This is a genomic window from uncultured Algibacter sp. (assembly GCF_905480415.1).
GTDB lineage: Bacteria > Bacteroidota > Bacteroidia > Flavobacteriales > Flavobacteriaceae > Algibacter_B.
The window spans coordinates 1-46345 of record NZ_CAJQQI010000060.1; the positions used below are offsets into that span (position 1 = coordinate 1).

The 46345-nt window shown below is 33.3% G+C and carries 27 protein-coding genes; 25 read left to right on the forward strand and 2 right to left on the reverse strand.

Going from position 1 to position 46345, the window contains the following annotated elements:
• On the forward strand, positions 1–2448 hold a 2448-nt coding region (infB, locus tag QZ260_RS04920), incomplete at its 5' end, for a translation initiation factor IF-2 (RefSeq protein WP_295983439.1).
• A 42-nt stretch (positions 2449–2490) separates the two neighbouring features.
• Here the strand turns inward: infB and QZ260_RS04925 are convergent.
• Positions 2491–2892: an SPOR domain-containing protein gene (locus tag QZ260_RS04925; RefSeq protein ID WP_295983442.1), complete on the reverse strand. Its 402-nt coding sequence runs from the start codon at positions 2890–2892 to the stop codon at positions 2491–2493.
• Positions 2893–3102: 210 nt separating this feature from the next.
• Between QZ260_RS04925 and QZ260_RS04930 the strand changes: the two genes are divergently transcribed.
• The 14 genes from QZ260_RS04930 (at position 3103) to QZ260_RS04995 (ending at position 23128) form a co-directional block, all read left to right on the forward strand.
• Positions 3103–4398, forward strand: coding sequence for a c-type cytochrome (locus QZ260_RS04930; RefSeq protein WP_295983496.1), 1296 nt, complete (start codon positions 3103–3105; stop codon positions 4396–4398).
• Positions 4399–4427: 29 nt separating this feature from the next.
• A complete protein-coding gene (locus QZ260_RS04935; protein ID WP_295983444.1) occupies positions 4428–7520 on the forward strand; it encodes a TAT-variant-translocated molybdopterin oxidoreductase in 3093 nt (1030 codons plus the stop codon).
• A 28-nt stretch (positions 7521–7548) separates the two neighbouring features.
• A complete protein-coding gene (gene nrfD, locus QZ260_RS04940) occupies positions 7549–9285 on the forward strand; it encodes an NrfD/PsrC family molybdoenzyme membrane anchor subunit (RefSeq protein ID WP_295983446.1) in 1737 nt (578 codons plus the stop codon).
• A 9-nt stretch (positions 9286–9294) separates the two neighbouring features.
• Positions 9295–9825 carry a DUF3341 domain-containing protein gene (locus QZ260_RS04945; protein ID WP_295983449.1) on the forward strand — a complete coding sequence of 177 codons (531 nt, stop codon included), beginning with the start codon at positions 9295–9297 and terminating at the stop codon, positions 9823–9825.
• Between the two features lie 8 nt (positions 9826–9833).
• A complete protein-coding gene (locus QZ260_RS04950; RefSeq protein ID WP_295983452.1) occupies positions 9834–10385 on the forward strand; it encodes a cytochrome c in 552 nt (183 codons plus the stop codon).
• Positions 10386–10407: 22 nt separating this feature from the next.
• Positions 10408–11799: a quinol:cytochrome C oxidoreductase gene (locus QZ260_RS04955; protein WP_295983455.1), complete on the forward strand. Its 1392-nt coding sequence runs from the start codon at positions 10408–10410 to the stop codon at positions 11797–11799.
• A 29-nt stretch (positions 11800–11828) separates the two neighbouring features.
• The gene (locus tag QZ260_RS04960; RefSeq protein WP_295983458.1) at positions 11829–12902 is read left to right on the forward strand and encodes a cytochrome c oxidase subunit II; all 1074 of its coding nucleotides are present in this window, start codon (positions 11829–11831) and stop codon (positions 12900–12902) included.
• A gap of 26 nt (positions 12903–12928) precedes the next feature.
• Positions 12929–14722: a cbb3-type cytochrome c oxidase subunit I gene (locus QZ260_RS04965; protein ID WP_295983460.1), complete on the forward strand. Its 1794-nt coding sequence runs from the start codon at positions 12929–12931 to the stop codon at positions 14720–14722.
• Positions 14723–15487: 765 nt separating this feature from the next.
• A complete protein-coding gene (ruvB, locus tag QZ260_RS04970) occupies positions 15488–16510 on the forward strand; it encodes a Holliday junction branch migration DNA helicase RuvB (protein WP_295983462.1) in 1023 nt (340 codons plus the stop codon).
• A gap of 173 nt (positions 16511–16683) precedes the next feature.
• A complete protein-coding gene (locus QZ260_RS04975) occupies positions 16684–18024 on the forward strand; it encodes a cytochrome c peroxidase (RefSeq protein WP_295983464.1) in 1341 nt (446 codons plus the stop codon).
• A gap of 83 nt (positions 18025–18107) precedes the next feature.
• Complete coding sequence (queG, locus tag QZ260_RS04980; RefSeq protein WP_295983466.1) at positions 18108–19004, forward strand: tRNA epoxyqueuosine(34) reductase QueG; 897 nt, start codon at positions 18108–18110, stop codon at positions 19002–19004.
• Positions 19005–19293: 289 nt separating this feature from the next.
• A complete protein-coding gene (locus QZ260_RS04985; RefSeq protein WP_295983470.1) occupies positions 19294–20619 on the forward strand; it encodes a sugar porter family MFS transporter in 1326 nt (441 codons plus the stop codon).
• Positions 20609–22228 carry a glycoside hydrolase family 32 protein gene (locus QZ260_RS04990; RefSeq protein ID WP_295983473.1) on the forward strand — a complete coding sequence of 540 codons (1620 nt, stop codon included), beginning with the start codon at positions 20609–20611 and terminating at the stop codon, positions 22226–22228. The genes QZ260_RS04985 and QZ260_RS04990 overlap by 11 nt, the downstream gene beginning before the upstream one ends.
• A 12-nt stretch (positions 22229–22240) precedes the next feature.
• A complete protein-coding gene (locus QZ260_RS04995; protein WP_295983476.1) occupies positions 22241–23128 on the forward strand; it encodes a carbohydrate kinase in 888 nt (295 codons plus the stop codon).
• Positions 23129–23146: 18 nt separating this feature from the next.
• On the opposite strand, the gene QZ260_RS05000 is transcribed toward QZ260_RS04995, so the two are convergent.
• Positions 23147–24169 carry a LacI family DNA-binding transcriptional regulator gene (locus QZ260_RS05000; protein ID WP_295983479.1) on the reverse strand — a complete coding sequence of 341 codons (1023 nt, stop codon included), beginning with the start codon at positions 24167–24169 and terminating at the stop codon, positions 23147–23149.
• 728 nt (positions 24170–24897) lie between these two features.
• On the opposite strand from QZ260_RS05000, the gene QZ260_RS05005 reads away from it, so the two are divergent.
• The 10 genes from QZ260_RS05005 to QZ260_RS05050 all read left to right on the forward strand — a co-directional run bounded on the left by QZ260_RS05005 (position 24898) and on the right by QZ260_RS05050 (position 46162).
• Positions 24898–27879, forward strand: coding sequence for a SusC/RagA family TonB-linked outer membrane protein (locus tag QZ260_RS05005; protein WP_295983482.1), 2982 nt, complete (start codon positions 24898–24900; stop codon positions 27877–27879).
• Positions 27880–27897: 18 nt separating this feature from the next.
• The gene (locus tag QZ260_RS05010; protein WP_295983483.1) at positions 27898–29508 is read left to right on the forward strand and encodes a RagB/SusD family nutrient uptake outer membrane protein; all 1611 of its coding nucleotides are present in this window, start codon (positions 27898–27900) and stop codon (positions 29506–29508) included.
• Positions 29509–29575: 67 nt separating this feature from the next.
• A complete protein-coding gene (locus QZ260_RS05015) occupies positions 29576–32842 on the forward strand; it encodes a VCBS repeat-containing protein (RefSeq protein WP_295983484.1) in 3267 nt (1088 codons plus the stop codon).
• Positions 32843–32924: 82 nt separating this feature from the next.
• On the forward strand, positions 32925–33419 hold the full coding sequence (locus QZ260_RS05020) for a hypothetical protein (RefSeq protein ID WP_295983485.1): 495 nt from the start codon (positions 32925–32927) through the stop codon (positions 33417–33419).
• Positions 33419–36706 carry a VCBS repeat-containing protein gene (locus QZ260_RS05025; protein ID WP_295983486.1) on the forward strand — a complete coding sequence of 1096 codons (3288 nt, stop codon included), beginning with the start codon at positions 33419–33421 and terminating at the stop codon, positions 36704–36706. The genes QZ260_RS05020 and QZ260_RS05025 overlap by 1 nt, the downstream gene beginning before the upstream one ends.
• Positions 36707–36709: 3 nt before the next feature.
• Positions 36710–39976: a VCBS repeat-containing protein gene (locus QZ260_RS05030; RefSeq protein ID WP_295983487.1), complete on the forward strand. Its 3267-nt coding sequence runs from the start codon at positions 36710–36712 to the stop codon at positions 39974–39976.
• A 24-nt stretch (positions 39977–40000) separates the two neighbouring features.
• Positions 40001–41326, forward strand: coding sequence for a vanadium-dependent haloperoxidase (locus tag QZ260_RS05035; RefSeq protein WP_295983488.1), 1326 nt, complete (start codon positions 40001–40003; stop codon positions 41324–41326).
• Between the two features lie 373 nt (positions 41327–41699).
• Complete coding sequence (locus QZ260_RS05040) at positions 41700–43016, forward strand: MFS transporter (RefSeq protein ID WP_295983490.1); 1317 nt, start codon at positions 41700–41702, stop codon at positions 43014–43016.
• A gap of 48 nt (positions 43017–43064) precedes the next feature.
• Complete coding sequence (locus tag QZ260_RS05045) at positions 43065–44294, forward strand: MFS transporter (protein ID WP_295983491.1); 1230 nt, start codon at positions 43065–43067, stop codon at positions 44292–44294.
• Positions 44291–46162, forward strand: a complete 1872-nt coding sequence (locus tag QZ260_RS05050; protein WP_295983493.1) for an alpha,alpha-trehalase — start codon at positions 44291–44293, stop codon at positions 46160–46162. Before QZ260_RS05045 ends, QZ260_RS05050 begins: the two co-directional genes overlap by 4 nt.
• The last annotated feature ends 183 nt before the right edge of the window (positions 46163–46345 follow it).

Here is a 46345-nt window from a genome sequence, read left to right on the forward strand (position 1 = left end):
GCTGCAAAAGTTGAGGTAGTCAAAGCAAAGTCAACACTTGAAGGTCCAAAACAGGTCGGAAAAATTGATTTAGACACCAAAAAGCAAAAAGTAGAACCTTCCCCCGATGCCACTCCACCACAAGAGAAAGAAAATACAGAAGAAGTCAAAAAGCCAACTGAAAAAGAGATATCCGTTACTGACTCAAATTCTGATGAATCTAAAGTGGTCGAAGAAGTTAATGCTTCTAAAGGTGAAAAATTAACAGATACTGAAGAGCCAAAAGAGGAAAAAGTTGCTACGAAATATCAAAAGTTAACTGGTCCAAAAATCTCAGGTAACAAAATTGATTTATCGCAATTTAATAAGCCTAAAAAGAAAAAAGAAGAAAACAAATCTTCGGATAAAGCCGCTGATGCCAAGAAAAAACGAAGAAGAATTAGCAAAGCCAGCCCATCAACTGGGGGTGGTTCTGGTAGAGCATCAGGAAATAATAGAGCTTCTGGTAATAGAGGGAAAGCAAGAGGAGGTCAAAGGAGACCTCAGGCAATAAAGGCTGAGCCAAGTGCTGAGGAAGTTCAAAAACAAGTTCGTGAAACGTTAGAAAAACTTCAAGGCAAAACTAACAAAGGTAAAGGAGCAAAATATAGAAGAGAAAAAAGAGATCAGCATAGAGAGCAAACAGAAATAGATCAACAAATTGAAGCAGCAGAAAGTAAAATTTTAAAAGTCACAGAATTTGTCACTGCTAATGAAGTTGCTACGATGATGGATGTTGGAGTTACTCAAATTATATCTGCCTGCATGTCCCTGGGGATGATGGTAACCATGAATCAACGATTGGACGCTGAAACATTATCGATTGTTGCTGAAGAATTTGGTTATAAAGTTGAATTTATTACTGCAGATATTGAAGAGTCTTTTGAAGAAATTGAAGATAAAGAGGAGGATTTATTACCAAGAGCACCGATAGTTACTGTCATGGGACACGTAGACCATGGTAAAACATCCTTGCTTGATTACATAAGAAAAGAAAATGTTATTGCAGGAGAATCTGGTGGAATAACTCAGCATATTGGTGCTTATGGAGTAGAGCTAGAAAATGGTGAAAAAATAGCCTTTTTGGATACGCCAGGGCATGAGGCTTTTACGGCAATGCGTGCCCGTGGAGCACAAGTGACTGATATTGCTATCATTGTCGCAGCAGCAGATGATGATATTATGCCTCAAACTAAAGAAGCAATTTCTCATGCCCAAGCGGCAGGAGTACCAATAGTTTTTGCAATCAACAAGATAGATTTGCCAGATTCAAATCCAGAAAAAATAAAGGAAGGATTGGCTCAAATGAATCTATTGGTTGAAGATTGGGGTGGTAAAATTCAATCTCATGATATTTCTGCAAAAGTAGGAACTGGAGTCAATGAATTATTAGAAAAAGTATTACTTGAAGCAGAATTATTGGAATTGAAAGCTAATCCAAATAAAGTAGCTCAAGGGACAGTCGTTGAAGCGTTTTTAGATAAAGGACGAGGTTATGTTTCGACCATTCTTGTTCAGGCAGGAACTCTCAGAATCGGAGACTATGTGTTAGCTGGAAAGAATAGCGGAAAGGTGAAAGCCATGCATGATGAGAGAGGTCATGATATCTTAGAGGCTGGTCCCTCAACACCAGTATCTATCTTAGGACTAGATGGTGCCCCACAGGCAGGGGATAAATTCAATGTTTTTGAAGATGAGCGTGAAGCCAAGCAAATTGCGGTCAAAAGAACACAGCTGCAAAGAGAACAATCTGTAAGAACACAGCGCCACATAACATTAGATGAAATTGGCCGACGAATAGCTCTTGGGGATTTCCAAGAACTGAATATTATTTTGAAAGGGGATGTTGATGGCTCTGTAGAAGCCCTCACGGATTCTTTCCAGAAACTATCCACGGAAGAAATTCAAGTCAATATTATTCACAAAGGTGTTGGAGCAATTACTGAAAGCGATGTATTATTAGCGACAGCTTCTGATGCTATCATCATTGGATTTAACGTCAGGCCAATGGGTAATGCTAGGCAAATTGCAGATAAAGAAGAAATTGATATCAGGACTTACTCTATTATTTATGATGCGATTAATGATTTGAAGGATGCCATGGAAGGAATGTTATCACCTGAACTTAAAGAAGAGATAACAGGGACAGCTGAAATTAGAGAAATATTTAAAGTTTCTAAAATTGGAAGCATAGCCGGTTGCATGGTGACTAATGGTAAGATTATTAGGAATTCTGGCATCCGATTAATTAGAGACGGTGTCGTAATCTACACAGGTGAACTAGCTTCGCTTAAACGTTTTAAGGACGATGTTAAGGAGGTTTCAAAAGGATACGACTGTGGAATGCAAGTCAAGAATTACAATGACATTCATGAAGGTGATATCATAGAATCTTTCCATGAAGTAGCAGTTAAGAAGAAATTGAAATAATTTAGTAAAACAATAAAAAAAGGGGCTTATAGGCCCCTTTTTTTATTGTTTTGGATTGGTGCTATCAGTTTTTGGTTTGAAGTAGAAGGCATTTGAGAATTTACGCTTGATTTTTACCAATGCTCGGTCAGCTTCAAGGCGTGTTTTAAAATTTCCAACCCATATTTTATAATTAGGTGTTTCAAATTGTTTCTCAGAATGCCATTCAGAAAAAGATTGATTAAACTCTTTTTGAGCTTTTTCTGCACCAGATCTCACGCCACTGAAAATTTGAATTTTATAATTTAATTCCGAAAGGTTGACTTCTTTTTTTAGTTTAATTAAGGTGTCAATTTGACTATTTTTATGGATTCGAACAGTTCCTTTTTGACCATGCATTTCATGACTTAAAAACAAAGATAATGAGCTAAGTAACACGATGAAATTTAAAGAAATAGGTTTCATTTTTTTTTCATTTTTGACAAATGTAAAGTATATCGATCGAATCTTATCTAAATTTATTATTTAGAATGTCTATAAATTATGAATTAACGCTTCTGTAACATTTCTAAAATCGACTTTATACCTTACTTTTGTGCGAGATTTTTATAACCGAACTTAAATTCTTTTATGAAAAAATCGTACCAAAGATTAGAAGACAATTCTACTAACAATATGAAACAGGTAAAATACCGCAACTCAGTCTCAAAATTACGTCTTTTTGGTTCCGTCTTTTTACTCGCCTTTTCCTTGTCTTTATTTGCACAGGATGGAGATCCTACCAAAGGAAAGTCCTTATTCAATACGAATTGTGCTGCTTGTCATAATCTAGATAAAAAGATGACAGGACCAGCCTTAAGGGGTGTTGAGGCAAGGCTTGCGAATGATGAAGGACTTGACAGAAATTGGCTAAACTCATGGATTCGCAACAGTTCTGCTCTTATCAAGTCGGGAGATGCGTATGCGAACAAAATCTATGCTGAATATAACGGGGCTGCTATGACCGCATTTCCACAATTTTCAGATCAAGACCTTTCAGACATATTAGCATATACAGCTCAAGAAAAAGCACAGCCAGCTGCAGTAGCCGCGGCTTCAGGAATTCCTTCTGCTCAAAACGGCTCTGATTCAGGATTGACAAATAATATTATCCTAGGTGCTTTGGCAGTAATGTTTATGTTGTTAGCGATCGGTTTAATCCTTGTAAAACAAACATTACGTCGATTTGCAGTAGCCAATAATGTTGAAATAGCAGAAGCTACAAAGGGTAAATCTCTTTGGAAAGCTTTTATTCAAAATCAATTTTTGATGTTGATTGTGGCTATTTTCTTTTTACTATCAAGTGCGTACTTTGTTTATGGCTATTTGATGCAAGTAGGAGTAGATCAAGGATATCAGCCAGTGCAACCAATACATTTCTCACACAAAATTCACTCGGGAGATAATAAAATTGACTGTAAATACTGTCACTCATCCGCTAGGGTAAGTAAACATTCGGGAATACCATCTGTAAATATTTGTATGAATTGTCACAAATCGATTTACGAATACAATGGAGAGGTAACAGATGAATATAGTAAAGAATTTTATGATGCTGAGATTCAAAAAATATATGCTGCTGCTGGATGGGATGATGTTGATCAACAGTACACAGGAGAGACTCAACCAATAAAATGGGTGAGAATTCATAATCTCCCTGATTTTGCTTATTTCAATCACTCACAACACGTCTCAGTGGCTGGTATTGAATGTCAGACATGTCATGGTCCTGTAGAAGAAATGGAAATCATGTATCAGTATTCTTCATTAACTATGGGTTGGTGTATAAATTGTCACAGAGAAACAAACGTCAAGGTTAAGGACAACGAATATTACACAAAAATACACGATCAATTATCCAAAAAATATGGTGTTGATCAGTTAACGGCAGCCCAAATGGGAGGTCTGGAATGTGGTAAATGTCATTATTAAAATATTTAAGAAGTTAACAAAGTTAGATTATGTCATCAAACAAGAAATACTGGAAAAGTGTTGAAGAGCTAAATGAAAATAGCTCTATTGTTGAGGCTCTAGAACAAAACGAGTTTGTAGCAGAGATTCCTACTGATGAATTTTTAGGTGATAAAGAGACATTAGAAGAAACATCTACAACGCGACGCGATTTCTTAAAGTATGTAGGATTTAGTACTGCGGCTGCTTCATTAGCTGCTTGCGAAGGTCCTGTGAAAAAGTCCATTCCTTACATAGTACAGCCAACAGAAATTATTCCTGGTGTCGCTAATTACTATGCGACAACAATTGCTAATGGTTTTGATTTTGCAAGTGTTTTAGTAAAAACGCGCGAGGGTCGTCCAATAAAAATTGAAAACAATACGATGGCGGCTACAAATGGTAGCGCAAATGCTAGAGTAAATGCTTCAGTTTTAGGTTTATATGACAGTTTAAGAATCCAGAGTCCAAAAAAAGGAGATGCAACCATTTCTTGGACGGATTTTGATGTTGATACTACAAAAAAATTAGTTGATATTGCTGCTACGAATAAAGATATTGTGTTACTTACACAAACTTTTGCTAGTCCTTCAACGAGTAAGTTAATTTCTGAGTTTAAAGAAAAATATGGTAATGTTCGTCATGTAGTATATGATTCTGTTTCAGAATCTGCTGCGTTGGATGCGTACCAGGCTAAATATGGAGAACGCGGATTAGCGAATTACAATTTTGAAAAAGCCATGACCATTGTTTCTGTTGGTGCAGATTTCTTAGGAGATTGGCAAGGTGGCGGATTTGATTCTGGATATTCTAAAAATAGAGTGCCAGATCATGGTAAAATGTCAAAACATGTGCAGTTTGAGTCTAATATGTCTTTAACTGGTGCTAATGCAGATAAGCGTGTGCCTTTAACGCCCTCTCAACAAAAAATAGTTTTATCTAAATTACATAGCCAAATTGTTGGAGGTTCAGTTTCTGGAGACTTACCTGAACATATTGAAGAGGCTGTTAAAAAGGCAGCGTCTCAATTGAAGAAAGCAGGACGTAATGGCGTTGTAGTTACCGGTATTAATGATATAAATGCACAATCGGTTGTTATAGAAATTAATGAATCTCTTGGTAGTAAGGCTTTTGATTCTAAAACACCAATTAAAACAAGACAGGGTAATGATAAGGCCGTAGAACAATTAGTAGCTGATATGAAAGCTGGTAAAGTTGGAGCTATAATCATGAGTGGTGTAAACCCAATGTACACCTTGGCAAATGCTTCAGATTTTGCTGAAGGGTTGAAAAAAACAGAATTATCTGTGGCGTTCTCAATGAAATCTGATGAAACGTCTTCAGAAACACAATATATTGCAGCAGCACCTCATTATTTAGAATCTTGGGGGGATGTTGAACTTAAAAAAGGACACTATGCTTTAACACAGCCAACAATTCGTCCTTTATTTGATACGAGACAATTTCAAGACGCTTTATTAAAGTGGACTGGGAACGATGTATCGTATCATGATTATATAAAAGACGCTTGGGGTACTACTATTTTAGGCGAAAGTTCTTTCAATGAAGCTTTGCATGATGGTGTGTTCGTTGGAGCTATTGCTACTAAGGTTGAAGATACGACAGAAGTAGTTGAAGAAGGAAATACAACACTTTTTGGAAATGCAGCACGTTCTTTAGCAGCTTCTGCACAATCAGAAGGTTTAGAATTAACTTTATATACGAAAGTTGGTATGGGTGACGGTCAACAAGCCAATAACCCATGGTTACAAGAGTTTCCAGATCCAATTACAAGAGCATCTTGGGATAACTATTTAACTATTTCTAAGTCAGATGCAGACCGTATTGGTTTAACGAATACGCATGTAGCTAACGGTGCCTTAAATGGGAGTTATGCAAATGTTACTGTAAATGGTGTAACCGTTACTGCTCCAGTAATGATTCAACCAGGACAAGCGAAAGGTTCTGTTGGATTAGCTTTAGGATATGGTAGAACATCTGGTTTAAAAGAAGAAATGCAAACTGGTGTCAATGGGTATTCATTATACCAAAATTCTAATAACGTTCAAAATGTAATCATTGAGCCTGCAACTGGAGAGCATGAATTTGCCTCAGTTCAGCTTCAAAATACATTAATGGGACGTGGAGATATCATTAAAGAAACTACTTTAGAGGTATTCAATACTAAAGATAGGGATGTATGGAATAAAGTGCCTACAGTATCTTTAAATCATGTAGAGACTCCAGTAACATCTCCAGAAGTAGATTTATGGGAGGAATTTGATCGTTCGATTGGGCATCATTTTAACTTATCAATCGATTTAAATGCTTGTACAGGATGTGGGGCTTGTGTTATTGCATGTCACGCTGAGAATAATGTACCTGTAGTAGGTAAAACGGAAATTAGACGAAGTAGAGATATGCACTGGTTGCGTATCGATAGATATTATTCATCTGAAGAAACATTTGCAGGTGATAATGATAAAAAGGAAGAAACAAAAGGATTAGGGATAATAGGTGCTTTAGAAGAAATGGAATCACCTTCTTATAATCCACAAGTGGCATTCCAACCAGTAATGTGTCAACATTGTAATCATGCACCTTGTGAAACGGTTTGTCCGGTGGCAGCAACATCACATGGTCGTCAAGGTCAAAATCACATGGCCTATAACCGTTGTGTAGGTACTAGATATTGCGCGAACAACTGTCCTTATAAAGTGCGTCGTTTCAATTGGTTCTTATACAATGGTAATGATGAGTTCGATTATCATATGAATGATGATTTAGGACGTATGGTACTAAATCCAGATGTTGTAGTGCGTTCTCGTGGTGTGATGGAAAAATGTTCTATGTGTATTCAAAAAACACAAAAAACAATTCTTGATGCAAAACGTGACGGACGTGAAATTAAAGATGGAGAATTCCAAACAGCATGTTCTGCAGCTTGTAGTAATGGAGCAATGACTTTTGGAGATATTAATGATAAAGACAGTAAAGTTGCAAAACTTTTAAAAGATGATCGTATGTATCACTTATTAGAAAGTGTTGGTACAAAGCCTAATGTGCAGTATCATACAAAAGTGAGAAATACAACAGAAGCATAAATTTAATTAAAGAATCAATTATATAATTATGGCGTCTCATTACGAAGCACCTATTAGAAGACCTTTAGTTACAGGCGAAAAATCATACCACGATGTTACTGTGGATGTGGCAGCGCCTGTTGAAGGAAAAGCGAATAAACAATGGTGGATAGTTTTTTCTATAGCACTTGCCGCTTTTCTGTGGGGAATTGGATGTATCATTTATACAATATCGACAGGTATTGGAACTTGGGGTTTAAATAAAACCGTAGGTTGGGCTTGGGATATTACTAACTTCGTTTGGTGGGTAGGTATTGGTCATGCAGGAACACTTATATCTGCTGTACTTTTATTGTTTCGTCAGAAATGGAGAATGGCAATTAACCGTTCTGCTGAAGCAATGACCATTTTCTCTGTAGTTCAAGCTGGTTTATTTCCAATTATTCACATGGGTCGACCGTGGTTAGGGTATTGGGTGTTACCAATTCCAAATCAATTTGGATCACTATGGGTTAACTTTAACTCGCCTTTACTTTGGGATGTATTTGCAATTTCTACGTATTTATCGGTTTCAATGGTATTCTGGTGGACAGGTTTACTTCCTGATTTTGCAATGCTTAGAGATAGAGCTATTAAGCCTTTCCAAAAGAAAATATATTCTTTATTAAGTTTCGGTTGGTCTGGTAGAGCAAAAGATTGGCAACGTTTTGAAGAAGTATCTTTGGTTCTTGCCGGTTTAGCAACACCTTTAGTACTATCTGTTCATACGATTGTATCATTTGACTTCGCAACATCAGTTATTCCGGGATGGCATACTACGATATTTCCACCATACTTTGTTGCCGGAGCTGTGTTTTCTGGGTTTGCTATGGTAAACACACTTCTTATAATTATGAGAAAAGTGTGTAATCTTGAAGATTATATTACTGTACAGCATATTGAATTAATGAATATTGTAATCATGATTACAGGTTCTATAGTTGGTGTAGCTTATATTACAGAGTTATTTATAGCTTGGTATTCTGGAGTAGAATATGAACAATATGCATTCCTAAACAGAGCAACTGGACCTTACTGGTGGGCTTATTTATTAATGATGAGTTGTAATGTATTCTCCCCACAATTTATGTGGTTCAAGAAATTAAGAACAAGTATAATGTTCTCTTTCTTTATCTCAATTGTGGTAAATGTTGGTATGTGGTTTGAGCGTTTTGTAATCATTGTAACCTCGTTACATAGAGATTACTTGCCATCATCATGGACGATGTTCTCTCCAACATTTGTAGATATTGGAATTTTCATTGGAACTATAGGATTCTTTTTTGTGTTATTCTTATTGTATTCAAGAACATTCCCAGTAATTGCACAAGCAGAGGTTAAAACGATTTTGAAATCTTCAGGAGAGCGTTATAAAAATATAAGAGAAAGAGGAGATAGTTTAGCAGGAACAGGTTCTGATGCAAGAACATCCGGTATTGCATTGTCTAAACCTTCACTTAAATCTAAAGAGTCTTCTAAAGGAGATAATTCAGATAAGGTAAGTAGTTTACTAGGGAGTATTGGTGCTTTTGATGCTGCGACCCAAACAGCTGACGATTTGAAAAAAGTAAGTGGTATCGGACCAAAAATGGAACAAGTACTTAATAGTATTGGTATTTATACCTTCCTTCAAGTAAGTAAGATGACCAAAAAAGAATACGATTTGTTAGACAGTATTACAGGTTCTTTCCCAGGAAGAGCAGAACGTGATGATTGGTCTGGACAAGCTAAAAAATTAATAAACTAAATATAGTCAATGGAAGCTTCAAAAGTTATTCACGCTATTTATACTGATGATGATGTATTAATGTCGGCTGTTAAAAAGGTTAAGGCAGAAAGACATCATATTGAGGAAATATATACACCTTTTCCAGTTCACGGACTAGACAAAGCTATGGGGTTAGAACCAACACGTATTGCTATTACAGCTTTTATATACGGTTTGATTGGTTTAACTGTATCCGTATTAATGATGAATTTCATCATGATAGAAGACTGGCCTCAAAACATTGGTGGAAAGCCGAGTTTTAGTTATATAGAAAACATGCCGGCTTTTGTGCCAATTATGTTTGAGCTTACCGTGTTTTTTGCAGCGCATTTAATGGTAATTACTTTTTACTTACGTAGTAGAATGTGGCCTTTTAAAAATGCTGAAAACCCTGACCCAAGAACGACTGATGATCACTTTTTAATGGAAATAGCAATTCATGGAAACGAAAAAGAGCTAGAAAGTTTACTCGCAGAAACTGGAGCAGTAGAAATTAATTTAGTTGATAAAGCCCATTAATAATACATATGAAAAGCTTAATTAAAATATTAGTAATAGCAGTTGTTTTAGTTGCTGTATCATGTAAAAAAGATACGGCACCAAATTATCAGTTCATGCCAAACATGTATGAATCGGTAGGATATAAAACGTATGGTGAAGCTGCATTTCAAAATGGGATTGAAGCACAAATACCTGCTCAAGGTTCTATACCTCGAGGTTACGTGCCTTTCGATATTGAAAATTCTACTGCAGGATACGAGTTAGCAAAAGCGACTTTATTAAGTCCTTTAGATTCAACTAAAGTAGAATTAAATAGAGGAAAAGAGTTGTATGATATTTACTGTGGAATTTGTCACGGTAATAAGGGTAAAGGACAAGGTAAGTTAGTGCAGCGCGAAAAAATACTTGGTATTCCAAGTTATGATGATGTTGGTAGAGCTATAAACGAAGGGAGTATTTATCATACTATTTACTACGGAAAAAATGCTATGGGTTCTTATGCTAACCAATTGAATGAAGAAGAACGTTGGCAAGTAGTATCGTATGTATTAAAATTGAAAGTAGATTTAGAAAAGTAAGATTGATAAGATTATTATAGATATGTATACATTTTCAAATAAATTAAAGACATTTTCTTTTATTCTAATGATTTTAGGAGCATTAGGTGTGGGATATGGTTTTATGACATCTCATAAATCTTTAGATGAAGTAAAAACAATGCTTGCTGAAGAGGCAACTGGTCATGGTGGTGGACACGGAGAAGATGCTTCACACGCTGTTTCAGATTCGGATCATGCTCAGGCTGAAGAAGCTCATGAAGAAACGTCGCATGGTGAAGAAACTCATGCAGAAAATGCGCATCATGGTGATGCTCACGCAGAACACGTGCAACATCAATTAGCAAACAGACCTTGGTCTGCACTTTACGTAGCAGCATTTTTCTTTATGATGATTGCTTTAGGCGTTTTAGCTTTTTATGCGATTCAAATTGCATCACAAGCAGGATGGTCGCCAGTTCTATTTAGAGTTATGGAAGGTATTACAGCATATTTACTTCCGGGTGCTTTAATTGTAATGGCCATCGCTGTAGGTTCTCATTATTTAGGTCATGATAGTATCTTCATGTGGATGAACCCGGATGTTATAAATCCAGAAAGCGAACATTACGATAAACTAATTGATGGAAAATCTTCATTTTTAAATTTACCTTGGTTTATTATAAGAGGATTAATTTTTATTGCCGGTTGGAGCGCATATCGTCACTTCTCGCGTAAATTCTCTATCGCTCAAGATACAGCAGAAGATCAAAGTAATTTCAAAAAATCATTTCGTATTTCGGCAGGATTCTTAGTATTCTTTATTTATACAGAATCTATGATGTCTTGGGATTGGATTATGAGTGTAGATCCACACTGGTTTTCTACATTATTTGGTTGGTATGTGTTTGCTAGTATGTTTGTAAGTGGTATTACTGTTATAGCTTTAATTACTATTTATCTAAAATCTAGAAATTTCCTTGAATTTGTAAACGAAAATCATTTACATGATGTGGCTAAATTTATGTTCGCTTTTAGTATTTTTTGGACATATTTATGGTTCTCACAATTTATGTTAATCTGGTATTCTAATATTCCTGAAGAGGTAACCTATTTTGTAACACGTTTCCAAGATTATAAATTACCATTCTTAGGTATGGTGGTTATGAATTTTGTATTCCCAATACTGATGTTAATGAATGCTGATTACAAACGAATTCCTTGGTTTGTAGTTATGTCAGGTTTAGTCATCTTATTTGGACACTATATTGATATATTTAATATGATTATGCCTGCTACTGTTGGAGACAGATGGTTTATCGGCATACCAGAAATAAGTTCAGTTCTACTGTTCGCCGGGTTATTTATATTTGTTGTGTTTACGGCTTTAACAAAAGCACCATTACTTGTAAAAGGATATCCTTTTAGAAAAGAGAGTGAAGAATTTCATTATTAATAAGTTATAAATAAAGACGAACGACACCAATGACTGCGTTATTAACAATTATAGTTTTAGTATTTATTTTAATTGCCATTTGGCAAATGGTTAAGATTTTCGATTTAGCTCAAGCTAAAAACGAAAACACTACCGCTGGGGTTGCTACCGATAAGGATAATACAATGAATGGTTATTTAATGATGGGCTTTTTAGCATTCATCTACATTATAACTATTGTATGTTTTGTTAAATATGGTGATTTACCGTTAATGTCCAATTCAGCTTCAGAGCATGGTCAAACTATTGATAGTTTAATGGTAATTACCATGATAGTTATCTTTTTTGTTCAGACTGTAACTCAATTTTTATTGCACTATTTCGCTTTTAAGTATAAAGGTGAAAAAGGTAAAAAAGCTTTATTTTTTGCAGATAATAATAAGCTAGAAGCCATTTGGACTATAATACCAGTTATTGTTTTGGCTGGTTTAATTATTTATGGCTTAAACGCGTGGATTACCATTATGGGTGTTGACGAAAGTGAGGATCCGTTAATAGTGGAATTGTATGCACAGCAGTTTAACTGGAAAGCGAGATATGGTGGTGCAGATAATACTTTGGGTAAAGCTAACGTGCGTTTAATTGATATTGACCGTGCTAATATTTTAGGTTTAGATGAATCTGATCTTAGCGCGCAAGATGATGTCATTACTACAGAATTACATTTACCGGTTGGAAGACCAGTATTATTCAAAATGCGTTCTCAAGATGTTTTACATTCCGCATACATGCCTCATTTTAGAGCTCAAATGAATTGTGTGCCAGGAATGATTACACAATTTGGTTTTACACCAACAGTTACTACGGCTGACATGCGTGAAACACCTCAAATGCAAGAAAAGATTACAAGAATTAATAAAATTAGAGTTGAAAAAAGCGAAAAGCTCTTGGCTAAAGGTGAAGAGGCTTTAGAACGTTATGAATTTGACTATTTGTTATTGTGTAACAAGATTTGTGGAAAATCGCACTACAATATGCAAATGAAAATTGTTGTAGAAACTCAAGAAGAATATGATGCTTGGGTAAAAGAGCAAAAGGAATTTAAAAATTCGCTAATTAATTAATAAAAAAGAAAAAACGATATAAGATTATGTCAGCACACGCAGATACTCACGCTACCGACGACGACCACGGACATCATCATAAAGAAACGTTTGTAACTAAATATATATTTAGTCAAGACCATAAAATGATTGCTAAGCAGTATCTGGTTACAGGTACTATTATGGGGGTTATAGGTGTTTTAATGTCTATGATGATGCGTATGCAAATAGCATGGCCAGAAGAACCTAATGTGCTTTTTGAGGCATTATTAGGCAAATGGGCACCAGATGGTGTTATGGATGCGGATATTTATTTGGCATTGGTTACTATTCATGGAACTATAATGGTATTCTTTGTATTAACAGCTGGATTGAGTGGTACTTTTAGTAACCTATTGATTCCGTTGCAAATTGGTGCACGAGATATGGCGTCAGGTTTCTTAAATATGGTTTCTTATTGGTTATTCTTTTTGTCAAGTGTAATCATGGTTATTTCCTTATTTGTTGAGGCAGGTCCTGCGGCAGCTGGATGGACAATCTATCCACCATTAAGTGCTCTTCCAATGGCACAAGGTGGTTCTGGTATGGGTATGACCCTATGGTTAGTATCTATGGCTATATTTATCGCTTCTTCTTTATTAGGATCTCTTAATTATATTGTTACCGTAATTAACTTACGTACAAAAGGGATGTCTATGACAAGATTACCTTTAACAATATGGGCGTTTTTTGTAACGGCCATCATAGGTGTTATTTCATTCCCAGTATTATTGTCTGCAGCGTTATTGCTAATCATGGATAGAAGTTTTGGAACATCATTCTTTTTATCTGACATATTTATTCAAGGAGAAGTGCTACATTATCAAGGAGGTTCACCAGTATTATTTGAACATTTATTTTGGTTTTTGGGACACCCAGAGGTCTATATCGTAATATTACCAGCGATGGGGTTAGTGTCTGAGATTTTAGCGTCTAATTCTCGTAAGCCCGTATTCGGCTATCGAGCTATGATCGCATCTATTTTAGCTATTGCATTCCTTTCAACAATTGTTTGGGGTCATCATATGTTTATTTCAGGAATGAATCCGTTCTTAGGCTCTGTGTTTACTTTTACAACTTTATTGATTGCTATTCCATCAGCAGTGAAAGCATTCAACTGGATAACTACACTTTGGAAGGGTAATTTACAGATGAATCCTGCCATGTTGTTCTCAATTGGTTTTGTGTCAACATTTATTACAGGTGGTTTAACAGGGATTATTTTAGGTGATAGTGCATTAGATATTAATGTACATGACACCTATTTTGTAGTGGCTCATTTTCACTTGGTTATGGGTATTTCTGCATTGTACGGTATGTTTGCTGGTATTTATCACTGGTATCCTAAAATGTTTGGACGCATGTTAAACAAAAACTTAGGTTATATACATTTTTGGGTAACAGCTGTCTGTGCTTACGGGGTATTCTTTCCAATGCACTTTATAGGTATGGCAGGCTTGCCACGTCGTTATTATACAAATAGTAATTTCCCATTATTTGATGATTTAGCAAATGTAAATGTCATTATTACTATGTTCGCTTTAATTGGTGGAGTAGTTCAAATAGTATATTTATATAACTTTTTTATTAGTATCTTTTATGGAAAGAAAGCAGTTCAAAACCCATGGAAATCTACTACTCTAGAATGGACAGCACCTGTTGAACACATGCATGGTAACTGGCCTGGCGCTATTCCTCATGTATATCGTTGGCCTTACGATTATAGTAAGCCAGGTTACGATGTAGATTTTGTTCCTCAAAATATTCCGTTAAAAGACGGTGAAGAAGAGTTACAGCACTAAATAGTCAATACATATTTTATAAATAAAGCTCATATATTAAAGATGGGCTTTATCTGTTTATATACGCTCATACAAATACCCGAGGCCCAGATGAGTACAGCTTAAACGTATGGAAAAAACGTGTCGCTTCAATACATGAATATTAAGTGAATCAAGGCATTGAAAGGAATCGATTAAAAAGTATTGGCTATGGCGAAATGCAATCACTCGATGAGTGTGTTAAAGAAGGCATTTGCGATGATAGCGAATATGATATTAACCGTCGCTGCGAGTTTACAATTTTGAATTAATCAACCAATTTATAATCAATTAGATTTTTGAAACGCCTTTCCAATTCGGAAAGGCTTTTTGTTTATATTTGGCATACGTAAAGAAGTTTATGTATTTTTAATATAATATAGAAACCCTTGATAATATGATTAAGTTTTGGATTATAACAATATGTATATTTTTAATTATAACTTACTTTCTTAACAAAGTAATTAATAAATATTTTAAAGGTGATAAAAAAAAGTATGACGGACGATGGAATATATATTATTGGGAAGGTTTAGTTGCCTTAAGTTCTGGATTAACATTTGTGATATTGTTTATTTTGAATTCAACTCATCTTTTATCCATATAAACCTTTAATGAGTTGTCATTCCTGCGAAGGAAGAAATCCATTTTTTTAATTCGAAACGAAATGTCACCTTGAGCATTACTGAAATGAAAAGATATTTTCATTGAAAGTACAAAGCAAAGCTTTAAAATAAGGTATTAAATATGAATGAAAACCTAGATCCGACTGACGAAAATTTTTCACCCGAAGAATTAGATATAGAAAGAAAGTTAAGACCCTTGTCATTTGATGATTTTACGGGTCAGGATCAAGTACTTGAAAACCTTAAAATCTTTGTTCAAGCGGCTAACTTAAGAACAGAAGCTTTAGATCACACGTTGTTTCATGGGCCTCCTGGCTTAGGAAAAACCACCTTAGCTTATATTTTAGCTAACGAATTAACTGTGGGTATCAAAGTAACATCTGGTCCTGTTTTAGACAAACCAGGTGATTTAGCAGGGTTGCTTACAAATTTAGAAGAACGTGATGTTCTGTTTATTGATGAAATTCATCGATTAAGTCCAATAGTTGAGGAGTATTTATACTCAGCAATGGAAGATTATAAAATCGATATCATGATTGAATCTGGGCCAAATGCTCGTTCAGTACAAATCAATTTGAATCCGTTTACTTTAGTTGGCGCAACAACGCGTTCTGGTTTGTTAACGGCACCAATGCGTGCACGTTTTGGTATTCAAAGCAGATTGCAATATTACAAAACCGATTTACTTACAACTATTGTACAACGAAGTGCCGAAATATTAGATGTACCCATTTCAATGGAAGCAGCTATTGAAATTGCAGGCAGAAGTAGAGGCACACCAAGAATAGCGAATGCTTTATTGCGCCGTGTACGCGATTTTGCGCAAATAAAAGGTAATGGAAGTATTGATATTAAAATTGCAAAATATGCTCTAGAAGCCTTAAATGTTGATGCACACGGATTAGATGAAATGGATAATAAAATTTTAACCACGATCATTGAAAAGTTCAAAGGTGGTCCCGTTGGCATTTCTACTATTGCAACAGCGGTAAGTGAAAGTCCTGAAACTATAGAAGAAGTTTACGAGCCCTTTTTAATACAACAAGGTTTTATTATGCGAACTCCACGCGGACGAGAAGTTACAGAACAAGCTTATAAACACTTAGGAAAAGTTAAAGGGCCAACACAAGGTGGACTATTTTAATTATAAAATTTTAGAGTATTAATTTTCAGTTAATTATAACTTGTATTTCATCGGGTTTTATGCAGAACAGCTAAGAATATTGTTTTTCATCAAAATTTTTCTATGGTTTTAAGATTATCGTTTATGTTTGGCTCCATAACATTCAGATTCCCCAATCTATAATCTATCAAAATATGAAAAACCTAAAAAGTTTTACCCTATTAATGGTGTTCGCTTATCTCTCAAGTTCTTGCGCAACTGATCAGGACGACTATGTTCAAACGCCATTGCAGTCTAGTTTAGAAAAGCAAATCATAGAGCTATTTGGTTCTAAAGAATCACTTATACTTCCAGCCTCAAATGATTATAATATTATTCCTAACGATGCAAAAAACAGTATTACTAAAGCAAAAGTTGAATTAGGAAAATTATTATTTCACGAAACGTTTCTTGGTAAAAACCCAAAAATGGATGAAAGTATGAATTCCTATTCATGTGCTAGTTGTCATCATGCTGCAGCTGGTTTTCAAAGCGGCTTATTACAAGGAATTGGTGAAGGCGGTATAGGTTTTGGATTACGCGGTGAAGGTAGACTTAAATCTTCAAGCTATCTAGAAAGAGATTTAGATGTACAACCCATTAAAAGCCCAAGTATATTGAATGTGGCTTATCAAGATGTTATGCTCTGGAATGGTCAATTTGGAGCTGTAGGCTCTAACGCAGGAACAGAAGCAAATTGGACAGTTGGAACACCAAAAGAGAATAATAGTTTAGGTTTTGAGGGTGTTGAAACTCAAGCTATAGCTGGTATAGGTGTACACCGTCAGCTTATAGATGAAGATTTTATTAAAAGTTCATCTTACAAAGCACTATTTGACGTGGCTTTTCCAAATGATACCGAAGATAATTGTTATACAAAGTTAAATGCGGCACTTGCAATAGCTGCTTATGAAAGAACAGTTTTGTCAAATGAAGCACCTTTTCAGTTGTGGTTAAATGGAGATGATTTTGCTATGAGTGATGATGAATTACAAGGGGCTAGATTGTTTTTTGATAAAGGACAATGTTATACTTGTCATTCAGGTCCTGGTTTAAATGGTATGGAGTTTCATGCCTTAGGAATGAATGATTTAGCTGGAGAAAACGTATTAACCGTTATCGATGAAGCGACTAAAAAAGGACGTGGCGGATTTACGGGAAATAGTGAGGATGATTACAAGTTTAAAACACCGCAACTCTATAACTTAAAAGATGTTGATTTTTATGGGCACGGAGGAAGTTTTACATCCGTACGAGACATTATTAGTTATAAAAATGAAGCTGCGCATGAGAATAGTGATGTATCTTCAAATAAATTATCTTCTTTATTTCATCCATTAAATTTAACTGATGAGGAAGTTGATTTAATCGCGTTATTTGTAGAAAACTCACTTTACGATCCAAATTTAAAGCGTTATCAGCCAGTTAGTTTGCCTAGTGGCAATTGTTTTCCTAATGCAGACTCTCAATCATCTATAGATATGGGGTGTAATTAAATGGTGTTAAAAATCATAAAATAAAAACTAAATCGTAGTTTAGGACTTTAAAATTAAGAGTGAAAAATCTAAACTATTCTAATATGATAAAAACCGAAGCCAAACGCCTCGGTTTTTTATCTTGTGGTATAAGTAAAGCTGAGTTTTTAGAAGAAGAAGCCCCTCGTTTAGAGAATTGGTTAAAGAACAATATGCATGGGAAAATGCAATATATGGAGAACCATTTTGACAAGCGTTTAGATCCAACACTTTTAGTTGAGGGCTCTAAAAGTGTCATTTCTTTATTACTTAATTATTTTCCTTCAGAAGAGCAAACCGATAAAACAGCTCCAAAGATTAGTAAGTATGCTTATGGAACCGATTATCATTTTGTTATTAAAGACAAACTGAAACAATTGCTTCATTTTATACAAGATGAAATAGGAGATGTTCATGGTCGTGCTTTTGTAGACTCAGCACCCGTGCTCGATAAAGCGTGGGCCGCCAAATCTGGATTGGGCTGGATTGGGAAGCATAGTAACCTACTAACACAACAAGTAGGCTCTTTCTATTTTATTGCTGAACTCATTGTTGATTTAGACTTAGAATACGATTCCGCAACTACTGATCACTGTGGTTCATGCACAGCTTGTATTGACGCGTGTCCTACCGAAGCGATAACAGAACCTTATGTGGTAGATGGCAGCAAATGCATTTCATACTTTACTATAGAATTAAAAGAAAATATTCCTACTGAGTTTAAAGGTAAAATGGACGATTGGATGTTCGGTTGTGATGTTTGTCAAGATGTTTGTCCTTGGAATCGATTTTCAAAACCGCATAGCCAACCTTTGTTCAATCCACATCCTGAATTATTATCATTGACAAAGAAGGACTGGGAGGAAATTACGGAAGATACTTTCAAAAAAGTATTTAAAAATTCAGCAGTAAAACGCACTAAATTTTCAGGATTAAAAAGAAACATAGATTTTCTAAAATAATCAGCAAGATTCTCTAATTATTAACCCTATTGGAAGTTCTGTAGTTCGAGGTTCAATTAGGATATTATTATTACTTAGAATTAATTTCACTCTTCAAGAATTTTAATAGTTGATTACTCCAATAGTACTTTTTTTAGATCACGTTTATAATTTTTACAATCAAAAAGTGAGCTTTATATAATCGAAAACGTTTTCGATTATATAGTTAGTGATTTGTATAGTATTAATCAGGATTACAATAAAGTTTAATTAATTTAACTCATTAATATATAACCAATTAAGCTAAGTTATGAATAATAAAATTTTAATATGGTCAATAACTGCTGCTTTAGCTGGATTTCTTTTTGGGTTTGATACTGTTGTTATTTCTGGAGCAGATAAAAAATTACAGGCACTTTGGGGTTCTTCTGACGCTTTTCATGGATCTGTTGTTATGGCAATGGCGCTGTGGGGTACCGTTATTGGAGCGTTGTTTGGTGGGATTCCTACCAATAGATTAGGAAGAAAGAAAACGTTAATTTGGATTGGAATCTTTTATTTTATTTCCGCAGTAGGGTCCTCTTTGGTTAATGATCCCTATACTTTTGCTTTTTTTAGATTTCTAGGAGGTGTTGGTGTTGGTGCTTCAACCATAGCTGCACCAGCTTATGTTTCTGAAATTTCTCCCGCTAAAGATAGAGGTAGGTTGGTAGCCTTATACCAGTTTAATATTGTATTAGGGATATTAATAGCCTTTTTATCTAATTATTTACTAAGGAATGTAGGCGAAAATGCATGGCGTTGGATGATAGGCGTTGAAGCATTTCCTGCCCTTATTTACACACTACTCATTTTTACCGTTCCAAAAAGTCCAAGATGGTTAATTTCAAAAAATAGAAATGAGGAAGCTAAAAAAGTTTTAGACCTTATTAATCCAGATGGAGATGCAGAAAAATTAATGCTAGAAATAAAAAAAGAAAGTGAGAGTCATGCCTCTGGCGAAAATATATTCATGAAAAAATACCGTTTTCCCTTGATACTAGCTTTTTTAATAGCCATGTTCAATCAATTCTCAGGTATAAACGCCTTTCTGTATTACGCTCCAAGAATTTTTGAAGAAGCTGGTTTGGGTGAAAGTACGGCTTTATTAAGTAGTATAGGTATTGGTGTAACTAATTTGATGTTCACATTATTAGGTGTTTTCTTAATTGATAGATTAGGCAGAAAAGTATTAATGTACATAGGTTCCATTGGCTATATAATTTCATTAAGCTTGGTTTCAATGGCGTTCTTTTTAGATTGGGGAGGCTTAGCTGTTCCCATATTCTTATTTATGTTTATAGCATCGCATGCCATTGGTCAAGGTGCTATAATTTGGGTGTTTATTTCCGAAATTTTCCCAAACCATTTAAGGGCAAGTGGTCAATCCTTCGGGACATCTACACATTGGGTTTTGGCCGCCATTATACCTTCTTTAGTACCGTTGCTTTTTTCAACTATTGGTGCAGGAGTGGTTTTTATGATATTCGCTATTATGATGGTTTTCCAACTGTTATTTGTAATTTTTATGATGCCAGAAACAAAAGGAATTTCACTTGAAGAATTAAGTAAAAAATTAACACGAGATGAAAAATAAAAAACCATACTATATATTATTTGTTTTTTTGGTAGCCTTCTTTTTTGTGACTTCAATAAGTTGTAAAAAAAACATAAAAAAAAATGATACCGAATCAATAGCTTCATTTGAAGAGAATAGGGAAGAAGTTTTATACAGACCTAATTTTCATTTTACGCCAAAAGCTAATTGGATGAATGACCCCAATGGGATGTTTTATTTAAATGGCAAATATCATTTGTATTTTCAATATTTTCCTGATGGTAATGTTTGGGGACCAATGCATTGGGGGCATGCCATTAGTGAAAATATGATTACTTGGGAAGAACAGCCTATTGCACTTTATCCAGATGATTTAGGTCTTATTTTTTCGGGAAGTGCTGTAGTGGATAAAAATAACACCTCCGGATTTGGAAAAGATGGTATTTCTCCAATAGTTGCTATTTATACGTATCATAATATGAAGGGGGAAAAAGATGGTGATATAGACTTTCAAACTCAAGCCATTGCGTATTCATTGGATGAAGGGATGACGTGGACTAAACACGATAAAAACCCAGTAATCTCTAACCCAGGAATTAAAGATTTTAGAGATCCAAAGGTGACCTGGGATGATAAAACTAACAAATGGATTATGGCTTTGGCAGCCGGTGATAGGGTTATGTTTTACAGTTCAACCAATTTAAAAGGTTGGAATTTAGAATCTGAGTTTGGAAAAGCTATTGGGCAACATGGTGGTTTATGGGAATGCCCAGATTTATTTCCTATAAAAATTAACGGAACTGATAAAACAAAATGGGTGTTAATTGTAAGTATAAACCCAGCTGCGCCAAATGGAGGTAGTGGTACACAATATTTTATCGGAGATTTTGATGGTAACAAATTCACACTTGATGTTGATTTTAATACACAATTACAGACACAAAAAGCTGCATGGTTAGATTTTGGTAGAGACAATTATGCTGGTGTAACGTGGTCCAATATTCCGAAAGAAGATGGGCGAAAATTATTTATTGGTTGGATGTCTAATTGGGAATATGCTAGAGATGTGCCAACAGAAACTTGGCGCAGTGCAATGACCGTTTCTAGAGAGCTCAAACTTAAAAAAATGGGAGACAAATATGTATTGGTTTCTAATCCTATTACAGAGCTTTATAAATTTGTTTCTAAAACCATTATTAAGGATACCTTGGTTGTAGACAAACAGAAAACAATTATTTCTAGAAACGAAGTAGATTTATCTCGTTTAAGTGTGGAACTTGAAATTAATAATTTAACAGAAAATAAATATACATTTCTATTTCATAATAAATTTGGAGACAGTCTTTCATTTGGTTTAGATAATATTGAAAAGAACTACTTTGTGAATAGGCAAAAATCAGGAAAGGTTGATTTTTCAGATAAATTTGCGAATATTATATCAGAAGCAAAGAAAATAAGCCCATCTAATACTTTAAGAGTACGTGCCCTTATAGATAAAACCTCAATAGAGGTTTTTTATAATGAAGGAGAAACTATAATGACTGAGATTTTTTTTCCTAACGAGCCGTTTGAGACTTTATCGATGGAGACTTCAGATGAACAGTTTGTAATGGAAAATATAAAAATTGAAGAATTTAAGTTTGAATAACCCGATTTAAAGATGTCAAATATTGTTTGTTTTGGTGAAGTTTTGTGGGATGTTTTTTCAACGTATAAAAAAATTGGAGGGGCCCCACTTAATGTGGCTTTAAGGCTTAATTCTTTTAATGATAATGTAACCATGATAAGTTGTGTTGGTGATGATGCAAATGGTAAAGCGTTATTAGTGTATGCAGAAAAAGAAGGGTTGGATAATTCACATATTCAAATTAATAAAGAATTTAAGACGAGTGAAGTTATAGTAAGTTTGGACAATACAGGCTCTGCTAGTTATAAAATAGAATTTCCTTGTGCATGGGATTACATAGTTATTAATGATCCGATTTTGGATTCTGTCAAAAGCGCTGATGCTTTTATATTTGGCAGTTTGATTGCAAGAAATAATATCTCGTATAACACCTTATTAGAACTTTTGGATGGTGCTTTATTTAAAGTGTTTGATGTGAATTTAAGATCACCACATTATACAATAGGCATTTTGAAAGAGCTAATGGAGAGGGCTGATTTTATTAAGTTTAATGATGATGAACTATTTGAAATTTCTAGAAACCTAGGTTTTAACTCGGATGATTTGCAAAAGAACATTGAGTTTATTTCCAAAAAAACAAAAACAGATACCATTTGCGTAACCAGAGGAGGAAATGGAGCGATATTATATATAGATGAAACTTTTTATAATAACACAGGTTACAAGGTTCTTGTTGCAGATACAGTTGGTGCTGGCGATTCTTTTTTAGCATCATTAATACATAAATTACTTAAAAGAGAAACACCCCAAAACGCTATTGATTTTGCTTGTGCTGCAGGTGCTTTAGTAGCGTCAAATTTTGGAGCCTATCCTAAAATATCCAATAAAGCAATATTTGAATTAATTAAAGGCTCAGGTTAAAATTTAAATTTTAAAAGATTAGGTAGATTTTCTAATCACTAGCGCAGTATCAATAACAACTTTTTGATATTCAACATTAATGTTTTTGTGTTTGTATTCGATTTCTTGAAATAGAATTTCAGTTGATTTCTCACCCATCTTGTATGCGTTTTGTTCAATTGTAGAGAGTGAAGGTGAAATTACAGATGACATAAACCAATTACTAAAACCACACAGTGCTATCTTTTCTGGGATAGCGATCTTTTTTTGATTAAAATAATTTATAGCTCCAATAGCAATAAGGTCATTAACTGCAAATATGGCATCAACATGGTCTCCATGATCTTCAATTAGTTTTTTAGCACTATTGTAACCATCTTCAAAATCTAAGTTGGTATTGCATATATAAACTAATGATGGGTCGTAGGGAATATCATTATCTATTAAAGCCTTTTTATAACCTAAGAACCGATCAATTGAATTTTGAGGGTTGAGATCTCCTCTAAAATGAGAAATACGCTTGTAGCCCTTTTTTATAAGATATGTAACAGCATCGTAAGCAGCTTTTCTATCATCAATGATAACTTTAGAGCAGTTAATGGTTTTTGCGATTTTATCAAAAAGCACTAAAGGCACCTTATAATCTAAAATCTTTTGTAAATGTTTAAAGTCTCTCGTCCTATTTGATAATGAAATTAAAATTCCATCAACACCTTTATTTAAAAGTAAATCTACTTGCTTTTTTTCGAGTTCGTAATTTTCATTAGATTGCATTATAATAACCATATAATCTCTGTTCTCGGCTTCTTTTAAAACGGCATCAATAACGGTTGAAAAAAAATAGTGAACCATGGTGGGTATTATAACACCTATAGTTTTAGATGTTTGTGAGCGTAAACCAACAGCAAAAGAATTTGGTACATAATTTAATTCATACGCTAGTTTTTTTACTAAAGCTTTAGTTTTTTTACTTACATCAGGATAATCTTTAAGAGCCTTGGAAACTGTTGTGATTGATAACCCTAACTGATCTGCTATATCTTTTAATATTACGGGCTTCATTATTGTTTAGTTGAAAAGTAAAGAAACTAATTATATCAAGAAATTTACGATATTTATTACTCTATATTTAATTTATACTAAAATATTTTTTCTTTTTTTATCTACACCTTTAATTTTTAGATATTTTATTAGTGTAATAAATACTCAAGGATTTATTTTAGTACCAATAGTTTAAATTTATTCATTTTAGCTTAGAACATTATATTACTTTTTATATTACTAATATAAATGAGTTTTAAGCTGATTAGATTTTTGATTATTTTTTTTGCAGCAATTTATTTTTACAAAAAACGGAATTATCATCTTTAAAGAAATGACTTAAAAATACTGATTTAGTAAAAGATTATGATTTAGTAAATTTAACATATCTATATTGTATAAGTGCCAATTTCACTAGCGTTTAATTGGTGTATTGTTAAAATCGAAAACGTTTTCGTGATTTTTTTGAGTGTTTAACCATTGTTTTTTTTTGATTGTTTGTTAAATAAATGTAAACTTACCCTTATGTTTTTCGCCAAGGAATCTGATTGACTTAAATTATTTAGTGCATTTTTTTTTAATTTTAACAAAATGTTTGAATTCTTTCACTGAATAAATATAGACATTAATCAATTATGAATTTTTTATTTTGGCATATCATAATAATTAAACAATTAATTTTAACCAGTAATTAAAACTACTTTTCTGAAAAAAAGTAACTAAACTAAATTTTAATTAAACTCAAACAAATGAAAAACAAATTACTCAAAAAGCTATTGCTTCCTTTTGCTTTATTGCTAGGAAGCTTTATTTATGCTCAAACCGTAACGGGGACTGTAAGTGACGCTTCAGGGCCACTGCCCGGTGTTAATGTATTAGTAAAAGGTACTGCAGTAGGGTCGGTTACAGATTTCGATGGGAATTTTCAAGTTAGTGCCAATAATGGAGACACTTTAGTGTTCTCATACATAGGTTACTTGACTCAGGAAGTTCTAGTAAGTGAATCAACAATGAACATTACTCTTGAAGACGATGCTGCTCAACTTAATGAAGTAGTGATAGTTGGTTATGGTAGTACAACTAGGAAAGAGGTTACAACTGCTGTTACTAGCGTTGGAGCAGAAGATTTTAATAAAGGTGTTATTAGTGATGCCACACAGCTATTACAAGGTAAGGTTGCTGGTCTTACGGTTTACAATAAAGGGGGTAACCCAAACTCAAGCGCAACAATTCGTTTGAGAGGTATTTCTACTGTAGGTGGTAATACAGAGCCACTAGTAGTAATTGACGGTGTTTTAGGACAGTCGCTGAGCAATGTTGATCCAGCAGATATTGAAAATATCACAGTTTTAAAAGATGGTTCAGCAGCAGCTATATATGGTACTCGTGGATCGAGTGGTGTAATTTTAGTAACAACGAAGTCAGGTAAAAATGGTCAGCCATTTAGTGTTTCTTACAATGGGCAATTTTCTACTGCATCTATATCAAATCAAATTGATCTTATGGGTAGACAAGAGTTTTTAGCAACAGGAGGTACTGATCTTGGAGCTGATACGGATTGGAGAGATGAAGTTACTCGTACAGCTGTATCTAAAATACATAATATTTCAGCAGTCGGGGGAACAGATAAAGCAAATTACCGTGTATCTGTTAATTTAAGAGATGCTGAAGGGATTTTAATTAATTCAGGTTTTAATCAAGTAAATGCTAGAGCTAAACTATCAGGTAAAATGTTAAATGATAAATTGAAGATTAGTTTCAATACCTCATTAACTCAACGCGATAGTGATTTCGGGTTTAACGAAGCCTTGCGTTATGCATCAGTATATAATCCAACTGCTCCTGTATTAGGTTCAGATGCGCCTTTTGCATTTAATGGTGATCAGTTTGGTGGCTATTTTGAAACCTTAGGTTTATTTGATAGTTTTAATCCTGTATCAATTGCTGAACAAAACAAAAATTATGGTTCTAGAACTATAATCAACTATAGTTTAGATTTTAGATACTCTTTTACAGATGATTTATCGGCTAATTTAATGGTTGGTGAGCAAATAGAAAAGAATACAAATAGACAATATTATCCTGTAACTTCTTTTTTCAGAGGAAATGCTGTAAGTCCTTTTAGAAAAGGTAGAGCAGATTTCTATAACAACGAAATTAGAAACAAAACGTTTGAGTTATTTGGTACATATAATAAATCAGTGAATGATTCATTTAGTTTCAAATTTACAGGAGGATATTCTTGGCAAGAAACTGACTTTAACGAATACTATTTGCAAATTGGAGATTTTCCTCCTGGTGTAAATTTTGATTTTAGTGATAATATCGAGATTTCTCAAGATTTATTGGAATCAGGTCGTATTATAGCTAATAGTGGTCGTAATGATGATGATAGAATTATTGCCTTTTTTGCTAGAGCAAATGCTACAATAAGCGATGCTATTTATGTGAATGCTTCAATTAGAAGAGAAGGATCAAGTAGATTCGGTGATGACGAACAATGGGGTATTTTTCCTTCAGCTGCGATAGGAGCCGATTTGAATAAGTTTTTAGAATTAGATAATGTAAACTTATTGAAAGCAAGATTAGGTTATGGTGTTACAGGTGCAATCCCTCCTGGTGTTGGTTTGTCTCAAACAACTTTCGGAGTTAGTAATGGTGGAAGCGGTTTCGGTTCTTCAAGTACTGGTTTAGGTAGTAGAGCTCCAAACCCTGGATTAAAATGGGAGGAAAAAAGAGAATTAAATTTAGGTTTTGAATATGAAACAGACCGTCTGTCTGCTACATTAGACTTATATAATAGAGATATTGTAGATTTTATTACAAATCAAAATATCGATGCAGCTGCTAATGATGGGTTTACTAGCCAATTCCAAAACGGAGGTGAATTAAATACCAAAGGTATAGAGTTGAGTTTAAATTATGATTTTGTTAATAATGATAAGCTTACTTATAATTCTGGAATCATATTTTCATCTTACAAAACGATTCTTGAAAAGAATACAGGTGGAGATAGAACTACAGCAAATTTAGGAGCGCCAGGTCAAAACAGTACCAATGTTATTTTGGTGAAAGAAGGTCAAGAAGTTGGTCAAATATGGGGTCCTGTATTTTCTGGAGAAGTTGATGCTAATGGAACGCCAATATTGGTTGATGTAAATGGTGATGGTAATTTGGTTACAGATCAAGGTAGTGCTCTGAATGACGATGTTGATTTTAAGGTATTAGGTAAAGGTATTCCTGATTTTGAATTAAGTTGGACACATTCAGTAAAGTATGGTAACTGGGATGCTAATGTATTGTTTAGAGGTGCATTTGGACACAGTTTAGTTAATACGTTCCGTGCGTTTTATGAGCCAAGAATTGGTTCTCAATCATCTTACAACTTTGTAAATACAGAATTAGCTAGGAATGATATTAAAACAGCTCAATTTAGTTCTTACTACGTTGAAAAAGCTGATTTCTTTAGATTAGATAACCTATCTATTGGTTATAATTTCGATATCAAAAATGAGTATATTCAAAATATGAGAATATCATTAACGGGTCAAAATTTATTTACAATTACCGATTATACTGGATCTGATCCAGAACCAGCTTTACAAGATTTTGGTGCTGTAGATAACGGTGGAGATTTAGGATCGGCAAATGTATTAGCTCCTGGTGTTGATAGACGATATAATTATTTTCAGTCTAGAACAATTACTTTAGGATTAAATATTAACTTTTAATTAAAAAAAAACAATAAAATGAATCGTTTTATAAAATTAACATTCTTAAGTAGTATGCTGGTTATGGCATATTCTTGTACAGATCTAGATGAGGTCTTAGAAGATGAATTAACTACTGAGTTTTCGGATGATGGTGTTACTGTAGTAGAAGGTGCTACCGATGGTGGAATTCTTCCTTCAGGAGCATTGACGCCTTCTTATGACAGACTTAGAAATGGATCTGCAGGGCATGGTAGCTATTATTCTGCTCAAGAAGTTTCATCAGATGAAATGACCTTAGGTCAAAAAGGTGGTGACTGGTTTGATGGTGGTATATGGTTGCGTATGCACAGACATACTTTTGATGCCTCGAATGGTACGTTTAACAATATCTGGAATGATGCTTACGGAGGTATTGGTGAAGTGAATTTAGCTTTAAATGGCGGTTCTTTATCACCTGCCGAAATGGCACAGGCTAAAACAATTAGAGCTTTCTTTTACTGGAGATTGTTAGACAACTTCGGTAATGTGAAAATAATTACAGCCCCAGGTGGTGATGCGCCACAAACGGATAGTCAAGCAGCTTTTAACTTTGTTGAAAGTGAATTGTTAAGTGTATTAGGAATTAGTGAAGTTACAGCTAGTTTAGATTTATCTGGTAGTTCTTTAGGTACTGCCGCTGAACCATATTTAGTGAATCAATTTGGAGCACTAGGTTTATTAGCTAAACTATATTTAAATGCAGAAGTATATACAGGAACGCCACATTATCAAGAGGCTGACTGGGCTGCTACTTATATTATAGACAATGGTCCTTACCAGTTATGTGCTGATGGTTGTACTGTTATTAACTTGGCACAACGACCAGCGGTGGCTTCTGATCCTGATAACTTAGAAGGTTATGCTGCGATATTTGCTCCAAATAATCAATTCAACCCTGAAATGATTTGGTCTATACGTTACGATGCTGTTTCTGCTGGGGGAATGAATTTCTCTCAAATGAATTTTCATTACAGTACTCAGTTAACATATGCTTTAGACGCACAGCCATGGAATGGGTATCAAGTTGTTGAAGAGTTTTATAATAGTTATGATGATGCTGATGCCAGAAAAGTAGCAAACTTCTTATCAGGACCACAGTTGGATTTTGGTGGTAATGCTTTACTAGATTTTGCTGCAGATGATGATAATCTTCAACTGAATTACACGCCGAACATTAGTGAGTTAGAGCCAAATTCTGTTAGAGAAAGTGGTGTTCGTGGTAAGAAATTTAGCTTCCAATTATTTGGTAGACCGGAAATGAATAATGACTACCCAATTTTTAGATTAGGTCAAGTACATTTAATACGTGCTGAGGCAAAAGCCAGAGCTGCAGGTAATTGGAGTTTAGCTGAGCCAGATGTTACTGCTTTAAGAGCAAGAGTTGGTTTAGGCCCATTAGGATCAATCACAGCAGATACTTTCTTAGCTGAAAGAGGAAGAGAGATGTTTATGGAATCTTCTCGTAGAACTGATTTAATCCGTTTTGGTAAATTCGGAGGTTCTTGGTGGGAAAAAACAAATTCTGATTCGTTTAGAACTTTGTTTCCAATACCTCTAGAGCAAATTAATGCTTCAAGTGGTAGTCTAAGTCAGAATCCAGGTTATTAATTTGAATTAAGTTTTTTTATTAAAGGGTTGTTCTTAGGAACAACCTTTTTTTTTGTATTATGCACTAATGAAATATATTTTACCTTTTCTACTATTTCTACTAATTTCCTGTTCTACTAAAGAAGAACAAAAGAAAACCCTATTTGTTTTAAATGATAGTGATAATGGTATGTCATTTGAAAATGCATTGATATACGACGAAGCTTTTAATCCTTATGTATATCGCAATTTTTATAATGGAGGTGGTGTTGCTATAGGAGATGTCAATAATGATGGACTCGAAGATATTTATTTTACCGGTAACATGGTTGATAATAAGCTATTTCTGAATAAGGGGAATTGGAAGTTTGAGGATATTACAGCTAAAGCAGGTGTTTCCTGTTCCAATGTTTGGTCCAGTGGAGCCATATTTGCAGATATAAATGGTGATGGTTTGTTGGATTTATATGTTTGTAAGGCAGGTAAGCCTGGCGGAGAAAATAGGCACAATGAACTTTTTATTAATAATGGAGATCTTACATTTACTGAATGTTCTAGACAGTTTGGTTTAGATATTACAGGTTTATCTGTGCATGCGGCATTCTTCGATTATGATAAAGATGGAGACCTGGATGCTTATCTTTTAAATAACTCAATAAAATCGATAGGAGCTTTTGATCTTATTAAGGATCAACGATTGATTCCGAATACTTCCGGAAGTGGTAATAAATTCCTAAGAAATGACTCTGGTAAATTTATCGATATAACCGAAGAGGCTGGGATTTTTTCAAGTAAAATTGGTTTTGGTTTAGGTATTACTTTAGGTGATTTTAATGATGATAACTGGACTGATATATTTATTTCGAATGATTTTTTTGAAAAAGACTACCTATATATTAATGATAGGAAAGGAGGGTTTTCTGAACAAATTGAAGAATATTTTCAATCTATATCTATGGGTTCAATGGGAGCGGATTTGGCAGATTTAGACAATGACCTTAAAACGGATTTAATGGTTACTGAAATGCTACCAGAAACTGACGAACGCCAAAAAACAAAAACTATTTTTGAGTCTTGGGACAAACATCAATTAGCTGTAAAACAGGGGTATTATAATCAATTTTCTAGAAATACTCTTCAAAGAAATTTAGGTAATGGAAACTTTATTGAATTAGGACGCCAAGCCAATGTTTCGGCAACTGAATGGAGTTGGAGTACACTGTTATTTGATATGGATAATGATGGCTATAAAGATATATTTGTTAGTAATGGTATTTATAAAGATTTGTTAGATCGAGATTACCTTACTTACGAAGCTAATGATGAAACTATTAGGAGTAGAATAAATAGTAGCGAAAAGGAAGTCATAAAGAAGTTAATCGATGCAATGCCATCGAAAGCTGTTCCTAACGCTGTTTTCCGTAATTTAGGTGGTTTTAATTTTGAAAATAAAAGTAAAGACTGGGGTTTAGATAAGCCAAGTTTTAGCAATGGGAGCGCATACGTTGATCTTGACAACGATGGAGACTTAGATATTGTAGTTAATAATGTAAACATGCCTTCTTTTATTTACGAAAACAAAACAGACACACTAAAACATCGAAGTGTCATACTAAAATTTGTGCAAAAAGACAAGAATGTTTTTGGTATCGGAACTAAGGCAACAATACAATATGCCAATAATAAAAAGAGCTACGGTGAAAACTATAATTCTAGAGGGTTTCAAAGTAGTGTTGCAAACGGATTGCATTTTGGTGTTGGTGATTCGGAATATATAGATTCTCTCTTTATTACATGGCCTAATGGAAAAACATTGACAATGTCAAATTTAAGAACGAATGAAACGTATTCCATTGAACAACCTAAAGTGCTAGATAGTATTCATGAGGTTAAAGTAAAGAAATTAGAAAAACAGATACTTGAAGAGATAAGTCCTTTGTTTGATTTTGCTCATGAAGAAAATAGTTATATCGATTTTAACAAAGAACGCTTGTTAACACAGATGTATAGTAATGAAGGCCCTTGTATTGCAGTAGGGGATATTAATAATGATAATAGCATGGATTATTTTGTTGGTGGTGCTAAAAATCAATCTGGTACTTTATTTATTTCAAGTGCATTTGGTTTTAGTGAAATCACGAAACCATTTATAGATGATATAAATTCTGAAGATACAGATGCTGTTTTTTTTGATGGAGATAATGATGGAGATCTAGATTTATATGTTTGTCATGGGGGTAGGGCATTTTCTCAATATTCAATTGCTTTAAACGATTCATATTACATTAATAATAATGGAACATTTGAAAAATTACCGAAAGCAATATCCTTACCGAAAACAATAAGTTCATCAGTAGTTAAACCAGCCGATTATGATAATGATGGTGATCTAGATTTATTTGTTGGAGAACGTTATAAAACAAATCTGTATGGAAAGCCATGTTCTGGATATCTATTAGAAAATGATGGAAATGGTAACTTTAAGTATATGAAGAATGATACCATGGAAAATATTGGTATGATTAAGAATGCAAGTTGGGTAGACATTAATAACGATGGTTGGCAAGATCTAATAGTTTCTGGAGAATGGATGCCTATTAAAATTTTTATCAATGAGAATAGGGAATTAGTTGATAAAACTAATATTTATCAAATGGAAAACACGTGTGGGCTTTGGTCTGCTATGGAAATGATAGATGTTGATCATGATGGGGACTTAGATATTATAGCCGGAAATAAGGGATTGAATAATTTCTTTGAATCAGATATGAGAATGTATATTTATGATTTCGACAACAATGGTTTTGAAGAGCAACTTATTTGCAAGAAAAAAGGTGATAAATACTACCCGATAGTAGATAAAGATGAGCTAATTTCACAAATACCATCGTTGAAAAAGAAATTGCTGTACTATAAAGATTATGCTCAAGCTAGTATTGAATCTATTTTATCGAAAGAACTTCTCGATCAAGCTTATTTTGTTGACTTAAAAATGTTAAAAAGCACTATATTTTTGAATGAAAATAATAAATTTGTTTCGCAAAAGTTACCAAGTGAATTGCAATATTCGCCTATCTATGCGATTACAGCCAATGATATAAATAAAGATGGAAATACAGACTTATTTTTCGGAGGCAATCAGTATTTAGTAAAACCAAGGTTTGGTCGATATGATGCCTCTATGGGATGGGTTTTATATGGCTCAAAAGAAGAAAGCATATCAACATCAAAACCAGTTCCTTTAAATATTAAAGGGCAAATAAGAGGTCTTAACTGGGTAAAACATAATAATATCAAACTATTAATTGCAACTATAAATAATGAAAAAACAAGTTTCTATAGTATTAAAGAATAGCGTAAAATTTTTGATAATATTTTTTTTATTAATACAGCTGAGCTGTAATAAATCTGAATATACTAAGCTTGTAAATAATGAAATGGCGAAAAATATTGTGAATGATTCGCTCATTTTTGGAATGACATTTGGTCAAACAAGAAAATTGTTTTTCGATCAATGTTGGAAGCTAAACAATCAAAAAATAATCAATCAAGGATCCTCAAATAATTTTGTTGAATATCAATTGCCTAAGAAAAAAGGAGATAGTCTAAATAGCCCAATTACATTGCTATTTTATGGGATATTTAATAAGGAAAAAATCATGACAGGAATGGATATGAAATTTCGTTATGTAGCTTGGTCACTTTGGAACAAATCGTTACAATCAGATAAGTTAGTACCGGTGGTTAAGGATAGTCTAAAAACTTGGTTTCCTGGTAATGATTTTATAGTAATACCAGCTAAGAAAACCAAGGGAGAAATACATGTTAAAATAGATGGAAATCGACGGATTTTAATAGAACCTATTACAGATAGCAGAACAGTTGATGTTAGAATTGATGATTTAAGGTATGTGCTTGATAAAATAAACTGATGAAAGGAAAATTGATGAATTACGTTAAATTAATAGCAGTCTTATTACCGTTTTTTATGGTTTCCTGTAAAAAACATAATGAGCCTACCATAAAAAATTTCGAATTATTAGACAAATCAATTACGGGTATTGACTTTTCAAATGACCTATCATACGATAATGATTTTAACGTATATAAGTACCGCAATTTTTACAATGGTGGAGGTGTCTCAGTTGGCGATGTAAACAATGATAATTTATTAGATATATATTTTACATCTAACCAAAATCAGAACAAACTATTTCTCAACAAAGGTGATTTTAAATTTATAGATATTACTGATACGGCTGGTGTAAGTGGTGAGAAACCATGGTCAACTGGTGTTACAATGGTTGATATTAATGGAGATGGACTTTTAGATATTTATGTATGTAATTCTGGTGATTTAAAAGGAGAGAACAAACAGAATGAGCTCTTTATTAATAATGGAGATTTAACTTTCACCGAAAAGGCAGAAGAATATAACTTAGGAGATAAAGGATTCTCAACACATGCTTCATTTTTTGATTTTGATAAAGATGGTGATTTAGATGTTTATATCTTGAATAATTCTTATCAAGCCATTGGGAGTTTTGATTTACGGAGAAATGAAAGACCAAATAGAGATTTACTAGGTGGTGATAAATTAATGGAGAATGTAGATGGGAAATTTATAGATGTTAGTGAAAAAGCAGGTATTTATGGCAGTGTTGTTGGTTTTGGTCTGGGAGTTACAATAGGAGATATAAATAATGATGGCTGGGAAGATATTTATGTTTCTAATGATTTTTTCGAAAGAGACTATTTATATATCAATAATCATAATGGCACATTTTCAGAGAAATTTGAAGATCAAATAACGGCTACAAGTGGCGCTTCTATGGGTGCCGATATGGCAGATATAAATAATGACGGCTATAATGATATTTTTGTCACGGAGATGCTACCGTCTGATTATGAGCGTTTAAAGACAGTTACGACTTTTGAAGATTGGAATAAGTATCAACTAAAAGTGAATAATGGATACTACCATCAATTTACAAGAAATACATTTCAATTAAATAACAAGAATAATTCTTTCAGTGAGATTGGAAGGTTAAGTGGAGTAGAAGCTTCGGATTGGAGTTGGGGAGCTTTGATTTTTGATATGGATAATGATGGTTTAAAAGATCTTTTTATTTCAAATGGTATCTATAGAGATTTAACCAATCAAGATTATCTTCAATACATATCGAATGAAGAAGTTTCAAAGTCAATGATGATAAATAATGTAGTTGATTACGCTAAACTCATTGAAATCATTCCTTCAAATAAAATAAAAAATCACGCCTACCAAAACTTGGGAGGTTTGAAGTTTAAAGATTACAAAGAATCAGGTTTGCAAACCGAAAGTTTTTCAAATGGCGCTGCATACGCCGATTTAGATAATGATGGCGATTTAGATTTAGTTGTAAATAATCTAAACATGAATGCTTTTGTTTATAAGAACTCCACCACGGAGAATAAAAACAAACCTTATTTAAAGTTTATTCTTAAAGGAGAAAATTTAAATACACAAGCCATCGGTTCGAAAATTGAAATTATTTCAAATAAGCAATCGATAGAAAACCAACCAACAAGAGGGTTTCAATCGAGTGTAGATCCTCGGCCTAATTTTGGTTTAACATCAAATGACCCTGTGACTGTTAAAGTTACATGGCCTTCAGGTAAAACAACTGCTTTAAGCAATGTACAACCAAATCAAACCATCACACTTTCAGAAAGCGATGCGCTACTTACAGAAGTAATCGATGAAGTTAATCAACATGCCTTATTTAAAAAAAATCACGAAATTTTGAATTTTGTGCACAAAGAAAATAATTTTATTGATTTTAATCGAGATAGGTTATTACATCATATGTGCAGTACTGAAGGGCCAAAAATGTCAATGGCAGATATTAATAATGACGGAAAGCAAGATTTATTTATTGGAGGCTCAAAAGGGTCATCAGCAACCATCTTACATGGTAAAGACAGTGGTTTTGTGATTGATAAAACAAAAGATTTTCAAAAAAACATCAATTCTGAAGATATGGCGAGCCTTTTCTTTGACGCAGATAATGATAATGATTTAGATCTATATGTTTGTAGTGGCGGCGTAGAATTTTCACAATATTCATCTGATTTTTTAGATAGACTTTATCTCAACGATGGTAAAGGCAATTTTACCCTTTCAGACCAAAGATTGCCTGTAAAAGGATCAATGCATAGTACATCAACGGTAATATCTTCAGATATAGATAATGATGGCGATTTAGATTTGTTTGTTGGTGAGCGCGTTGTGCCTTTAAAGTATGGGGTCAAGTGTTCTGGTTTTATCTTAGAGAATGATGGTAATGGAAACTTTACGGATGTTACTGAAACTAAGGCGAACAATTTAAAAAATATTGGTATGATTACCGATGCGATATTTAATGATTTGGATGCAGATGGAGATGATGATTTGTTAATTGTAGGAGAGTTTATGGGTATTGAAATCTTTATTAACCAAGGCGGGATTTTTACTAGAAGAGAGGAAGGTCAAGTAAAAGACTTAAAAGGGTGGTGGAACACGATACATAAAGTTGATTTAGACAATGATGGTGATTTTGATTTTATTGTTGGAAACCATGGATTAAATAGTAGATTCAGAGCAAGTCCTGAAAAGCCAATTACACTCTTTTCAAGCGATTTTGATAAAAATGGTTTTATAGATCCGGTTTTGGCTTTTAGAGCATCTAATGGAAAAGATTATCCTTATGCCTTACGCCATAATTTAATTGATCAAATGAAAGGGTTAAAGAAAAAATTTCCAAATTATGAATCCTTTAAAGACGCTAGTATGGATGTCATTTTTGCTAAAAATGATTTAGACGTTTCTAATCAATTAAAAGTAACAATATTATCCTCGATAGTTTTAATAAATAAAGGAAATTTAGAATTTGATGTCTTAGAACTTCCAATCGAAGCACAATTTTCTTCTATTTATGCAATTAATACAGACGATTTTGATAAGGATGGAGATCAAGATATTGTTCTAGGAGGTAACTTATTTAATGTAAAACCAGAAGTAGGGAGATATGATGCCTCATATGGCGTTTATTTAGAAAATAAAGGTAATATGAAGTTTAAAAGCCATAAGAATGGTAATGGATTTTTCCTTAAAGGAGAGGTTCGTGATATCATAGTGCATGAACAAAAGCTCATCGTTGCTAGAAATAGTGATTCGTTAGCAATATTCAAATATTAAGAAATGAAACATGTAATAAAATTTGTAATTGTAGCGCTAGTATTTTTTTCGGGCTGTAAAGAGAAAAAAGAGATTAATGTAAAACGAGCTGCTATATTTTTTGATGAAGTTCCTTCAGAATTAAGTGGGATTGATTTTTCAAATAACTTATTCCATAGCGATGACTTGAATATTATGGAGTACCTATACTATTACAATGGAGGAGGTGTCGCCATAGGAGATATTAATAATGATGGGCTTGACGATATTTACTTATCCGCTAATCAAAAGTCTGACAAGTTGTACCTCAATTTAGGAAACCTAAAGTTTAAAGATATTACGGAAGAAGCAGGAATACAGATGGATTCTACATGGTCATCAGGTGTAACAATGGAAGATGTTAATAATGATGGGTTTTTAGATATTTATGTGTCAAAAGTTGGAAATTATAAAGTTCTAAAAGCACACAATTTATTATATATTAATAAAGGAGATAATTCGTTTACAGAATCTTCTAAAGTTTATGGAATAGATTTTTCAGGTCTATCGACACAAGCTTCCTTTTTTGATTATGATAACGATGGTGATATGGATATGTACTTAATGAATCACTCCGTTCACACACCTAGAAGTTATGGAAGTATAGATAGACGTAAAATTAAAGATTCACTTTCAGGAGATAAGTTATATGAAAATAGATTAGATCAAAATCAAATAAAATTTGTTGATGTTACCGAAGCTTCTGGGATATACAGTAGCGCCCTTGGTTATGGATTAGCTTTAACAACTTCTGACGTAAATAATGATGGTTTAATTGATATTTATGTAGGTAATGACTTTCATGAAAATGATTATTTATATATCAATCAAGGAAATAAAACTTTTAAAGAATCTGGAGTAGATTATTTGAGCCATACTTCCAGGTTTACCATGGGACTTGATATTGCCGATATTAATAATGATCAACAGTTGGATATTTTTTCACTAGACATGATGCCATTTGATCATGAGATATTTTTAAAATCGGGCGGTGAAGATTCAGATAAGGTGAGTCAAATCAAGGAAAACTTTGGTTTTAGAAAGCAATACGCTAGAAATACATTACAGTTAAATCAGCAAAATAAAGCGTTTACTGATATCGCATTAATGACGAATACATACGCGACAGATTGGAGTTGGTCGGCTTTGATTCAAGATTATGACAATGATGGCCATAACGATATTTATGTCACCAATGGTATTTATAAAAGGCCGAATGATCTTGATTATATTAATTATTTAAGTAATGTCAACTTTTCAAAATATAACCAATCACAACAAAACGACTTAGAAGAAAGTATCATTAAACAAATACCAACGATTAAAATTCCAAATGTAGTATTTCGAAATAAAGGGGACTTAGAATTCGAGATGCTTACGGATAAAGCCGGCTCTAACCCATCTTACTCGAATGGTTCAGCGTATAGTGATTTAGATAATGATGGTGATTTAGATATAGTGGTCAACACAATCAATCAAACAGCTTTATTATTAGAGAATAAAAGTACAGATACAATAAACAACAATTATATATCCTTCACTCTAAAAGGTGATAGTATTTATAAAAATACGACTGGTGCAAAGCTATATATATATGCAGATAATATGGTAAAATATAATGAGCTAAATGTAACAAGAGGCTTTCAGTCGTCATCAACACATAAGATTCATTTTGGCATTGGAAAAACACAAAAGATTGATAGTGTAAAAGTCCAATGGCTAGATGGAACGTTTCAAATTATAAAAGGAGTATCGGTTAATCAACATCATGTTCTTACAAGAGACAACTCTGCACAAAAGTCAATAAAATTGACCGTAAGCGATGATAAAAATTTTTTTAGAACTTTTCCATTTTCCCATCTTGAGAACAATTATGTAGATTACGAAAAAGAACCATTAATGCCTGAGAAACTATCAACAGAAGGGCCAGCACTTGTAAAAGCTGATTTTAATGGTGATGGGTTAGAAGATATTTTTATAGGCGGGGCAAAACATCAATCATCTGAACTTTTTCTAAGAAAAGGTGATGGAACATATTTTAATAAAAGAGAGAATGATTTCAATAAAGATGTTATTTATGAAGATGTCGATGTTACAGCATTTGATTTAGAAAAAGATGGTGACCTCGATTTATATGTTATGAGTGGGGGTAATGAAAGTGTGGAAGGTGATCCGTATTTAGAAGATCGTGTTTATATAAATGATGGCAATGCCAATTTTCGTCGTTTAATTGCTCCACTCATTAAAACGAATGGCGGTAGTGTTTCTTCTGGAGATTTTGATGGCGATGGTTTTGATGATTTGTTTATAGGTAATAGATCAATGTCTAGAGGCTATGGTTTATCTCCATATAGTTTTATTTTAAAAAATAGTGGTAAAGGAAGTTTTGAAATTGTTAAGAAAGTAAGATTGGGTATGGTGACAGACAGTCAATGGACAGATCTTAATAATGATAAAAAATTAGAATTAGTGGTAGTAGGCGACTATATGCCCATAACAGTATATAGTTATCAACGAGATTCAACATTTGTAAATGACACAAAGAAATATGGATTAGATCAAACGCAAGGTATGTGGAACAGTGTTTTGGTAGCAGATATTGATGGTAATGGAGAAAAAGATATTATAGCTGGTAATGCTGGTTTGAACTTTAAATTTAAGGCATCTAAAGAACGACCTGTAAAAATTTATATTGATGATTTTGATGATAATGGACAGGTTGACCCTATTATTTTTTACGATTTTTTTGGTAATAATGTGCCATTCGCATCAAAAAATAAGTTAATGGATCAAATGCCCTCACTAAAGAAGAAATTTTTAAGCTATTCAAAATTTTCAAAGATTGCGAGTATTGAAGACCTCACAGGTAAGCCTGAGAAAGACATTCTTGAAATAAAAAAAATAGTTGAATTGCGATCCATGATGTATATGAATGTCGGTAACAAAACACAAGAAATACCATTACCAAATCAAGCTCAAATGAGTAGTATTGAGGATGTATTATTGGATACAACTGATAATAAGCAGCGAATTATTTTTGTTGGTAATTATTTAGATTATACTGCAGAACTTGGTGAAAGTAATGGGAATTCTGGTGGGGTCATTTCATTTTCTAATAAATTTGATTCTTACCATGATTTACCTTTACCAAGAAATTTAAATGCCAGAAAAATTATCAAAATAAGCGAAAATGAATTTTTAGTTGTTGCAAATAATGACAAAACGTATATTTTCACCCTTACTAACGATTAAAGTATTAAACAGATGAAGAGAATTATGAAGTATATTTTATTTGGAATGGTACTAAGCTGTCTCCTAGTTTTGACAGGATGTAAGCAGAATAATGCTTATAAAGAACAACTTCAAGACCCTGAACTTTTTCACTCTGCAATGAGTAATTTAACGGATGTAATTGTATATGATATATTTTCACCCCCAGTTGCATCGCGGGTTTATATGTATCCGAGTGTAGCTGCTTTTTCAATAATACAAAAGGCCTACCCAGATAAATATAATAGTTTAGAAGGTCAACTAACAGATTTAAATGCTATACCAAAACCAAATAATGAGGATGTTGATTTCCATCTAGCTTCTATTCATGCATTTACTGTGGTTGGAAAACACTTCATTTTTTCTGAACAAAAAGTAACGGATTTTCAAAATGAAACTTATAAAAAATTAATTGATAGCGGATTGCCTAAAAAAACAAAAAAAGCATCAATTGAATATGGTGAGGTGGTTGCAAAACATATTTTGGAATGGGCCAAAGGAGATTTATATAATCAAACTCGAACTTATCCTAAATACACAATCCTTGAGGATGATAAATATTGGAAACCTACACCTCCAGATTATATGGATGGGATTGAACCACATTGGAATAAAATAAGAACGTTAGTTCTGGATTCAGCAAATCAATATGTTCCAGCACCTCCAATTGAAATAGATTTAACTGATGGCAGTGCATTCAAAAAACAACTGATGGAAGTTTATAGAAAAGGGCAAGGTAGAGATCAAGAAAGTAAAGATATTGCTAGTTTTTGGGATTGTAACCCTTATGTTTCGCATCATCGAGGACATGCTATGTTTGCTACAAAGAAGATAACACCAGGTGGACATTGGATAGGGATTACTAAAATTGCTACAAAGAAATCAAATAGTTCTTTTGATGAAACGGTTAATGCTTATACACATGTTAGTGTCGCGCTTTTTGATGGCTTTATAAGTTGTTGGGATGAAAAGTGGAGAAGCCTAGTGGTTAGGCCAGAAACGTTAATCAATCAATATATTGATGAACAATGGGTCCCATTATTGCAAACACCTCCTTTTCCAGAATATACTAGTGGTCATTCAGTAATATCAAGAGCTGCTGCTGTAATATTAACGAATTTATACGGAGATGATTTTGGTTTCTTAGATACAACAGAAATGGAATATGGATTACCAGCAAGGAGTTTTAATTCATTTTATCATGCTTCTGAAGAAGCGGCAGTCTCTAGGCTTTATGGAGGAATACATTATCGAATGGCTATTGATGAAGGTGTGACTCAAGGACAAAAAGTTGGAGAATTTATAGTTCAAAAAATGCAGACTAAAAAATAGCTTTAGTATATTATATTTTCTTATTTCCCAAGAATAACTTTTAATAGTTCAAAAAGCTTTTTTAAATAATAATTACAAGTTATAATTCATGTTTTTTGGTATTTGATGGATAGTATTTATACTTTCTGTTAACAAAACGCATTGTTTTTTCTAATTCGAAAACGATTTCGATTAAAGAATTCGCGTTTTGTGACTTGAAAATTGTAAAATATCTTAATAATAATGAAATTGTTGAGATTTGTTTAAAGACTGAGTTTTTTCATGCGATTCAAAATGAACAGGTTTGTATTAATTTTTTTAGCAATTATCTGCGTACTAGATATTATAAATAATAAGGCATAGTGCTTTTACAACTTAAAATAAAATGTCAAAAATGAAACCAACTAAACCAAGATTATCTTTTTGGCAAATATTTAATATGAATGTTGGATTCCTGGGAATTCAATATAGTTTTGGGTTGCAGCAAACTGCAATAAATCCGATATTTTTATATTTAGGTGCTCCAGAAGACATGTTGCCAATTTTGAATATTGCAGGTCCAGTTACAGGGTTAATAATTCAACCAATAATTGGAGCGATGTCAGACAAAACATGGTCTAACCGATGGGGTAGAAGAAAGCCTTATTTTTTAATTGGTGCTTTATTAGGGAGTTTGTGTTTATTCGCATTTCCACATAGCCCAATACTTTGGTTTGCTGTGGGATTACTTTGGATTCTCGATGTTGGTAACAATATGGCAATGGAACCTTACCGTGCTTTTGTTGGAGATAAATTACCCGAAAAACAATTAAGTTTGGGGTATCAAATGCAAAGCTTATTCGTTGGTGCAGGTATTTTATTAGCTAATGGATCTATAGTTTTGTTTCAATATTGGTTTGGTGGAGAATCTGTTGAAGAAGTAGGTGTTATTCCACAATGGTTGTATTATTCATTCTATATTGGTGCATTCTTATCTTTAACTACCATTTTATGGTCAGTTTTTAAAACTCCTGAAATCCCGCCTTCCACTCAAGAGCTCGAAGAAATAAATACAATTAAGAGTATGCCCTTTAATAAACGTATTTCTCAACCTTTTCAAGAAATAGTGCAAGCTATAAAAGAGATGCCGAAATTTATGTGGAAAATTAGTGCTGTATATTTATTTCAATGGTATGCACTATTTATCTATTGGCAGTTTACTACACCTCTATTCAAATTAACCTTAGGTTTTTCAACATCTGAAGCTGCATCACAAGCTGCTAAAATGAGTTTAACCTATAATATAGTCACAATGGTAGTCGCCTTAGCTTTAGTTCCTTTAACGCTCCGGTTTGGTGGCAAAAAAGTCTATGCAATCAGTTTAATAGGTACGGCTATTGCCTTATTTACAATACCTTATATTTCAGACCCTGTTATGGTCCTTGTGCCTATGGTGCTATTTGGAATTGGATGGGCCGCAATGATGGGGATTCCTTATACCATGGTTTCAAAAATTGTGCCTCAAGATCGCAGAGGAGTATATATGGGTATTTTAAATATGATGATTGTAATTCCTATGTTTATTCAAACGCTAACATTTGGGCCAATATATAAATATGTACTTGGTGGTAATGCCATAAATGCAATGTTATTTGCTGGGTTGTTTTTTGCTATATCTGCTTTTTTAGCTTTTCGATTAAATGAAAACAAAGCTATCGAAGATAACGATTAGCCAGTATTTTTAGGAAAGGCACACTAATATATTTTACACTCGAAGAAAATGAAAAACTTAGGCATTAAAATCTCCATCTATCTTAACTATTTTGTTTTTGCAATACTTTTAAATAGTGTTGGTATTGTAATTGAAAAATCTATTGATGTATACAAAGTAACGGAATCTCAAGCATCTACTTTAGAGGCCTTTAAAGATTTACCAATAGCCATCGTTTCTTTTATAATTGCATCTTTTCTACCGCGTTTTGGTTACAAAAAAGCCATGTTAGTAGCATTAGTTATTGTGTTTTTTGGTTGTGTACAAATTATTTTAGGTAATTCATTCTTTTATACCAAAGTACTTTTTTTAACTATTGGAGTTAGTTTTGCCTTAATAAAATTATCAGTCTATTCCCTTATTGGAATTTTAACCAATTCAAGAAAAGAACATGCCGCTTTAATGAGTTCTATAGAAGGGTTCTTTATGGTAGGAATTGCTTTGGCCTATTTTTTATTCCCAGCTTTTTATTCTTCTGATGAAAATTCTTGGTTAAATGTATACTACCTTTTATGCGGTCTGATTTTAGTTTCGTTTCTTTTTCTGCTTTTCTCTAAAATTACTTATCAAGTTGAAGCCATAAGTACTAGTTTGAAAGAAGACTTGAAAGAATCTCTTAAATTAATGGTTGTTCCGTTAGTTATGGTTTTTATCATTTCAGCTTTTTTGTTTGTAATGATAGAGCAGGGAATTATGACATGGTTGCCAACCTTCAATAAAAAAATATTCAATTTTAATTCAGTATTAAGTGTTCAAATGGCAAGTATATTAGCCCTTTCTCTTGCTCTTGGAAGATTCGTTGCGGGATTTCTTACCAAATACATAAATTGGGTTTACCTCGTTATTATATGTGTTATTGTTTCTGGCAGCATTTTAGTTTATGTTTTACCCCAATTACAGGGAGACATTGAATCTATTGGAGAAATTTCAAGCTTATCCCAAGTGCCACTATTAGGATTTATTTTACCACTAATAGGATTATTTATTGCGCCAATTTATCCGCTTTTGAATTCTACAGTGTTAAGCTCCTTACCTAAGAGTTTACATTCACCTATGTCTGGTTTAATAATTATTTTTTCTGCATTAGGAGGTACAATAGGTTCAAGAATAGTTGGTGAATTATTTGAAAATATAGGTGGTGCCAGTGCGTTTTACTTTTTGCTAATCCCAATGGGTTTGTTGATTATTTTTGTTTTATTAATCGACCGTATGTCTAAAAATCAAGAAGTAGCGCAATGATTTTTTTTAATTTAAATATTGAAGCTACACTTCAAAAGTTATTATTGCAGGAAGACACAGATGGTGATAAAAGAATAACCATTGAAGATAAAGGCCCCAAAGCATTTGAAATAACATCAAGTAAACGAGAACCTTATATGGTAAAAGGAACTTACCATCTCTCAAATTTATTACAAGAATTAGTCATTGCAAAAAACAAAGGAAAAACTACTGCACAAATTCCTTTAAAAGGCATTGAAGAACCACCAGTAGAAAGAGTTTCTAGAATGGTTAAAGATTATTTTTGGAGTGGGCTTACAAGAACAATGGATGAAAAAGGGATTCAAAACCTTATAAACGATTCAAAAAATGAAACCCTTATTTCAAATAAATTAAGAGTTTATATTCCTTTTAATGATAAGATAGCTTTTAAATATTATAGAAATTTAGAAACAGATTTTCCTATCAAAGCCATTAAGCTTCCTAAAAAAATAACACCAAATTTTGTAAAACGCATCAACACAAAACCAGGGATTCTATCACTCAAACTAAAAGAGGATAATGGACAAATTAATGGAATTCCTTTCGTTGTTCCTGGTGGACGTTTTAATGAAATGTATGGTTGGGACAGCTATTTTCAATCTATTGGTTTAATAATAGATGGAAAAATAGAATTAGCAAAAGCTGTTGCTGAACATTTTCAATATGAAATTGAGCACTACGGGAAAATACTTAACGCTAATAGATCTTATTATCTTACGAGAACTCAGCCCCCTTTTTATTCGAGTTTGATTTGTGAAGTTTTTGAGGTTTGTAAAGATAAAAATTGGTTAAAAAGTCATTTAAAAACTGCGATTCATGAATATGAAACTGTTTGGATGGTGGAAGGAAAACGTTTGATAAAAAACGGATTAAATCGTTATTTGGCTGAAGGTATTGGTTTTCCTCCAGAATGTGAAGAAGGGCATTTTGATGCTATTATAAAACCATTTGCAGATGCTGTACAGATATCAATAAATACCTATTTAGAGAAATATCAAAAAGGTGAAATCAAAAACAATCAACTAGATATTTATTTTTTAAATGACAGAAGTGTTCGAGAATCGGGTCATGATACATCCTACAGAATAGATAGTAATTGTGCCGATTTAAACTTAGTTGAGCTAAATGCTTTTTTATATAAATATGAAATAGATTTTGCCAAATTAATTAAAGATGAGTTCGATGATGTTTTCATCATCAATTCTAAAAATTATACAAGTAATTATTGGTTAGAAAAAGCAAGAAATCGTAAAAAGAAAGTAAATGAGTATTTATGGAATGAAAATGATGGACTTTTTTACGACTATAATTTTACAACAAATAAGCAATCAAAATTTGTTTCAGCAACTACTTTTACGCCTTTGTGGAGTAAAATGGCAACCCAAAAACAAGCTGAAGAAATTTTAAAAAACGCATTGCCCTTATTGCTAGAAAAAGGAGGTATTTCGGGAAGCACCCAAGAAAGTAGAGGTGAAATTTCTAATGAACGCCCTGCTCGTCAATGGGATTATCCAAATGGTTGGGCGCCTCATCAAATGCTTATTTGGAAGGGATTATTGAATTATGGCTTTGAAACTGAAACTCAAGAATTAATGTATAGATGGTTGTACATGATTACCAAAAATGCTGTTGATTATAATGGGACCATTCCAGAAAAATATGATGTTGTACAAGCTACACACAAAGTGTTTGCAGAATACGGAAATGTTGGGACGGATTTTGAATATATAACCCAAGAAGGTTTTGGTTGGATGAACGCATCTTATCAATATGGTTTGTCATTATTGACAAAAAACAACATCATGCATTTAAATCAATTAAAAAAACCAGAAGAACTTTTTATCTAAAAAAGATGAAGTAAAGGTTCTTTTTTACACAATTTAAAATATAATAATCATGAAGCATTTTTTGCTTTTTTTAAGTTTATCAGTATCACTTTGTTTACAATCTCAAGATTTTTCAAACTCTCCTTGGCATATAGAGGCCAACAATATTGATCCAAATAATTATTACGGAATTACAGTTGCCAA

What these genes read in the sequence shown, in the direction of transcription:
- QZ260_RS04955 (WP_295983455.1), top strand. Translation starts at nt 10,408, where the DNA reads ATGTATACATTTTCAAATAAATTAAAGACATTTTCTTTTATTCTAATG.
- QZ260_RS04930 (WP_295983496.1), top strand. Translation starts at nt 3,103, where the DNA reads ATGAAACAGGTAAAATACCGCAACTCAGTCTCAAAATTACGTCTTTTT.
- QZ260_RS04925 (WP_295983442.1), bottom strand. Translation starts at nt 2,892, where the DNA reads ATGAAACCTATTTCTTTAAATTTCATCGTGTTACTTAGCTCATTATCT.
- QZ260_RS05020 (WP_295983485.1), top strand. Translation starts at nt 32,925, where the DNA reads ATGGCGAAAAATATTGTGAATGATTCGCTCATTTTTGGAATGACATTT.
- QZ260_RS04935 (WP_295983444.1), top strand. Translation starts at nt 4,428, where the DNA reads ATGTCATCAAACAAGAAATACTGGAAAAGTGTTGAAGAGCTAAATGAA.
- queG (WP_295983466.1), top strand. Translation starts at nt 18,108, where the DNA reads ATGATAAAAACCGAAGCCAAACGCCTCGGTTTTTTATCTTGTGGTATA.
- QZ260_RS04950 (WP_295983452.1), top strand. Translation starts at nt 9,834, where the DNA reads ATGAAAAGCTTAATTAAAATATTAGTAATAGCAGTTGTTTTAGTTGCT.
- QZ260_RS05000 (WP_295983479.1), bottom strand. Translation starts at nt 24,169, where the DNA reads ATGAAGCCCGTAATATTAAAAGATATAGCAGATCAGTTAGGGTTATCA.
- QZ260_RS05030 (WP_295983487.1), top strand. Translation starts at nt 36,710, where the DNA reads ATGAAACATGTAATAAAATTTGTAATTGTAGCGCTAGTATTTTTTTCG.
- QZ260_RS05040 (WP_295983490.1), top strand. Translation starts at nt 41,700, where the DNA reads ATGAAACCAACTAAACCAAGATTATCTTTTTGGCAAATATTTAATATG.
- QZ260_RS04965 (WP_295983460.1), top strand. Translation starts at nt 12,929, where the DNA reads ATGTCAGCACACGCAGATACTCACGCTACCGACGACGACCACGGACAT.
- QZ260_RS05015 (WP_295983484.1), top strand. Translation starts at nt 29,576, where the DNA reads ATGAAATATATTTTACCTTTTCTACTATTTCTACTAATTTCCTGTTCT.
- ruvB (WP_295983462.1), top strand. Translation starts at nt 15,488, where the DNA reads ATGAATGAAAACCTAGATCCGACTGACGAAAATTTTTCACCCGAAGAA.
- QZ260_RS05010 (WP_295983483.1), top strand. Translation starts at nt 27,898, where the DNA reads ATGAATCGTTTTATAAAATTAACATTCTTAAGTAGTATGCTGGTTATG.
- QZ260_RS04995 (WP_295983476.1), top strand. Translation starts at nt 22,241, where the DNA reads ATGTCAAATATTGTTTGTTTTGGTGAAGTTTTGTGGGATGTTTTTTCA.
- QZ260_RS05005 (WP_295983482.1), top strand. Translation starts at nt 24,898, where the DNA reads ATGAAAAACAAATTACTCAAAAAGCTATTGCTTCCTTTTGCTTTATTG.
- QZ260_RS05025 (WP_295983486.1), top strand. Translation starts at nt 33,419, where the DNA reads ATGAAAGGAAAATTGATGAATTACGTTAAATTAATAGCAGTCTTATTA.
- QZ260_RS04945 (WP_295983449.1), top strand. Translation starts at nt 9,295, where the DNA reads ATGGAAGCTTCAAAAGTTATTCACGCTATTTATACTGATGATGATGTA.
- QZ260_RS05035 (WP_295983488.1), top strand. Translation starts at nt 40,001, where the DNA reads ATGAAGTATATTTTATTTGGAATGGTACTAAGCTGTCTCCTAGTTTTG.
- QZ260_RS04960 (WP_295983458.1), top strand. Translation starts at nt 11,829, where the DNA reads ATGACTGCGTTATTAACAATTATAGTTTTAGTATTTATTTTAATTGCC.
- QZ260_RS04985 (WP_295983470.1), top strand. Translation starts at nt 19,294, where the DNA reads ATGAATAATAAAATTTTAATATGGTCAATAACTGCTGCTTTAGCTGGA.
- QZ260_RS05050 (WP_295983493.1), top strand. Translation starts at nt 44,291, where the DNA reads ATGATTTTTTTTAATTTAAATATTGAAGCTACACTTCAAAAGTTATTA.
- QZ260_RS04990 (WP_295983473.1), top strand. Translation starts at nt 20,609, where the DNA reads ATGAAAAATAAAAAACCATACTATATATTATTTGTTTTTTTGGTAGCC.
- nrfD (WP_295983446.1), top strand. Translation starts at nt 7,549, where the DNA reads ATGGCGTCTCATTACGAAGCACCTATTAGAAGACCTTTAGTTACAGGC.
- QZ260_RS05045 (WP_295983491.1), top strand. Translation starts at nt 43,065, where the DNA reads ATGAAAAACTTAGGCATTAAAATCTCCATCTATCTTAACTATTTTGTT.
- QZ260_RS04975 (WP_295983464.1), top strand. Translation starts at nt 16,684, where the DNA reads ATGAAAAACCTAAAAAGTTTTACCCTATTAATGGTGTTCGCTTATCTC.